This window comes from Crossiella sp. CA198 (assembly GCF_052078295.1).
Lineage (GTDB): Bacteria > Actinomycetota > Actinomycetes > Mycobacteriales > Pseudonocardiaceae > Crossiella.
In genome coordinates, this window is the sequence record NZ_JBQJIM010000040.1 from 1 (window position 1) to 57,671 (window position 57,671).

General features: G+C 71.0%; 48 protein-coding genes, 2 pseudogenes and 1 riboswitch (1 of these 51 running past the window's edge). Of the genes and pseudogenes, 23 read left to right on the forward strand and 27 right to left on the reverse strand.

Annotated features, from left to right (window positions below; all coding sequences use genetic code 11):
* Positions 1-120 precede the first annotated feature (120 nt).
* The 4 genes from ACTOWY_RS40950 to pheS are packed head-to-tail and all read right to left on the reverse strand — an operon-like array spanning position 121 to position 5,471.
* Positions 121-783, reverse strand: a complete 663-nt coding sequence (locus ACTOWY_RS40950) for a DUF3558 family protein (RefSeq protein WP_441314978.1) — start codon at positions 781-783, stop codon at positions 121-123.
* The gene (locus tag ACTOWY_RS40955) at positions 780-1,769 is read right to left on the reverse strand and encodes a hypothetical protein (protein ID WP_441314979.1); all 990 of its coding nucleotides are present in this window, start codon (positions 1,767-1,769) and stop codon (positions 780-782) included. The genes ACTOWY_RS40950 and ACTOWY_RS40955 overlap by 4 nt, the downstream gene beginning before the upstream one ends.
* 53 nt (positions 1,770-1,822) lie before the next feature.
* Entirely contained in the window at positions 1,823-4,399 is a 2,577-nt protein-coding gene (gene pheT, locus ACTOWY_RS40960; protein WP_441314980.1) for a phenylalanine--tRNA ligase subunit beta, read from the reverse strand.
* Positions 4,400-4,403: 4 nt separating this feature from the next.
* Positions 4,404-5,471: a phenylalanine--tRNA ligase subunit alpha gene (gene pheS, locus ACTOWY_RS40965; protein ID WP_247758313.1), complete on the reverse strand. Its 1,068-nt coding sequence runs from the start codon at positions 5,469-5,471 to the stop codon at positions 4,404-4,406.
* Between the two features lie 161 nt (positions 5,472-5,632).
* On the opposite strand from pheS, the gene ACTOWY_RS40970 reads away from it, so the two are divergent.
* The 3 genes from ACTOWY_RS40970 to ACTOWY_RS40980 all read left to right on the forward strand — a co-directional run bounded on the left by ACTOWY_RS40970 (position 5,633) and on the right by ACTOWY_RS40980 (position 10,830).
* Positions 5,633-7,438 carry an HSP90 family protein gene (locus tag ACTOWY_RS40970; protein WP_441314981.1) on the forward strand — a complete coding sequence of 602 codons (1,806 nt, stop codon included), beginning with the start codon at positions 5,633-5,635 and terminating at the stop codon, positions 7,436-7,438.
* A gap of 17 nt (positions 7,439-7,455) precedes the next feature.
* Positions 7,456-10,191, forward strand: a complete 2,736-nt coding sequence (locus ACTOWY_RS40975) for a hypothetical protein (RefSeq protein ID WP_441314982.1) — start codon at positions 7,456-7,458, stop codon at positions 10,189-10,191.
* An 87-nt stretch (positions 10,192-10,278) separates the two neighbouring features.
* Positions 10,279-10,830, forward strand: coding sequence for a hypothetical protein (locus ACTOWY_RS40980; protein ID WP_441314983.1), 552 nt, complete (start codon positions 10,279-10,281; stop codon positions 10,828-10,830).
* Here the strand turns inward: ACTOWY_RS40980 and ACTOWY_RS40985 are convergent.
* The 5 genes from ACTOWY_RS40985 to infC form a co-directional block, all read right to left on the reverse strand.
* The gene (locus ACTOWY_RS40985; protein WP_247758317.1) at positions 10,823-11,326 is read right to left on the reverse strand and encodes a hypothetical protein; all 504 of its coding nucleotides are present in this window, start codon (positions 11,324-11,326) and stop codon (positions 10,823-10,825) included. The genes ACTOWY_RS40980 and ACTOWY_RS40985 overlap by 8 nt on opposite strands.
* A 134-nt stretch (positions 11,327-11,460) precedes the next feature.
* Positions 11,461-12,327 carry a TrmH family RNA methyltransferase gene (locus ACTOWY_RS40990; RefSeq protein WP_441315029.1) on the reverse strand — a complete coding sequence of 289 codons (867 nt, stop codon included), beginning with the start codon at positions 12,325-12,327 and terminating at the stop codon, positions 11,461-11,463.
* Entirely contained in the window at positions 12,324-12,704 is a 381-nt protein-coding gene (rplT, locus tag ACTOWY_RS40995) for a 50S ribosomal protein L20 (protein ID WP_247758318.1), read from the reverse strand. Before rplT ends, ACTOWY_RS40990 begins: the two co-directional genes overlap by 4 nt.
* A gap of 74 nt (positions 12,705-12,778) precedes the next feature.
* Entirely contained in the window at positions 12,779-12,973 is a 195-nt protein-coding gene (gene rpmI, locus ACTOWY_RS41000; RefSeq protein ID WP_247758319.1) for a 50S ribosomal protein L35, read from the reverse strand.
* A gap of 123 nt (positions 12,974-13,096) precedes the next feature.
* Positions 13,097-13,666 carry a translation initiation factor IF-3 gene (gene infC, locus ACTOWY_RS41005; RefSeq protein WP_441315030.1) on the reverse strand — a complete coding sequence of 190 codons (570 nt, stop codon included), beginning with the start codon at positions 13,664-13,666 and terminating at the stop codon, positions 13,097-13,099.
* A 277-nt stretch (positions 13,667-13,943) separates the two neighbouring features.
* Here infC and ACTOWY_RS41010 point away from each other — a divergent pair, with 277 nt between their 5' ends.
* Positions 13,944-14,297, forward strand: a complete 354-nt coding sequence (locus tag ACTOWY_RS41010; RefSeq protein WP_441314984.1) for a DUF1844 domain-containing protein — start codon at positions 13,944-13,946, stop codon at positions 14,295-14,297.
* Between the two features lie 4 nt (positions 14,298-14,301).
* Here ACTOWY_RS41010 and ACTOWY_RS41015 read toward each other — a convergent pair whose 3' ends face one another.
* The 8 genes from ACTOWY_RS41015 to ACTOWY_RS41050 all read right to left on the reverse strand — a co-directional run bounded on the left by ACTOWY_RS41015 (position 14,302) and on the right by ACTOWY_RS41050 (position 19,570).
* A complete protein-coding gene (locus ACTOWY_RS41015; RefSeq protein ID WP_441314985.1) occupies positions 14,302-14,877 on the reverse strand; it encodes a Uma2 family endonuclease in 576 nt (191 codons plus the stop codon).
* Between the two features lie 213 nt (positions 14,878-15,090).
* Entirely contained in the window at positions 15,091-15,675 is a 585-nt protein-coding gene (locus tag ACTOWY_RS41020) for a Uma2 family endonuclease (protein WP_441314986.1), read from the reverse strand.
* Between the two features lie 58 nt (positions 15,676-15,733).
* A complete protein-coding gene (locus tag ACTOWY_RS41025; protein WP_441314987.1) occupies positions 15,734-16,318 on the reverse strand; it encodes a Uma2 family endonuclease in 585 nt (194 codons plus the stop codon).
* Positions 16,308-16,931, reverse strand: a complete 624-nt coding sequence (locus tag ACTOWY_RS41030; protein WP_441314988.1) for a hypothetical protein — start codon at positions 16,929-16,931, stop codon at positions 16,308-16,310. The genes ACTOWY_RS41025 and ACTOWY_RS41030 overlap by 11 nt, the downstream gene beginning before the upstream one ends.
* Positions 16,932-16,970: 39 nt before the next feature.
* The gene (locus ACTOWY_RS41035; RefSeq protein ID WP_441314989.1) at positions 16,971-17,237 is read right to left on the reverse strand and encodes a hypothetical protein; all 267 of its coding nucleotides are present in this window, start codon (positions 17,235-17,237) and stop codon (positions 16,971-16,973) included.
* Positions 17,238-17,400: 163 nt separating this feature from the next.
* Positions 17,401-17,787, reverse strand: a complete 387-nt coding sequence (locus ACTOWY_RS41040; protein ID WP_185003232.1) for a RidA family protein — start codon at positions 17,785-17,787, stop codon at positions 17,401-17,403.
* Between the two features lie 47 nt (positions 17,788-17,834).
* Positions 17,835-18,587 carry an IclR family transcriptional regulator gene (locus ACTOWY_RS41045; RefSeq protein WP_441314990.1) on the reverse strand — a complete coding sequence of 251 codons (753 nt, stop codon included), beginning with the start codon at positions 18,585-18,587 and terminating at the stop codon, positions 17,835-17,837.
* Entirely contained in the window at positions 18,584-19,570 is a 987-nt protein-coding gene (locus ACTOWY_RS41050) for a sugar kinase (RefSeq protein ID WP_441315031.1), read from the reverse strand. The genes ACTOWY_RS41045 and ACTOWY_RS41050 overlap by 4 nt, the downstream gene beginning before the upstream one ends.
* Before the next feature lie 123 nt (positions 19,571-19,693).
* Here ACTOWY_RS41050 and ACTOWY_RS41055 point away from each other — a divergent pair, with 123 nt between their 5' ends.
* From ACTOWY_RS41055 to ACTOWY_RS41080, 6 genes are all read left to right on the forward strand, one after another.
* Positions 19,694-21,001, forward strand: a complete 1,308-nt coding sequence (locus tag ACTOWY_RS41055; RefSeq protein ID WP_441314991.1) for an alanine racemase — start codon at positions 19,694-19,696, stop codon at positions 20,999-21,001.
* Positions 21,002-21,020: 19 nt separating this feature from the next.
* Positions 21,021-22,625, forward strand: coding sequence for an N-acyl-D-amino-acid deacylase family protein (locus ACTOWY_RS41060; RefSeq protein WP_441314992.1), 1,605 nt, complete (start codon positions 21,021-21,023; stop codon positions 22,623-22,625).
* 59 nt (positions 22,626-22,684) lie between these two features.
* Positions 22,685-24,085 carry a GntP family permease gene (locus ACTOWY_RS41065; RefSeq protein WP_441314993.1) on the forward strand — a complete coding sequence of 467 codons (1,401 nt, stop codon included), beginning with the start codon at positions 22,685-22,687 and terminating at the stop codon, positions 24,083-24,085.
* A gap of 53 nt (positions 24,086-24,138) precedes the next feature.
* On the forward strand, positions 24,139-24,810 hold the full coding sequence (locus ACTOWY_RS41070) for a lipoprotein (RefSeq protein WP_441314994.1): 672 nt from the start codon (positions 24,139-24,141) through the stop codon (positions 24,808-24,810).
* Between the two features lie 84 nt (positions 24,811-24,894).
* Positions 24,895-26,292 (forward strand): hypothetical protein, encoded by a 1,398-nt coding sequence (locus tag ACTOWY_RS41075; RefSeq protein ID WP_441314995.1) that lies wholly within the window; start codon positions 24,895-24,897, stop codon positions 26,290-26,292.
* A 133-nt stretch (positions 26,293-26,425) separates the two neighbouring features.
* Complete coding sequence (locus ACTOWY_RS41080; protein WP_441314996.1) at positions 26,426-27,439, forward strand: alpha/beta hydrolase; 1,014 nt, start codon at positions 26,426-26,428, stop codon at positions 27,437-27,439.
* Here the strand turns inward: ACTOWY_RS41080 and ACTOWY_RS41085 are convergent.
* Together ACTOWY_RS41085 and ACTOWY_RS41090 are read right to left on the reverse strand one after the other, a co-directional pair.
* Positions 27,343-28,242 (reverse strand): glycosyltransferase family 2 protein, encoded by a 900-nt coding sequence (locus tag ACTOWY_RS41085; protein ID WP_441314997.1) that lies wholly within the window; start codon positions 28,240-28,242, stop codon positions 27,343-27,345. The two genes, ACTOWY_RS41080 and ACTOWY_RS41085, sit on opposite strands and share 97 nt — an antisense overlap.
* Positions 28,243-28,341: 99 nt before the next feature.
* On the reverse strand, positions 28,342-28,464 hold the full coding sequence (locus ACTOWY_RS41090; protein WP_441314998.1) for a hypothetical protein: 123 nt from the start codon (positions 28,462-28,464) through the stop codon (positions 28,342-28,344).
* Between the two features lie 96 nt (positions 28,465-28,560).
* On the opposite strand from ACTOWY_RS41090, the gene ACTOWY_RS41095 reads away from it, so the two are divergent.
* The 3 genes from ACTOWY_RS41095 to ACTOWY_RS41105 are packed head-to-tail and all read left to right on the forward strand — an operon-like array spanning position 28,561 to position 31,192.
* Positions 28,561-29,397, forward strand: a complete 837-nt coding sequence (locus ACTOWY_RS41095) for a hypothetical protein (RefSeq protein ID WP_441314999.1) — start codon at positions 28,561-28,563, stop codon at positions 29,395-29,397.
* The gene (locus ACTOWY_RS41100) at positions 29,394-30,536 is read left to right on the forward strand and encodes a sensor histidine kinase (RefSeq protein WP_441315000.1); all 1,143 of its coding nucleotides are present in this window, start codon (positions 29,394-29,396) and stop codon (positions 30,534-30,536) included. The genes ACTOWY_RS41095 and ACTOWY_RS41100 overlap by 4 nt, the downstream gene beginning before the upstream one ends.
* Complete coding sequence (locus ACTOWY_RS41105) at positions 30,533-31,192, forward strand: response regulator (protein ID WP_441315001.1); 660 nt, start codon at positions 30,533-30,535, stop codon at positions 31,190-31,192. Before ACTOWY_RS41100 ends, ACTOWY_RS41105 begins: the two co-directional genes overlap by 4 nt.
* A gap of 120 nt (positions 31,193-31,312) precedes the next feature.
* On the opposite strand, the gene uvrA is transcribed toward ACTOWY_RS41105, so the two are convergent.
* Positions 31,313-34,399, reverse strand: a complete 3,087-nt coding sequence (uvrA, locus tag ACTOWY_RS41110; RefSeq protein WP_441315002.1) for an excinuclease ABC subunit UvrA — start codon at positions 34,397-34,399, stop codon at positions 31,313-31,315.
* 104 nt (positions 34,400-34,503) lie between these two features.
* Entirely contained in the window at positions 34,504-35,805 is a 1,302-nt protein-coding gene (locus tag ACTOWY_RS41115) for an MFS transporter (protein ID WP_441315003.1), read from the reverse strand.
* A gap of 222 nt (positions 35,806-36,027) precedes the next feature.
* Between ACTOWY_RS41115 and ACTOWY_RS41120 the strand changes: the two genes are divergently transcribed.
* Entirely contained in the window at positions 36,028-36,777 is a 750-nt protein-coding gene (locus ACTOWY_RS41120) for a maleylpyruvate isomerase family mycothiol-dependent enzyme (protein ID WP_441315004.1), read from the forward strand.
* 71 nt (positions 36,778-36,848) lie between these two features.
* Here ACTOWY_RS41120 and ACTOWY_RS41125 read toward each other — a convergent pair.
* Positions 36,849-38,027, reverse strand: a pseudogene (locus ACTOWY_RS41125) (acyltransferase family protein); the annotation flags it as partial.
* On the opposite strand from ACTOWY_RS41125, the gene ACTOWY_RS41130 reads away from it, so the two are divergent.
* The 3 genes and pseudogenes from ACTOWY_RS41130 to rnhA (ACTOWY_RS41140) form a co-directional block, all read left to right on the forward strand.
* Positions 38,017-38,697, forward strand: a complete 681-nt coding sequence (locus tag ACTOWY_RS41130; RefSeq protein ID WP_441315005.1) for an MBL fold metallo-hydrolase — start codon at positions 38,017-38,019, stop codon at positions 38,695-38,697. The pseudogene ACTOWY_RS41125 and the gene ACTOWY_RS41130 overlap by 11 nt on opposite strands.
* A 308-nt stretch (positions 38,698-39,005) precedes the next feature.
* Entirely contained in the window at positions 39,006-40,295 is a 1,290-nt protein-coding gene (locus tag ACTOWY_RS41135) for a hypothetical protein (RefSeq protein ID WP_441315006.1), read from the forward strand.
* A gap of 149 nt (positions 40,296-40,444) precedes the next feature.
* Positions 40,445-40,891: pseudogene (gene rnhA, locus ACTOWY_RS41140) on the forward strand (ribonuclease HI); the annotation flags it as partial.
* Between the two features lie 283 nt (positions 40,892-41,174).
* On the opposite strand, the gene metH reads toward rnhA (ACTOWY_RS41140), so the two are convergent.
* Positions 41,175-44,807 (reverse strand): methionine synthase, encoded by a 3,633-nt coding sequence (metH, locus tag ACTOWY_RS41145; protein ID WP_441315007.1) that lies wholly within the window; start codon positions 44,805-44,807, stop codon positions 41,175-41,177.
* 20 nt (positions 44,808-44,827) lie between these two features.
* Positions 44,828-44,903: riboswitch (S-adenosyl-L-homocysteine riboswitch) on the reverse strand.
* Positions 44,904-44,947: 44 nt separating this feature from the next.
* On the reverse strand, positions 44,948-45,367 hold the full coding sequence (locus tag ACTOWY_RS41150) for a VOC family protein (protein WP_441315008.1): 420 nt from the start codon (positions 45,365-45,367) through the stop codon (positions 44,948-44,950).
* 469 nt (positions 45,368-45,836) lie between these two features.
* Between ACTOWY_RS41150 and ACTOWY_RS41155 the strand changes: the two genes are divergently transcribed.
* Positions 45,837-46,535 (forward strand): hypothetical protein, encoded by a 699-nt coding sequence (locus ACTOWY_RS41155; protein ID WP_441315009.1) that lies wholly within the window; start codon positions 45,837-45,839, stop codon positions 46,533-46,535.
* Positions 46,536-46,571: 36 nt separating this feature from the next.
* On the opposite strand, the gene ACTOWY_RS41160 is transcribed toward ACTOWY_RS41155, so the two are convergent.
* Complete coding sequence (locus ACTOWY_RS41160; RefSeq protein ID WP_441315010.1) at positions 46,572-47,606, reverse strand: radical SAM protein; 1,035 nt, start codon at positions 47,604-47,606, stop codon at positions 46,572-46,574.
* Between the two features lie 344 nt (positions 47,607-47,950).
* Between ACTOWY_RS41160 and ACTOWY_RS41165 the strand changes: the two genes are divergently transcribed.
* Together ACTOWY_RS41165 and ACTOWY_RS41170 are read left to right on the forward strand one after the other, a co-directional pair.
* Positions 47,951-49,762, forward strand: a complete 1,812-nt coding sequence (locus ACTOWY_RS41165) for an ABC transporter ATP-binding protein (protein WP_441315011.1) — start codon at positions 47,951-47,953, stop codon at positions 49,760-49,762.
* Positions 49,755-51,557 (forward strand): ATP-binding cassette domain-containing protein, encoded by a 1,803-nt coding sequence (locus tag ACTOWY_RS41170; protein ID WP_441315012.1) that lies wholly within the window; start codon positions 49,755-49,757, stop codon positions 51,555-51,557. Before ACTOWY_RS41165 ends, ACTOWY_RS41170 begins: the two co-directional genes overlap by 8 nt.
* Here ACTOWY_RS41170 and ACTOWY_RS41175 read toward each other — a convergent pair.
* Complete coding sequence (locus ACTOWY_RS41175) at positions 51,528-53,978, reverse strand: LuxR C-terminal-related transcriptional regulator (RefSeq protein WP_441315013.1); 2,451 nt, start codon at positions 53,976-53,978, stop codon at positions 51,528-51,530. The two genes, ACTOWY_RS41170 and ACTOWY_RS41175, sit on opposite strands and share 30 nt — an antisense overlap.
* A gap of 250 nt (positions 53,979-54,228) precedes the next feature.
* A complete protein-coding gene (locus ACTOWY_RS41180) occupies positions 54,229-55,431 on the reverse strand; it encodes an HIRAN domain-containing protein (protein WP_441315014.1) in 1,203 nt (400 codons plus the stop codon).
* Positions 55,432-55,505: 74 nt separating this feature from the next.
* Here ACTOWY_RS41180 and ACTOWY_RS41185 point away from each other — a divergent pair, with 74 nt between their 5' ends.
* The 3 genes from ACTOWY_RS41185 to ACTOWY_RS41195 form a co-directional block, all read left to right on the forward strand.
* Positions 55,506-56,027, forward strand: a complete 522-nt coding sequence (locus ACTOWY_RS41185; protein ID WP_441315015.1) for a hypothetical protein — start codon at positions 55,506-55,508, stop codon at positions 56,025-56,027.
* A gap of 22 nt (positions 56,028-56,049) precedes the next feature.
* Positions 56,050-56,511: a ribonuclease HI gene (rnhA, locus tag ACTOWY_RS41190; RefSeq protein ID WP_441315016.1), complete on the forward strand. Its 462-nt coding sequence runs from the start codon at positions 56,050-56,052 to the stop codon at positions 56,509-56,511.
* A 101-nt stretch (positions 56,512-56,612) separates the two neighbouring features.
* Positions 56,613-57,671: the 5' portion of a UvrD-helicase domain-containing protein gene (locus ACTOWY_RS41195; protein WP_441315017.1), read on the forward strand. It continues 843 nt past the right edge of the window; only the first 1,059 of its 1,902 coding nucleotides appear in the window; it begins with the start codon at positions 56,613-56,615; its stop codon lies beyond the right edge, outside the window.

Consider the following 57,671-nt stretch of genomic DNA (forward strand, 5'->3'; position numbering starts at 1 on the left):
CCAAACACCGCGCGAAAGGCGACATCGACCGCACCAACCATCGAGCAGAGATCACCGTGATCGTGCTGACAGCAGCAGGCTTGACAACAGACCCCAAACCCTAACTACGCGGCATTGGGGTTAGGGGACCTTGGTGGCTAGTTTTTCGGCTAGGGCCTTGGCGAGGGGGCAGGGGTCGAGGCCGGGGAAGCGGCCGTTGCGGACGTCGACGCCGCCGCCGCCCTTGGCGAACTTCATCGCGACCAGGCAGATCGGGTCGTTGAGGGAGCCGATCTTGTCGGGGACGACCGCGGCGGGTTTGCCGCCGAGAGTGAGCTTCTCGCCGCCGAAGCGGGATGGGTCGATGGTCGAGCCCCAGACCACGCTGACCCGGAAGTATGGGCTCTTGGTGACCGGCGCGGCTGACGGGACCGGCTGGCCGGAGCTGGGGATGACGATGCTGACCATCTCGTCGTTGTAGAACATGCAGCCCGTCTCGATGGCGTCGTCCTTCTTCAGCGCCATCAGTTTCGGCGGGCGGTTCTTCGGATCCCGTTGCGCCTCGGGGATGTCCGGCCAGCCCAGCACCGTGCACGGATCGAACGGGGCGCCGGCGGCCTGCCAGTCCTTGGGCGGGTTCTGCAGGCCCAGGCGGATGGGCTGGCGCTTGACCTTCTCACCGGAGGGCGGGGTCACGCCGGAGTCGGCGGCGTTCTGGCCGGCCGCGGTCGGCGTGCCGGGGATGGACTGGGTGCAGGCGGTCAGCACGAGCAGCGCGGCCAGCAGGGGCAGGAGCTTCTTCATGACAGGGCCGCCTTGGTGACGATCTTGGCCGCGGTCTCGGCCTGCTGGCAGTCGGGGGCGGTCAGCCGGATCACCGGGACCTCCTCGTTGAGGCCGGGGATCGAGGTCTCCTCGGCCTGCACGTTGATCGTGCACTCGCCCTTGCGCTGCTGCACGGTCCCTGGCTTGCCCTCGATCTGCACCGGCTTGTACTGGCCGGGAGTGCGCTGGGCCGCGGCGACCGGGTCGTCGGCGAAGAGGAACCGGACGTCGAAACCGGAGCTGCCCGTCTTGGACCGCACCGGCAGCCGGACCACGCAGGCGTACGGGCTGGGCACCATCAGCTGTGGCTTCTCGCCGCCCTGCGGGAGCAGCTTGGCTAGCTCCTCATATGTCGCGCACGGGTCCTTGCCTGCCAGCGCGATCGCCGGTTCGGTGGCGCCCTCGCTGCGCAGCGGCGGGTTCGACCAGATCGGGGCGAGGGTGGCCAGGTAGTCCTTGCCGAACTCGCAGGCCGGCTTGGGTGGCTGCTTGCTGTCCACGCCGCCGCTGTAGGTGATCCGCAGTGTGATCGCGGACTGCTTGCTGGTCAGGTAGTGCCAGCTGCAGCTGGTGTTGTCCTTGGAGTCGCTGAGGAAGGTCTTGCCACCGATCTCCGCCTTCGCCTCGTCCTGCGCGAAGAACGGGGCGCCGACGTAGGTGTACACCGCGAAGGTGCCCAGGTCGGGCCGTTTCACCCGGGCCACGCACTGGTCAAGGGTCTCCGGCTCCAGCAGCTCGAACTCGCCGCCGAAGACCTTCTTGATCGCCTCGGGATCGTGCAGGGCACAGGTGTCCCAGGTGCGGTACACCGAGTTCTCCGCCAGTCGCTGCCGGGTGCTCTGGTCCATGTCGACCGGCCCGGACTGCGCGGTGGAGGTGGGTTTGGTTGGCGTGGGCGGGGCGCTGGTCCCGGTGCACCCGGAGACCAGCAGCCCCACCACGATCAGGCCTATGACGCTGCGCACGGGCAAAAAGCTAGTCCACTTCGGACAGCCGTGCGGGCCGAACCCCCAGAACGTCAGGCGCGCAGGGTCGCGCCAACCCGTTCGGTGGCCGTGGCCACCGCCGCGTCCCTGGCCACGGTGGCCTCCTCGACGGTGAGCGTGCGGTCCGCGGCGCGCAGCCGCAGCGCGAAGGCCAGCGACCGCTTGCCCGCCCCGACCTGCTCGCCCGCGTACACGTCGAACAGGCGCACGTCCTCCAGCAGTTCGCCGCCACCGTCCCGGACGGCCTCGGTGACCTCGGCCGCGGGCACCGCCTCGTCCACCACCAGGGCCAGGTCCAGCAGCACCGGCGGGTACGGGGAGACCACCGGCGCGGGCCGGGAGGTCAGCAGCGGCAGCGCGTCCAGGTCGATCTCCAGCGCGCAGGCCCGCTTGGGCAGGCCGAGGGCCTCCACCACCTTGGGGTGCAGTTCGCCCGCGTGGCCGACCGGGATGCCGCCGACCCGGAACTCGGCGCAACGGCCCGGGTGCCACGGCGGCTGGGTGCCGGCCACGACCTCCAGCTCCACCCCGGCGGCGCGGCCGATCTCGCGGACCGCGCCCACCGCGTCCGCCCAGTCCGCCTCGCGGCCCTTGCCCCACCAGCCCGCGCGTTCGCGGGACCCGGTGAGCACCGCGGCCACGTGCACCGGCTGGTGCGGGATGGCCGCGTTCAGCGCGGCCAGCTCGTCATCGCTCGGACGACCGGCGACACCGACTTCGGGCATCGCGGGCTGTTCGGCGCGCTTGAGCACGACCTGGCCGATGCCGTACACGGCGAGGTCCTTGAAACCACGGGAGATGTTGCGCTGCACCGCGTCCAGCAGTCCGGCCAGCAGCGTGCTGGCCAGCTCCGGCTTGTCCGCCTCAAGCGGGTTGAGCAGCTTGACCGTGTTACGCCGGATGTCGTCCTCGGCCAGGCCGAGCGCGTCCCACATGGCCGGGCCGGTGAACGGGCTCGGGATGATCTCCACGAACCCGGCGGCGGCCAGTGCGCGGGAGACCGTGCGGCGGCGGCGCTGGACCGGGGTCAGGCCGCGACCCGCGGTGACGGCGGGCAGCGTGGTGGGGATGGTGTGGTATCCCTCCAGCCGCAGCACCTCCTCCACCAGGTCGGCCTGCTGGTTGAGGTCGTTGCGCCAGGTCGGCGGGTAGGCCACCACCACGGCGGTGCCGTCGTCGGCCGAGCCGATCTCGATCCGGCAGCCGATCTGGGTGAGCCGGTGCGCGGTGACGCCGCGGGCGTAGCGCACCCCGGCCACCCGGTCCGGCAGCGCCAGCGGCATGGTGATCGGCTCGGGCAGCGCGGGGCTGCCCACGTCGGTGCGGCCGCGGTGGATCTGGGCGTCGCCGTAGCGGGCGAGCAGCTGCGCGGCGCGTTCGGCGGCCACCGCGGGCAGCGCCGGGTCCACGAACCGCTCGAACCGCTTGGACGCCTCGCTGGGCAGCTTGTGCCTGCGCACCATGCGCGCGATGGTGGCGGGCTGCCAGTTCGCGGCCTCGATCAACACGTCGGTGGTGCTGTCCCTGACCTCGGTGCTCTCCCCGCCCATGGTCCCGGCCAGGCTGATCGGGCCGGAGGTGTCGCAGACCACCAGGTCATCGGTGGTCAGCGGGCGCTCGACGCTGTCCAGGGTGGTCAGCTTCTCACCTTCGGCGGCCCGCCGGACGGTGATGCCGCCCTGCAGCGCGGCCACGTCGAAGGCGTGCAGCGGCTGGCCCATTTCCAGCATCACGTAGTTGGTGACGTCCACCGCGAGCGAGATCGGGCGGATGCCGCAGAGCATCAGCGTGCGGCGCATCCACCACGGGGTCGGCGCGGTCGGGTCCAGGCCGGTGACCCGGCGGGCCACGAACCGGCGGCACCCGGTGCGGTCCTCGATGTGCACCGGCCAGGCCTCGCCCTCGGCCTCCGGCGGCTCGTTGCCGGCCGGGTCGCCGTAGGGCACGTCGAAGGCGTTGGCGATCTCCCTGGCCAGGCCGCGCACGGACAGCGCGTAGCCGCGGTCGGGGGTGACGGCCAGTTCGATCACCGAGTCGTGCAAGCCGAGCACGGTGGCCGCGTCGTCGCCGGGGCTGGCCGAACCGGGCGGCAGCACCAGGATGCCCGCGTGGTCCTCGCCGATGCCCAGTTCTTTGACCGAGCAGATCATGCCGTTGCTGACCCGGCCGTAGGTCTTGCGCGCGGCGATCTGGAAGTCGCCGGGCAGCACCGCGCCGGGCAGCGCGACCACCACGAGGTCGCCCTCGCGGAAGTTGCTGGCGCCGCAGACGATGCCGGGCGGCTCGGTGAGCGCGGCGGCCACCGCGGCCTGCTCGGCGGCCTCTTCCTCGGCGCCGTCGGGGGCTTCCTCAGCCGCGGCGACCGCGGCCGCGCCGACCACGCCGGGGCCGGCGATCTCGACCTTGCAGTAGCGGATCGGCTTCTTGAACTCGGAGAGTTCCTCGATCTGGGCCACGCGGCCGATCACCAGCGGACCGGTCACGGTGGCGAGCGGGTGGACGTCCTCCACCTCCAGGCCGACCCGGACGAAGGCGTCGGCGAGCTGCTGCGGCGTGGTCCCCTCTGGCAGCTCGAGGTGCTGGGACAGCCAGGACACCGGGATACGCACGGGCTCAGGACTCCGTTCCGAAGGGCAGGGTGAAGCGGACATCGCCGTCGGCCATGTCCCGCAGGTCGGAGATCCCGTTGCGGAACTGGAGCGTGCGCTCAAGGCCCATGCCGAAGGCGAAGCCCGAGTAGACGTCGGGGTCGATGCCCGCCGCGCGCAGCACGTTCGGGTTGACCATGCCGCAGCCGCCCCACTCGACCCAGCCGGGCCCGCCCTTCTTCTGCGGGAACCAGACGTCGACCTCGGCGCCGGGCTCGACGAACGGGAAGTAGGAGGGCCGCAGCCGGACCGTGGACTCCTCGCCGATGATGGCGCGGGCGAAGGCGTCCAGGGTGCCCTTGAGGTGGCCCATGGTGATGCCCTTGTCCACCACCAGGCCCTCGACCTGGTGGAAGGCGGCCAGGTGGGTCGCGTCCGGCTCGTCGGTGCGGTACACCCGGCCGGGGCTGACCACGTACACCGGCAGCTCGCGGTCGAGCAGGGTGCGCAGCTGCACCGGGGAGGTGTGCGTGCGCAGCACCAGCCCCGAGTCGGCTGGCCCGACGTAGAAGGTGTCCTGCATGGTGCGGGCCGGGTGGTCCTTGAGGAAGTTCAGCGCGTCGAAGTTGAACCACTCGGACTCGACCTCGGGGCCCTGGGCGACCTCGTAGCCCATGCTCACGAACACATCGGCCACGTACTCGCCGAGGGTGGTGATCGGGTGCCGGGCGCCGGGCGCGACCCGGTCCCAGGGCAGGGTGACGTCGACCGTCTCCTCGCGCAGCACCCGCTCGTCCCGCTCGCGCAGGAGCTGTTCGCGGCGCTCGTCGAAGGCGGTCTGGATCGCGGTGCGGGCCTCGTTGACCCGCTTGCCGGCATCGGCCTTGGCTGCGGGAGGCAGGGCGCCGATCTCGCGGCGCGCGGTCAGCAACGGGGAGCGCTCACCGAGGTGCGCAGGCTTCGCCGCCGCCAGTGCCTCCAGGTCGCCGGCCTCGGCGAAAGCCTTCTCGGCCTGCACGACGGCAGCGGCGAGGGTCTCCGGCGCGAGGGCGGCGACCCCCTTCGGGTCATAGGGGTCGTTTGCTGCGGACATGGGTGAAGAACAGCTCCTAGAGTCCGTACGGTTAGCAGGGCGATCCTAGGCGATGGCCGGATCCGGGGCGCACGCATATCGCGCAACGCGTAACATCCGAGGGCCTTGACGCGCTGTTTCGAGTGCGAGCGCCAGACCCACCTCGCTCCTGCCAACTCCCCATGAGGGCCCACTTGACGCACACCTTCGGTGTCGACCTGCGCGGCGTCATCGACCTGCTGAGCCACCACCTCTACCGCAGCCCCCGCGTCTACCTGCGGGAACTGTTGCAGAACGCGGTGGATGCGATCACCGCCCGCGCGGCGCTCGGCCATGACTTCACCCCATCGGTGCACCTGGAGCCCGCGGTCGATGGCGGGGTGCTCCGGATCACCGACAACGGCATCGGGCTGACCGAGCAGGAGGTGCACAGCCTGCTGGCCACCCTCGGGCGCACCTCCAAGCGCGATGAGCTGGGTTTCGTCCGCACCGGGCTGCTCGGCCAGTTCGGCGTGGGGCTTTTGTCCTGTTTCATGGTGGCCCGGCGGATCCGGGTGATCTCCCGGTCGGCCCGCGGCGGCGCGCAGGTGGTGTGGACGGCCGAGGCCAGCGGCGACTACCGGGTGGAGACGGTGGCCGAGCCGACCATCGGCATCGGCACCGTGCTGGAGCTGGAGCCGGGCCCGGACGCCGCGCACTGGCTGGACGGGGACCTGGTCCGGGCGCTGGCCCGCGAGTTCGGCGAACTGCTGCCGGTGCCGGTGACCGTGGCCGGGGCGCCAGGAGACGGCCGGATCAGCCGGGAGGCGCTGCCCTGGACGCCGCGGCCGGGTGAGACCGCGACCGAACACCGGGAGCGGCTGCTCGACTACTGCGGACAAACCCTCGGTTTCACCCCATTCGACGTGCTGCCACTCGATGTGCCCGCCGCCGGGCTCACCGGCGCGGCTTTCGTGCTGCCCGCGGGCACCCATCCGGGGGTGCGCCAAGCCCATCGGGTGTACCTGCGCCGGATGCTGGTCGGCGACGGGGTGGAGGGGCTGCTGCCGGAATGGGCCTACTTCGTGCGCTGCGTGGTCAACACCACCGCGCTGCGGCCCACCGCCAGCCGCGAGGCGCTGTATGAGGACGAGACGCTGCTGGCGGTGCGCGAGGCGCTGGGCAAGCAGCTGCGGGACTGGGTGATCCGGCTGGGCGCCACCGAACCGGCCAGGGCGGGCGCGCTGCTGTCCGCGCACCAGCTGGGCATCAAGGCGATGGCGCTCACCGACGACGACCTGCTCCGGCTGGTGGAGCGCTGGCTGCCGTTCGAGACCACCGAGGGCGTGGTCAGCCTGCGCCAGTTCCGCCGCAAGTACGGCACCGTGCTGTTCACCCCGGACGTGGACGAGTTCCGCCAGCTCGCCGCGGTCGCCGAGGCGCAGGGCCTCGGCCTGGTCAACGCGGGCTACGCCTACGACACCGACCTGATGCGCAGGCTGGTGGAGACCGAGGGCCGGGTGGCCGCCCGCCGGGTGCTGCCCAGTGAGCTGCTGGCCAGCCTGGGCGCGCCCGATCCCGAGGTGGAACAGGAACTGCTGGCCGCGGTGGACCGGGCGGACGCGGTGCTCGCCCGGCACGACTGCGAGCCGGTGCTCTGCGATTTCGACCCGATCTCGCTGCCCGCGCTGCTGATCACCGACCCGGAGCTGAGCCGGGAGGCCGAGACCGAGCAGTTGCGCGCCGAAGCCGATCCGCTGTGGGCCGACCTGCTGGGACAGTTGTCCGGCACGGCCTCCGGCGCCACCCACCGGCTGGTGCTCAACTGCCGCAACCCCCTGGTGCGGCGGATCGGCACGGTCGGACCGGACCTGGCCCGGCTGGCCATCGAATCGTTGTACGTGCACGCGCTGCTCCAGTCCCGCAGGCCGTTGCGCCCCAAGGACACCGCCGCGCTGAACCGGTCCTTCCTGGACCTGCTCGACCGCGCCGTGCACAGCGACACCTGACATCGGAGAGGACTGGGGTGACCGAGGAGCAGGCGCCGGCCCGGATGCTGGCCACCGCCGAGCACATGCCGGCCGGGTTACCGCGCTATGAGGCCCTGGAGCGGGCCGCGCGCGGGGCCGACGCGGCCAGGGACGTGCGGCTGGGGCTACGGGTGCGGCTGGCGATGATCCGGCTCTGCCACGAGCTGCGCCGCTCCGACCTGATGCTGGCCCCCTTCGCCTGGGCGGTGGCCGCCGAACGGCGCGAACCCGCCGCCTTCGACGCGGCCGCGCTGCACCAGCTGCGGTGGATGCACAAGTGGGTGGTCAACGGGCTCATCTGCGACCCCCGGTTCAGCCTGGACCAGGTGCGGGCGGCCCTGGACGAGCTGGCCACCCGGTTCCAGCGGGAGGGCGCCTCGCCGCAGCCGGTGCTCGGCCTGCGGGTGCGACTGGCCGATCAGCGCGGGCACGCCGAGGCCGAGGAGCTGTTCCCGTCCTGGCTGGGCGCTCCCGGCGACCAGCTCAGCGACTGCGCGGCCTGCGTGGTCGGCGCGCAGGTGGAGTTCCTGGTCGGGCACGGGCGGTTCGCCGAGGCCCTGGCGCACGCCGATCCGGTGCTGCGTCAGGAAAGCGCCTGCTCGATGCAACCGGCGGGGGTGCTCAGCAGCCTGCTCGGCGCGTTTCTGCGGGCAGGCGAGCCTGCCAGGGCGCGGCAGGCGCACCTGATGGCCTACCGCCGGTTGCGGGACCGGCCCGGCGACGGCGCGGCGCTGGCCGCGAACCTGGAGTTCCTGGCCGTCACCGGCAACGCCGAACGCGGCCTGGAACTCCTCGAACGGCATGCCAGTCTGCTCACCGAGTTACCGAACCCGTTGGCGCGCCTGGGTTTCCTCGGCGCGGCGGCGCTGGTGCTCAGCCGCGTCGCCCCGGACCGCCCGGTCTCGACCGGACCGCGCCGGGTGGCCGCGGGGGCGCTGCGGGCCGAACTGGAGGCCGAGGCAGGCAGCCTGGCCGAGGCATTCGACCGGCGCAACGGCGCGGTGTGGCTGATGCGCAGGCTGGCCGAGTTCCTGGAACAGCCCGACGGGCCACGGGTGACCCTGGCGCTGCCGCCCGCGGAGGTGGCCGAACCCGTTGTGCCACCGGAGGATCCGCGCACGGTGGCGGCGGCCGCGGTGGACGCCTTCGACGCGGGCGACTTCGTCACCGGGCACCGGCTGCTGACCTCGTTACCGCGCGCGGTCGAGCTGCCCAGGGTGCTGGCGCTGCGGGTGCGCGCCCGGCGGATGTTCGAGACCCGGCCGCAACCGTCCGAGGCCCGCACAGTCTTCGCCGAGGCGGTGGCCGCCTTCGCCGAACTGGGCGAGCACGAACTGGCGGTGCGGCACCGGTGCGGGCTGGCCATGCTGGAACTACGCGCGCACGCCGACCACCGGGCCGGTGCGGTGGCCGAGCAAGCGGTGCGGGACGCGGTGCTGCTGGGTGATCCGGAACTGGAGGTCGGCGCCCGGCTGGTGCTGGCCGAGGTGTGCCAGGAACGCGGGCTGAGCGAACCCGCCGCCGCCCAGCTCGACGCGGCCAGGGACCTGGTCACCGGGCGGGCCCGGCGACTGGCCACCCGGCTCGCGGTGCGCGAGGCCGAGCAGTTCATGCTCGCCGGGGACCAGAAGTCCGCCCTGGATGCCCTGATCACCACGCTGACCATCGACAGCGCGCCCGCGGACCGGTTCAGCGCGCTGGTGGCCCGCGCCCGGCTGTGCAAGGACCTGGGCGAGCACGAGGACACCGTGGCCGCCTACGGCGAACTGGCCGCCTTCGCCACCGCCGCGGACGGCCCGTGGACCGCCGAGGCACTCCTGGAACAGGCCGCGATGCTGGTCGAACTGGACCTGGAGGTCGACCGGCTGCCCGATCTGGTGGACGCGGTCGCCGCCTGCCGCCGCCACCTGGGCGCCACCGCCACCGCGCAGGCCTGCTTCCTGCTCAGCGGCGCCTACCTGGAACTGGACCGGTACGTGGAGGCCGCGGAAACCCTGGAGGAGGCGCTGCGGCTGGTGGAGGGCAAGGACCAGCGCAGCACCGAACTGCCGGTGCGGCACCGGCTCGGCGCGGTCTGCGGCGTGCTCGGCGAACACGAGGCCGCCGAGGAACACCTGCTGGCCGCGCTGGACCTGGTGCCGCCGGAGAACCGGCTACACCGGGCCCAGGTGCTGGCCAACCTGGCCGCCGCCTACACCAACCTGGAGCGGGTCGAACCCACCCGCGCCGCCTACTGGGAGTCCGCGGAGATCCTGTGCACCGCGGGCCGGGCCGAGCCCGCCGCCCGGATGTTGTTGCGGCTGGCCAATTCCATCGGCGCCCAGGACCAGGAAGCCGCGCTGGCCGCGCTGAGTCGGGCCACCGAACTGGCCGTGGACGCCGATGAGGAACTGAACGCCGAACTCATCGCCGGTCGCGCCTTCGTGCTGGCCCTGCACGGCCGCTACGCCGAATCGCTGACCGACAACGCCGAGGCGGAACGGCTCGCGGTCCGGCTCGGCGATGTGCTGTGGCAGGTCTACCTGGTCAACCGCGCCGCCCAGATCCACCTGTTGCAGGGTGATCCGCGGCTGAGCGAGAGCGAGGCAAGGCGGGCGGCGGCGCTGCTGCCAGAGGACGCCCCGCACGCCGATGTGGCCGGGGTGCTCAAGGCCCTCAGCGACGCGCTCACCGAACAGCACCGCACGGTGGAACGGGATCCGCTGGCACAGGAGTTGCTTTCCCGCCTTTGACGGCAATTCTGCGACCGAACGCACCAATCCGGAATTCATGATCACGGCCTACCCTGAATTCAGGGAATTCCTCCGAGGGGGCCGCAGATGACACGTTTCCTCAACCTGGCCATGGCCGTCGCCCTGACGTTCACCGCGCTCGCCGCGGCGCCCGCCCCGGCCGCGCAGGCCGCCCCGGACTGGCGCTGTGAGCAGCGGAGTTTCAGCTCGCCGCCGCCGGTGACCGGGGGCACCGGCTGGGGCCACGGCTTTATCGGCAGAAGTGCCACCGGCACCTCCGTGCACTACTGGCTGATGGAAAAGATCCACGCGGGCGCCGGCAGCGTCGAATACCGGTTCGATTCCGCCTTCCAGATCATCTGCAACCCCTTCGTCACGCCGACTCCCACGACCCTGACCCCGGTGGCGGCCACCGGCCAACCGCCCTGCACCTCGCCGGGGAACTACGCCGAGATCGTCGACGGCAAGATCGTGGACCGGCAGCTGATCGGCGCCAAGACCAGTGTCACCAAGTACACGATCGGCACCACCCCCGTCTGGATCACCCACAACTACCGGTACTGGCACAGCATGCGCCAGGACAGCCCCGGCGTGTGGCGGTGGCACGACAGCTCGGTGGCACGGTGCTCGCTCACCTAGGCGCGACCAGGCACGGGTTGAACAGCTCGCGCACGTAGATCCGCGCGCCGGACCGCAGGTGGATGAGATAGTCCTTGCCCACACAAGGTTCCAGCCCCGAGCGCGGCGGCCAGTGCGCGGTGAACCGGCCCAGCGCCTCCCGCCCGGCGGCCAGCCGGTTCCCGGTGAGGTGCCGCCCCAGCGGCCGCTCCCCCGGCGGGATCAACGCGTCCGCCTCCTGCCGCGGCAACAGCACCAGGTTGATGCTGACCACCTGCTCGGCGGGCGTGAGCAACCTGCTGTGCCGGTGCACGTACCCACCGCCGCGCGCGGTGCGCAGCTTCTCCCGCAGTGGCGCCGGGACCGAGTTCGCGGTGTGCGTCTCCTGCCGGTCCACCACCGCGGTCAGCGGCGCGCGGAGCAGGGCTTCCAGCAGTGCGGTGGTCGAGCCGTCGGCGGCGAGCAGCATCCGGGTGGTGGCGGGCAGGTCGGACAGGTCGCCGAGGGGCACCGGCATCGGGACGGCCTCCAGTCGGGGGCAGGGTTTCCCGTTTCATACTCCCGAAAACACCGGGCGCGAACAGTGACCTGGCGAGCAGAACTACCGATCGGCGGCAAACGATCGCCCAGCGGTTCCGGGCGTGCGCCCCGCTACCGGGCGGTACGGCGCTGAGCGCGGGCGCTGGCGTAGAGGCAGACCGCGGCGGCGGTGGCCAGGTTGAGGCTTTCCGCGGCGCCGTGAATAGGCACCTTGAGCACGGTGTCGGCGGCGGCCAGCACCTCGGAGGGCACGCCGTGCGCCTCACTGCCGAACAGCCAGGCGGTGGGTGCGGCCAGCTCGCCGCGGTCCTCGGCGGCGTCCAGGTCGGCGTCGGTGTTGCCGTCGGCGGCGACCAGGCGCAGCTCCGCCGCCGCGCATGCCTGGAGAACCGTTGCGGTGTCCCGGGATCGGGCGATGGGCAGGTGGAAGACACTGCCGGTGGAGGCGCGCACGCACTTGCCGTTGTGCACGTCCACGGTGTCGCCCGCGAAGATCACCGCGTCCGCGCCCGCCGCGTCGGCGACCCGGACCACGGTGCCCGCGTTGCCGGGGTCGGCGATGCCGACGAGCACCGCGACCAGCTTCGGGCTACCGGCCAGGGCGTCGGCCAAGGACACCTCGACCTGGTCGCAGACGGCGATGACGCCCTGCGGGGTGACCGTCTCGGACAGGCCCTCGGCGGCCCGTTCGGTGATCTCGCTGACCCGGATCCCGGCCGCGCCCGCGGCGTGCAGGAGGTCCTGGTTGCGACCGGCCGCGACCTCGGTGACGAACAGCTCGTGCACCTGGCCACGTCCATCGGCCGCCCAGGCCAGTGCCTCGCGCACGGCCTGCGCGCCCTCGGCGAGGAACCGGTCGGCCCGGTCCCGGCCCTGGCGGCGGGTCAGCTGGCGAGCAGCAGCGACCCGGGGCGTCCGTTCGGTCAGGACGGCCCCGGGCCGGGTGCTGCTGGTGCTGTTCGCCTGCTGGCGGCTCAGGAGGCCGCCGCGTTCCGGTCGGCGGGCAGAGCCTCGCGCGCGACCTCGACGAGGGCCTCGAAGGCCGCCGCGTCGCTGACGGCCAGCTCGGCCAGGATCTTGCGGTCCACCTCGACGCCGGCCAGGTTCAGGCCCTGGATGAAGCGGTTGTAGGTGATCCCGTTCGCACGGGCGGCCGCGTTGATGCGCGTGATCCACAGCTTGCGGAAGTCACCCTTGCGGGCACGGCGGTCCCGGTAGGCGTAGTTGAGCGAGTGGAGCACCTGCTCCTTCGCCTTGCGGTACATCCGCGAGCGCTGACCGCGGTAGCCGCTGGCCTGCTCCAGAATCGTACGGCGCTTCTTCTGGGCGTTCACTGCCCGCTTGACGCGTGCCACGGGTACATCCTGTCAATCAAGTGAGACCGGAGTGGGTCGGTCTCAGGTGGAAAAGTCGGTCTGGGGTGGCCAGCTCAGATGCCGAGCAGGCGCTTGAGGCGCGGAGCGTCCTTCTTGGACACGACCTCGGCGCCCTCAAGACGGCGGGTCAGCGTGGAGCTCTTGCGCTCCAGCTTGTGGCGGCGACCCGTCTTCTCACGCATCAGCTTGCCGCTGCCGGTCACCTTGATGCGCTTCGAGGTCCCTTTGTGGGTCTTCTGCTTGGGCATGTCCGTCCTCGTTTGGGGTGCTTGCGCCACCGCAGGGGCGGCGCGGGGTCAGCCGGTTCCCACCGGGGGAACCGGCCCGCGGCGCGGGCGAGGGTGCCCGCACTGCTCGCAGTACGCGGGGAGTTACTCCGCCGCCACGTCCTGCTCGGTCTCCGCGTCCTTGGTTGCGGTACGCGGCTTCACGTTCTTGTGCGGAGCCAGAAACATGATCATGTTCCGGCCGTCCTGCTTGGGGCTGGACTCAACGACACCCAGATCGGCGACGTCCTCCGCGAGGCGCTGCAGCAGGCGGTAGCCCAGCTCGGGCCGGGACTGCTCACGACCACGGAACATGATGGTCACCTTGACCTTGTGTCCCTGGTTGAGGAAGCGGACGATGTGTCCCTTCTTCGTGTCGTAATCGTGAGAGTCGATCTTCGGCCGGAGCTTCTGCTCCTTGATGACCGTCATCTGCTGGTTGCGACGGGACTCGCGGGCCTTCTGCGCGCTCTCGTACTTGAACTTGCCGTAGTCCATGAGCTTGCAGACCGGCGGTCGTGCCTGTGGGGCGACCTCGACGAGGTCAAGGTCCGCTTCCTCGGCAAGTCGCAGCGCGTCCTCGATGCGGACGATGCCGACCTGCTCACCCGCGGGTCCGACCAGACGGACCTCGGGCACCCGGATGCGGTCGTTGATGCGTGTTTCGGAGCTGATGGGGCCTCCTCGGTTTGGCGGTAGCTCTCGCGCACCGCGACAGGAAGAACCCCGTTACAACAACGAGGCCCCGGCGCAGTGTTCCGCGCGCGGGGCCCGCTCAACTCCGATCTCGCGATCACCGCCGTCACCGGCGAAGATCGCGCACGGGTAGTCTGACCTGGGTCGACTACCTGACCGGACCCGGACACCTCAAGCGGTGACTCGGGTGGGAGCGGGGCTCCACTTGCCGCCCCCACGTGCGCAGGGGCTGGTCGCTCGTGGAATCGTACCAGGGGTGAGCACGTCCCACCCAATCGAGGGGCCCGACCCCGTCCGCGCCCTGTCCGATGTCCCCAGCATCGAGGTCATCAGCCGCGCGGCCGTGATGCTGATGTCCGCCGCCGCCGAGAAACTCGGCCTGGCCGACCCCGACCCCACCGAAAGCGACCGGCTCGACCTGGACGAGGCGCGGCGGCTGATCACCGCGCTGGCCGGGTTGATCACGGCGTCGGTGGAGTACCTGGGGGTGCACGCGGCGCCGCTGCGGGATGGGCTGCAGGCGTTGCAGAAGGCGTTCCGGGAGGCTTCGGTGGTGCCGGACGAGCCGGGGCAGGGGCCGGGCGAGAAGTACACGGGGCCGGTTTACTGACGAGCTACTTCGTCCGAGACAGGTTGTCCACTTGCAGGGCGATCGGGAAGGGAACTGGTCGTTCCAGGACGCTACGAAAGATGCCGGCCGGGGCGTAAGCACCGGCTGGCGTGTCCAGCTCGTAGACGTGTACGACCGGAAGCTTCGCCTCATTCTCGACAATCCAGTAGTGCGGAATGCCAGCCTGGGCGTACTTGCGGAACTTGACCGTACGGTCGCGATGCTGGGATTCCGGCGACACGACCTCGATGGCCAGCAGGGTATCGGACGGGGAAACCCAGCTGCGCTCCTCGTCAATTGGCCCTTTGGTGACCACCAAGTCGGGCTCTGGTCGACTGCGCTTGTCCAGTCGAACCGTCATCTCCTGATAAACCCAGACATCAACCGGAGCCTGCGCTCTGAGTCTCGACTGAAGGCTGAAGATCACGTTGGCGTGCCAGATCAGGTGCGGTGACATCATGAAGACGAGGGCTCCGTCGATCAACTCGGTGTGCCTCGGCGCCTCGGGTAGACGATCGAGGTCGTCCGCGTACCAGCCCTCGGCACGCGGCGGGCGCATCCAGTCCGGCAGTGCGGTCATGTCGTCGACGCTATCCGCATCTCGCTCCACACCCCTATTGAACATGGCTTTTCCCCGCTTGTAACCCCAGGAGCCAAAGTTTCTCCGGCTGGCTTTTTGCCACGATCCCGTAGGTCCCTCCAAACCAGGTAAACCCGGCTTGACGGAGACACCCGGGGCAAATTGCCACCCAGCCGTGATCTGGCAGCACCACTTGATTTTCATCCGGTCGAGCTACGAGAGCAGCCTGTTCAGATCCAAGGTGCTCGGGAAGGGCACCGGGCGATCCAGGGTGCCGCGGAAGATGCCGGCCGGAGCGTAGGCACCGGTCGGCTTGTCCAGCTCGTACGCGTGCACGACCGGCGCGGAACCTTCCTTGTCGACGATCCAGTAGTGCGGGATGCCCGCCTCGGCGTACTTGCGCAGCTTGACCGTGCGATCCCGGAGCGCGGACTCCGGCAACACGACCTCGACCACGAGTAGCACGTCCGCTGGCGCGAACCAGCTGAGGTCGGGGTCGAATGGCGCGGTGTTCACGACGATGTCGGCTTCCGGGCGGTTGCGCCGGTCCAGCCGGATGGTCATCCCGCTGTCCGCCTCGGCGCCGGGCGGCGCCTGTGCGGCGAGAGCATCCCTGAGTCCGGAGATCATCCGGCTGTGCCAGATGGTCTGGGGCACCAGGCGGAACACCAAGACACCGTCGATCAGTTCGGTGTGCGCGGGCGCCTCGGGGAGATTGTCGAGGTCGTCCGCGTACCAGCCCTCGGCACGCGGTGGACGCATCCAGTCCGGCAGGGTGTTCAGGTCGTCACGGTCCAACTTTTCCAGTCTCCAGTCGTAATTCCAGTCGGCGCCACCTGATTTTCGTCCGGTCGAGCTACGCGAGCAGCCCGTTCAGATCCACGGTGATCGGGAAGGGCACCGGTAGCTTCAGGGTGCCGCGGAAGATGCCGACCAGGACGTAGGCGCCGGTCGGCCTGTCCAGCTCGTAGGCGTGCACCACCGGCGCGACGCCTTCCCGGTCGATGATCCAGTAGTGCGGGATGCCCGCCTCGGCGTACTTGCGGAGCTTGACCGTCCGATCCCGGAGCGCGGACTCCGGCAACACCACCTCGACCACCAGCAACACGTCCGCTGGCGCGAACCAGGTGCGGTCGGGCTCGGCTGGCGTGACGTGCACGAGGATGTCGGCTTCCGGGCGGTTGTGCCGGTCCAGCCGGATGGTCATGCAGTGCAGCGCCGTGCTGCCGGGCGGGGCCTGTGTCGCGAGGGCAAGCGTGAGCCCGGAGACCACCGCGCTGTGCCAGATGGTCTGGGGCACCAGGCGGAACACCAGTGCCCCGTCGATCAGTTCGATGTGCTTGGGTGCGTCCGGCAGGTGGTCCAGGTCATCCGTGTACCAGCCCTCGGCACGCGGCGGGTACATCCACTCCGGCAGCTCGTCCAGGTCCTCAGCGTTCACTCGTTCCCTTCTCCAGTCGTAATCCCAGCCGCCGCAACTCCGCGCGCGCCAGCAGTTCGGTCGCCTCCCGGTCCCCCGACCGCCACGCCCCCACCAGGTCCACCCCCGGCTTGGCCAGCGTGTGCAGCGGCAGGTTGGCCAGCCCGCGCAACGCCAGCAGGTCCACGTGCGCCTCCCCCAGCCTGGTCAGCCGCCGGGCCGCCGTGGCCTGCCGGATAAACCTCATTCGCAGCGGCAACCAGGACACCAACAACAGGGACACCGGCACCAGGACCAGCAGCAGGCTCAGCCACAGCGCGGTCGAGTCGACCGCGGACATCTGCTTGTTGCCCGCGTCCACCAGCCGGTCGGCCACCGCCGAACCCCGGCCCAGTGCCGCCGCCAGTTCATCCCCCACCAGCGGCAGTCGCCCGGCCTGAGCCGCGGCCGAGGCGGACAGCTCGCGCAGCGAACCGCCCGCCTCGACCAGCTCGACGCCGGGCGCTCGTAGTTTGCTGACCAGGTCGTAGAGATCCAGGGCCAGCCAGATGCTGACGGTGATGATCACCAGGGCGCCGAGGTCGGCCATCAACTGGGCCGCGCGGCGGGCCTGGTGGTCGGCGTAGAGCTTCACCCCCTCCTTGTATCCCGGATCGGGATCAGCGGAACAGGGTCACCAGTCGGCGCGCTCGCAGGCTTCGTGGGCGTGCCTGCGGAAGATGCCGTGGTCGTCCAGGACCTCCACGCACAGGTGGTAGCGGCCGTCCTCGCCGTATTCGCAGGCGCGGTCGTGCACGGATTCGATGCCGTGGTAGCGCAGATCGAGGTAGCGGTAGCAGTCGTAGCTGTTCGCACTGGCGGGGGCGGCGAGCGCCACCGATCCGCCGAGGGCGAGGACTAGGGCGGTCAGGAACCCGGCGACGCGGGATCGCTGTGCCATGACGTGAACCTCCTGAGCTGGTGGAACGCCTGCTCTTCCAACCAATCCCAGTTCCGCCGGGGACTCAATCCCGCGCCACTCCACCAGGGGACGGATGTCACGCGTTGGTAACGGACGCGGTATCCCTTGGAGCAGTGGCGCGAGGTTCAGTCACCGTCGGTGATCAGTCCCCCAGGACGGCCAGCGCGTCGATCTCCACCAGCAGCCCGGCGGGCAGGCCGACGTAGACGGTGGTGCGGCCGGAGAACGGGCCGGAGTTGATGATCTCGTTGTAGACCGCGTTCATCTCGCCGAAGTGGCCGGTGTCGGTGAGGAACACCCGGAACATCACCACGTCGTCGAAGCTCGCGCCGCCGGCCTCCAGCACCGCGGCCACGTTCTTCAGCGTCTGCCGGGTCTGCTCGGCCACGGTGTCGCCGACGATCGCGCCGGTGGCCGGGTCGAACGCGACCTGGCCCGCGACCTGGAGGATGTTGCCCTTGCGGACCCCCTGGGAGAAGTTGGCCACCGGGGTGGGCGCGTTCGCGGTGCGGATCTCGGTCTTCGCCATCGCCGTGCTTACCTCTTCTGCTCGTGCTTGCCGGACATTCGGGGTGCTCAGGTGTTCTCGGGCCGCCAGCCGCAGGCCACGGAGGCGGTCCTGGCCGCGGCGCGCAGCTCGGGCAGCAGCGCCATCAGGCCCTCGTAGTCGAGCAACATCTTCGGCACCGACATCGATACCGCGGCCAGCATCTCGCCGCGGGCGCCCAGGATCGGCGCGCCGATGCAGTGGATGAAGTCCTCGTGCTCGGAGCGGTCCACCGCGTAACCCTGGGCCCGGACCTTGCGCAGTTCGGCCTGGTACGCGGCGGGATCGGTGATGGTGTTCGCGGTGAGCCGGGGAAAACTCATGCCCTCCACGATCCGGCGCTGCTCCCGCTCGGGCAGCGCGGACAGCAGCAGTTTGGCCACCGCGGTGCAGTGCAGCGGCGCGCTCTTGCCGACCCTGGAGTACATCCGGACCTGGTGGCGGCTGTCGTACTTGTCGATGTAGATCACCTCGCCGCCCTCGTAGCTGGCCAGGTGCACGGTGTGCCCGGTGCTCGCGTTCAGCTCGCGCAGCGCAGGCTCGACGGTGCGCCGCACATCGCGTTCCTCCAGCGCGCGGTTGGCCAGGTCGAACAGCGTGGTGCCCAGCCGGTAGTGCCGCACGTCCTCGCGCTGCACGAACCGCCGCGCCTCCAGGGTGCGCAGCAGCCGCAGCGCGGTGGACTTGTGCACGTCCAGCACGGCGGCCAGCTCGTCCAGGGTGCGGTGCCCGCCCGCCAGTTCGGTGAGGATGGTCAGCGCGCGATCCAGGCTCTGGCTCATAGCTTCGTCCCGGCGCTGAAGTGGGTGTTCGCCCAGGTCTCGTCATCGGCGGCGAGCAGGCGCTCGACCAGCTCGGCGGCCACCGGCTCGCCAACGTCGTCGCGGGTGAGCAGCGAGCCGACCGCGCAGAGGTGCCCGCGCCGCAACCGGGTCACCGGGTCCTCACCGTCCAAAGTGGACGACAGGAAGCCGGCGGCGAAGGCGTCGCCCGCGCCGACCGGTTCGACCACGTCGACCTTGAGCGCGGGCTGGAACCAGCTCTGCCCGTTCTCCACCATGGTCGCGCCGTGCTCGGCCTGCTTGACCACCAGGGTGCGTGGTTCGGGCAGGAGTTCGCGCAGGGCAAGGGGATCGCCGATCCCCCACAGCGCCTCGGCCTCGTCGGAACCGACCAGCACGATGTCGGCCTTGTTGGCCAGTTCGGCCAGTACCGAGGTGTCCTTGTTGCGCCACAACGCCGGGCGCCAGTTGAGGTCGAAGGAGACCAGCCGGTCGCCCCGCCACGGGTCCAGGATCGCGGTCACCAGCGCCAGGCAGCTGTCCGAGAGCGCGGCGGTGATGCCGGAGAGGTGGATCAGCGCGGTGCGGTCCAGGCCAAGGCCGTCGAGTAACTCCGGGCCCATGCCGGAGGCGGCCGAGCCCCGCCGGAAGTAGCGCACGGTGCTGCTGGAGGAGTCGGCCTCCTTGACGTAGAACCCGGTCGGCCGGTGCTCGTCGCGGGCCACGTCGGCGACGTCCACACCGAAGGAGGTCAGCCGGTCCAGGATGGCCCGGCCGAAGGCGTCCCGGCCGAGCGCGCTGACCCAGCGGCTGTGCCAGCCGAACCGGGCCAGGTGACAGGCCACGTTGGACTCGGCGCCGCCCACCGTCCTGGTCCAGGAGGTGACCTCGTGCGTCGGTCCCGGTTCCGCGGGCACGAACAGGGCCATCGACTCGCCAAGGCACACCACATCGGCCGCCCCACGATCAACGGGGGGTTTCAGCTCATCCACTCAGGTTCCCTCCGGCCCGGCCAACGTTGACGACCAGCTCAGCGGAATGCTACACAGCCACGCATCACATAGCGCAATCCAAGTTGCATAATTCGCAACGAAAGGTGGACAGCGGTGGAACCGGCTCGGCTGGACGAGGACGCGGTGGCCGCGATCGGCGCCGAACGCATCGACTGGCGGTTCAAGGGCCTGCCGGACGCGCTGGCGGGCAAGACACTCGCCGAGGCCGCGGCGGCCCGCCCCAACCTGTTCCGGGACGGCTTCCTACCGCCGCTCGTGGTGATCGACGAAGAGGCCCTGGAACACAACCTGCGCACCATGGCCGACTGGGTGGCCGGGCAGGGCCTGCTGCTCGCCCCGCACGGCAAAACCCCGATGGCGCCGCAGTTCTACCAGCGTCAGCTGGCCGCGGGCGCCTGGGCGATCACCGCGGCCAACGCCAGTCAGCTCCGGGTCTACCGGGCCTTCGGGGTCAGCCGGATCCTGCTGGCCAACCAGCTCGTCGACCCCGCCGCGCTGGCCTGGCTGACCGAGCAGGTCAACGGCGATCCCGGCTTCGAGTTCCTGTGCTGGGCCGACACGGTGCGCGGCGTCGAGCTGCTGACCGAGGGCCTGGCGGGCCTGGCCCGCCCGATCGAGGTGCTGGTGGAGCTGGGCGCGCCCGGCGGCCGCACCGGCGCCAGGGACCGGGCCGCCGCCCGCGCGGTGGCCGAGGCGATCAGCGCCAGCCCGGTGCTGCGACTGGCCGGCGCCGGTGGCTACGAAGGCGCGGTGGCACACGGCGATGTGGCCACCGCCTCGGCGACCGTGCGCGGCTACCTACGCGAGATGTGCGGACTGCTCGCCGAACTCCACTCGGACGGGCTTTTCGCCGACGCCGAGCGGGTGGTGCTGACCGCGGGCGGCAGCGCCTGGCCGGATCTGGTCGCCGAGGCGTTCACCGCGTTCGCGCCGCGGTGGACCGGGCCGGAGCTGCTGGCGGTGCTGCGCAGCGGCGCCTACCTCACCCACGACGACGGCATCTACCGCGGCATCACCCCGTTCGGCCCTGGTGCCAGGCTCGCCGGGACCACCGCGCTCAAGCCCGCGCTGCACGGCTGGGCCCAGGTCACCTCCAAACCGGAGCCGCTGCTGGCCCTGCTCACTTCGGGCAAACGGGACTTTTCCTTCGACGAGGGCCTGCCCGAGCCGCAGTTGCGCCGCCGAGGTCAGGAAAACACCGAGTTGACGGGTGCGACCATCACCAAGCTCAACGACCAGCACGCGTTCCTGGAACTCCGGGCGGAAGACCAGGTGCAGGTCGGTGACTGGGTACGGCTGGGTCTGTCCCACCCGTGCACGGTTTTCGACAAGTGGCAACTGCTGCCCGTGGTAGCGGCCGATGGCGAAACCGTAATCGACTTCGTGCGCACCTATTTCTGAGCGAGAGGACGGCACCGCCATGGCCGAACTGGTCTACCGCGGCGCGTTACTGGTGGACGGCACCGGCGGGCACCCCCGCCTGGCCGACGTTTCCGTTGCCGAGGGCCGGATCGCCGAGATCGGCGACCCTGGCACGCTGGGCGGCCGCAAGGTGGTCGAGGCCGACGGCCTGGTGCTCACCCCCGGCTTCATCGACATGCACTCGCACTCCGACCTGCAGATCCTGGCCAAACCCGACCACGAGGCCAAGGTGTGCCAGGGCGTGACCCTGGAGGTGCTCGGCCAGGACGGGCTTTCCTATGCCCCCGTTGACGACGCGGTGCTCGGCCAGCTCCGGCAGCAGCTGGCAGGCTGGAACGACGACCCGGCCGGGTTCGACTGGAACTGGCGCAGCGTCCGGGAGTACCTGGACCGCCTGGACACCGGGATCGCGGTCAACGCGGCCTACCTGGTGCCGCAGGGCACGCTGCGGATGCTGTGCGTGGGCTGGGACGACCGCCCGGCCACCGGCGCCGAGCTGGACCGGATGAAGACCGTGCTGGCCGAGGGACTCGCGCAGGGCGCGGTGGGCATGTCCTCCGGGCTCACCTACACCCCCGGCATGTACGCCGGCACCGAGGAACTCGTCGAGCTGTGCGCGGTGACCGGGCAGCACGGCGGCTACTACAGCCCGCACCACCGCAGTTACGGCGCGGGCGCGGTCGAGGCGTACGCGGAGATGATCGACGTCTCGGTCCGCTCCGGCTGCCCGCTGCACCTGGCGCACGCCACGATGAACTTCCCGGTCAACAAGGGCCGCGCCGGTGAGCTGCTGTCCATGGTGGACAGTGCGATCGCGGACGGTTGCGACATCACCCTGGACACCTACCCGTACCTGCCCGGCGCGACTTACCTGTCCGCGCTGCTGCCCAGCTGGGCCACCGCGGGCGGTCTGGACGCGGCACTGGACAGACTGTCCGATGTGGACACCCGGGAGCGAATCAGGGTGGAGCTGGAGGAGATCGGCTCCGACGGCTGCCACGGCGTGCCGGTGGACTGGTCCACCATCGAGATCAACGGGGTGCGCAAACCCGAACTGCACGGCCACCTGGTCGGGCTCTCGGTGCGGGACAGCGCGGCCAAGGCCGGGATCGCCCCGTCCGAGCTGTACTTCGACACCCTGGTCGCCGAATCCCTCGGCACCTCGTGCCTGATGCACGTGGGGCACGAGGAGAACGTGCAGGCGATCATGCGGCACCCGGCGCACACCGTGGGCAGCGACGGCCTGCTGGTCGGCGACCGCCCGCACCCGCGGGCCTGGGGCACCTTCCCGCGCTACCTGGCCCGCTACGTCCGCGACCTCGGGGTGCTGGGGCTGGCCGACTGCGTGGCGCACATGACCGGTCGCGCCGCCCGGCGGCTGCGGCTGACCGACCGCGGCCTGATCCGCGAGGGCTTCGCGGCGGACCTGGTGCTCTTCGACGCGGCGGCGGTGCGCGACACCGCCACCTTCGAGTCGCCGAGGACCCGCCCGGAGGGCATTCTGCATGTCGTGGTCAACGGGGTCCCGGTGATCGACGACGGCACGCACACCGGCGCACTGGCCGGTCGTTCCGTGCGCAACACACCAACCGGCACGCGGTGACATTTCCCGTCGCCGCGCTCGCCCCGCCCTAATCCCACCCGCCCCTGGGGAGAAGTCCTTTGCTCACCTGGCTGCAAACGTCGACACCAGGACTGCTGCTGCTGTCCGCGGTCGGCATCGCCGTGCTGCTCACCATGATCATCAAGTTCAAGGTGGAGCCGTTCATCGCCCTGCTGATCGCGGGCGTGCTGGTCGCGCTCGCGGCCGGGTTGTCGATCGAGAGGCTGGTCGGCTCGGCGCAGGCCGCCAAGGAGTCGCTGATCGAGACCGGATTCGGCGGCGTGCTCGGGCACGTCGCCGCGATCATCGGCCTTGGCACGCTGCTCGGCGCGATCCTGGAGGCCTCCGGCGGGGCCGAGGTGCTCACCCGGAAGCTGCTCGGGCTCTTCGGCGAGAACCGCGCGCCGCTGGCCATGGGCCTGGCCGGGTTGATCTTCGGCATCCCGGTGTTCTTCGACATCGGCATCTTCGTGCTCGCCCCGCTGGTCTACGTGGCGGCCAAGCAGAGCGGCAAATCCATCGTGCTCTACGCGATGCCGCTGCTGGCAGGCCTGTCCGTGATGCACGCCTTCCTGCCGCCGCACCCCGGACCGGTCGCACTGGCCGGACTGCTCAAGGTGGACCTGGGCTGGCTGATCATCATGGGTCTGGCCTGCGCGATCCCGGCCTGGCTGATCGGTGGCGTGCTCTACTCCAGCTGGATCGGCAAGCGGATCAACATCCCGGTGGCCGAGGAGCTGGTGGCCGCGGGCGCGGCCTTCGCGGACAAGAACAAGGACCGCCGCGAACCCTCGCTCGCCCTGGTGTGCTTCATCATCGGCCTGCCGCTGGTGCTGATCCTGGGCGCCACCTTCGGCAGTGTGCTGCTGCCCAAGGGCAACCAGGTGCTCAACGTGCTCACCTTCTTCGGCAACCCGGCGATCGCGCTGACCATCGCGCTGTTGCTGGCGCTGTGGCTGCTGGGCACCCGGCGGGGCATGACCGGCAAGGAGATCGGCGACATGACCGGGGCCGCGCTGCGCCCGGTCGGCATGATCCTGCTGGTGATCGGCGCAGGCGGGTTCTTCGGCGCGGTGCTCTCGGCCACCGGCGTGGGCAAGGCCCTGGCCGGCACGCTCTCCGACGCGGGACTGCCGTTCATCGTGCTGTCCTACGTGATCGCCTGCGGACTGCGCATCGCCCAGGGCTCGGCCACGGTGGCCATCGTCACCACCGCCGGGATCGTGGCGCCGCTGCTCACCGACGCCGGGTACTCCCAGCCGCAGCTGGCGCTGATCGGCGCGGCCATCGCGGCCGGGTCCATCATCGCCTCGCACGTCAACGACGGCGGGTTCTGGATCGTCTCCAAGTACTTCGGCATCCCCACCAAGGAGACGCTGCAGACCTGGACCGTGCTGGAGACGATCTTGTCCCTGGTCGGCTTCGGGGTGGCCGCGATTCTGAGTGTGCTCATCGGTTGATCCCGGGTTAGGGTCACCCCCGGCAAGCACCTTTGACCTGGGGGAACCTGATCATGAACGCGCGTTTCAGCGTGCCGGCGACCGCTGCCCTGCTCGCCCTGCTGCTCACTGGCTGTGGCGGGCAGGGCGCCGGTACGGGCGCCCCGACCTCCTCGGCGGGCACCTCGGCCGCGACCTCATCGGCCGCCGCCCCTACTTCCGCCATCGCCAAACCGGGTGAACCCTGGTTCGACGATGTGAAGGTGGCCGAGTCCGGCGGCAAGGTCTCCGCGGCCTGCCAGCTGCCGGTCGATTTCGAGCTGGGCAAGCTGTGGGTGGCCAAGACCGTGGCCGAGTCCACCTCGACCGTGATGGGCAAGCAGGGCGACTTCCTGGTGGCCTGCGAGGTCGACGCCAAGCCGGCGGGCAACATCGGCTTCCTGCGGGTCTGGACCAGCAAGTCCACCCTGGACGCGAGCAAGGCCCTGGAGAACTTCATGACCGGGGAGAAGAAGGCGGGCAAGCAGGAGATCCGCACCACCGCGGCGGGCTCGCTGGCCGCGGCCGAGGTGAGCTACAAGCTGCCCGACCCGATCAACGGCGGCGAGCGGTTCCAGCGCGCGCTGGCCGTGTCCACGCCCAAGGGCGCGGTGGTGCTGCACCTCGGCGGCATCGACACCGACGAGCACAAGCAGATGCTGGCCGCCTACGTGCTGGCCAGGTCCTCGCTGACGGCGAAGGGCTGATCGGGAACTCGAAGGTCAGGGCACCCCAAAGTTTCCGATTCCGCTCTTCCGGTGGCCGCCGGGGGTGCCGCTAGCGTGCTGGCTATGACCCCCGGGGCCGCCACCCTCCGCATCGCCGACCCGGACCGGCGGCCCAGGCAACTCGGTCCCCGGATCATCACCGCGGTGGTACTGGCCGGCATCGCCGGCCTGATCGGCCTGATCGGCCCGGAAGCCCGGCACCTGACCGACCTGTCCACCCGGCCCACGCTGGAGCTGCACTTCAGCCAGCTGGTGACCACGGTGGCCGGGGTGATCGGCATCGCCGCCGGGCTCTGCCTGATCCGGCGCTGGCCCTGGCTGCTGCTGGCCGGGGTGCTGGCCGGACTGCCCGCGGCGGTGGTGCGGATCTGGCCGACCCTGCTGCACGAGACCAGCTGGCCGGACCAGTACGCGGCAGGCCAGGTCGGGCTGATCGACACCCTCACCGCCAGCGGCACCATGGGCGGATCCCTGCTGATCGCGGGCATCCTGGGCGCGGCCCAGCACCTGGCCCGCTCCGGCGCGCGGGCCGCGGCGGCCGCGGTGGTCTCGGCGATGATCGGCGCGGAGCTGTTCAGCCGGATCCTGTTCGGCCGCCCGGCCCCGGTGCCCGGCCCGCCGCCGCCGGACGGCGCGGTGGCGCTGCTGACCGCGCTCGGCCTGATCGGCGCGGTGCTCGCGGTGCTGGCGGTGACCACCGGGCGGCTGCGTGAGCCCGCCGAGTACCCGCCGGACCGCCGGATGCTCAGGCTCGGCCTCTACGCCAGTCCGCTTCCGTTGCTGCCCAAGGTGATCAGCTCGTTCTTCCCGGCAGGGCCGAAGTCGATGACCGAGGTCGGCGTGGCCGCCTCGATCACCCTGGCGGCCACCATCGCGGTAGGCGTGGCCGCCGGGATCGGCGTGCTGGGCATCGCGATCCTGGTCACCGCGGCCTCGCTGGCCTCCAGCGCGCCACTGGTCGCGGCCTACTACGCGATGACCATGGCGGCCACCCCGATCCTGCCGATCGCGGCCACCGGACTGGTGCTGGGCATCGCGGCCGCCACCGTACGCCGCCGACTGTTCAGTGGCGCGGTGATCTGCCTGCTACTGGCCACCGGCACGGTGCTCGCGCACGAACTGGCGGGCGGCAGTGTGCGCGCCCTGCTCACCGCGGCCGAACGCCTGCCCGCCGGGCTGATCATGATCCTGGTGATCGTCGCGGTGATCCTGGCCGCGGGCGCGGTGGCCCCGCTGCTGGCCGACCGGGGCGCGCTGCCACTGGCGCTGGGTCCGCTGTTCACCGGGCTCGCGCTGGCCGGGCAGGAACTCATGTACTTCAGCGGGATGAACAGCTCCGGCTCGACCGTGCTCGGCTTCCTCTACGGCCCGCAACCCATCGTGCTGGCCGGGGTGCTGATGGGCCTGGCCGGATTCCTGTTGCTGCACCGGGGAATCGTGGAGCAGCGCCGCGCCCGCTGAGCCCCGGACGCGAACCGATCACATCGTGGTGTCGGACCGGGTCAGCACCCGTTCGGCCGAACCCAGCCCTCCGGTGACCCCTCGACCATGGCTGCGCGCAAGTCGTTTCCGTTTGTCGAGACCCGGAGGTCCCATGCGTCAACGGTCGGTCCTGACCCGCTTGCTGGGTCTGGTTTTCACCGTTCTGCTGGCCCAGCTCCTCGTCCCCTCAACCGCATCCGCCACTCCCGATCCGGTCTGTCAGCCCATCGAGGCGAGCATCACGGTGCTGCTCACCCAGCACCACATGCGCGGCACCCTGTGCACCCCGGCCGGTGCCACCAAGGTGCTGGTGATGGTGCCCGGCGGCACCTACAACCACGCCTACTGGGACTTCCCGTACCAGGAGGGCACCTACAACTTCCGCAAGGCGATGAACGCCGCCGGGTACGCCACCGCGGTGGTGGACCGGCTGGGCAGCGGGGACAGCTCCCGGCCGCCGAGCATCCTGGTCACCGCGCTGATGCAGGCCCAGGCCGTGCACAAGGTGATCCAGACCCTGCGCGGTTCCTTCGCCAAGGTCGTCCTCATCGGACACTCGATCGGCTCGGCGATCTCGGTGCTGGAGGCGGGCACGCACCGGGACGTGGACGGGGTGGTGCTCACCGGCATGACGCACCAGCCGAACCTGGTCAACCTGGCCACCGCACTCACCGAGATCCACCCGGCCATGCTCGACCCGCAGCTCTCCGGCGGCGGCTACGACCCGACCTACCTGACCAGCAAACCGAACAAGCGCGGGGTGCTCTTCCACGATCCCGGGGTGGTCGATCCCGGCATGCTGGCGGTGGACGAGCAGACCAAGGACGTGCTCAGCGCACTGGAAACAGCGGATTCGCTCGGCGTCGGCATCATCCCGCCGTACTCGGCGCTGATCAACGCGCCGGTGCTGCTGGCCGTGGGCGGCTCGGACAAGCTGTTCTGCGGCACCGGCGCCACCAACTGTGCCAGCGCGACCACCGTGCTGCACACGGAAAGCGCTTACTACTCGCATGCGCCCAACGTCTCGGCCTACGTCGCGCCAGGAGTGGGCCACGACCTCAACCTGCACCCCTCGGCGCCACAGTTCCAGCAGGCGGTGCTGACCTGGTTGAGCACGCACGTCTGACCCGGCAACCCACCCGGAGCACGGCGGCCCGGCGCAACACCGGGCCGGGCCGCCGCTCTAGTTCGGTGCCCAGCAACAAGGTCCGCCTGCTCCGCCGCCCGGTCACCGCCGACAACCCGGCCGCGCCCAGCCACGCGGCCAGCACCGGCACCAGCCACCCGGTCAGCAACGCCGGGTACACCGCGCACAGTCCGCCCCAGGTGCAACCGACTGGTGACGGTGCGGCCAGGCCAGGTGATCACTCGCAGGTGCTGCAGATTTCCCTGGCACCACCGGCGATCCCGGCGCGCGTACTCGACGATCGTCGGCGGCGCGGACTCGTAACCGCCACCCAGTTCCGGCGCCGACCACACCTCCCAGCCCGCCCGCCGCAACAGCGCGGCCTCCACGAAGTCGTGGCTGAGGATCTCGCCGCCGAACGGTGGACCGCCCGGCAACTCCGGCAACCGGCAGTGCGCCCGGAACGGCGCGATCCGGATGATCGCGTTGTGCCCGTGGTAGTTCGCGTTCCCACGCTGCCAGACCCGGTTGCCCCACGCCGAGATCGGCCCGTACACCGCGGCCGCGAACTGCTGCAGCCGCGCGAACACCGCCCGCCCGCCCACCGGCGCGCCCGGCACCTCGATCAGTCCGGCCGCCGGGTTGACGTCCATCAGGCCGACCAGCTGCCGCAGGGCCGCCCCGGACATCACGCTGTCCGCGTCCAGCACCACCAGATAGTCGTAGTCAGCACCCCACACCGCGCAGAACTCCTGCACGTTCGCCGCCTTGCGCCCCGGCCCGCCACGCACCCGGTACCGCACCCAGTCCCCGGCCCGGTGCCAGGCCTGCCGTTCCGCCGCCAGCTGGCCGCCGCCGATTCGGCCACCGCCCGCAGATTCCCGAACACCAGCCCCGGCTCCTCATCGCACACCGGGGAACAACACCGCGGTCCGGCTGCCCCGCCCCGGATCGACCCTGGCGGGCGCGAGCGCCGACGGCGGCCGGCCCCGCACCAGCGCGCAGAACCCGAGCACCCCGGTCACCACGAACAGCGAGACGCCCGAATAGGCCGCGCGACCGACCCGGACTGGCCACCCGACAGACGCGCCGTCACCACGCCCGCCGCCAGGGTCGGTCCCATGACACCCAGCCCACTCACCCGCCCCGCCCTCGCGGCCCTCGCACTCGCCCTCATCGCGGCACTGCTCCGGCCCCTGCTACCCGGAAGCCAGTCCTACCAACAGGTCTTCGTGCCCGACTGGCTGGTCCCGGCCGCCGCGGCCCTCGGCGCACTCGCCCTGTTCGGCCGCCTCCGCACCCTCACCGGCGCACTCGGTTGCGTCCTGCTGCTGTGGGCGGGCTCGGGCCTGCCCCTGGACGGCTTCCGGCTGTTCTTCTGGGCCACCGGCATCCCCGCGGGCGACTTCGCCCTGGTCGACTGGCCGGGTGTGCTCGGACGCGGCACCGCCCTGCTCGCCATGGCCACCCTGCTCCTGGCCTTGCTCCGCTCACGCCGCACCGAACCGGGCGACCAGCGCCGGCTCGGCCACGCCGCCCTCGCCCTGGCCGTGCCCTACCCGGCGCTGAAGCTGTACTGGTCCCTGGGCGGCACCCTCGCCCTGCCCGCCGACGGCACCAACACCGTCCCGCTCGGCGAGGTCCTCGCCTTCGCCGCCGCGGCGGCCCTCGGCCACGCCCTGGTCCAGCCCTGGGGCGGGCGCCTCCCCCGCCGCCTGCTGCTGCTCGGCGGCGCCCTGGCCGCCGCCACCCTGATCAGCCAGGGCTCCATGCCGATCTTCGCCGCCCTGTCCACGGCCCTCGGCGGCCCCGCCCTGCCCTTCGACACCGGCAGCCCGGCGGCGCTGATCGTGCTGGCGGTCTACCTGAGCTGGGTGCTGCTCGGCGTCGTCCTCGGCGCGGCTACCCTCGGATTCGCCGACCGCGCCCGCACCTCGCGCTCTACGGTGCTGACATGAGCCAGCGGTGGACTTGGCGGCCCGAGGCACTGGCGCGGCTGCGCCCGGGGGTGTCCGACGCGCTGCTCGCCGCGACGCTGTGCGCGGTGCTCGGCGGCTTGTCCGCCCCGGTCGCACTCATCGCCCTGCCCCGCCCGACGGCCATCCCACTGCTGGTCGCGCTGTTCGCCGCCCACCTCACCCTGGCCGCCCGCCGCACCCGGCCACTGCCCGCGTTCCTGCTGATCAGTCTCGCCATCGGCGCGGCACTGCTGACCTCCGCCTTCGCCCTGTTCCTGCCGTCCACCCTGGTGTTCCCGATCGCGCTCTACTCCGCCTGCGCACACGGCCGCGGCCGCACCCCGGCCATCGCGCTGACCGCCGGGATCGCGCTGGCTCTGGTGGGGACCGTGGCCTTCGCCGGATCGCCGCAGATCCAGGCGGCGAACGCACCCGTGCCGACCTTGCTGCTGGCCGGTGGGCTGCTCACGATGGTGTTCGCCGCGTGGAGCCTGGGCCTGGCGCACCGGACCCGGATGGCGACCCTGGCCAAGCAGTCCCGGCTGGCCGAGCGGGTCCGGATCGCCGCCGAGATGCACGATGTCATCGCGCACTCCCTCGCGGTGATCGTCAGCCAGGCCAAGGGCGGCCGGTACGCGCCGAACCTGGCCCTGGCGGCGCTGCGGGTGGTCGAGGACACCGCCCGAGCCGCGCTGACCGATATGCGCGGCCTGCTCGGCGTGCTGCGCGCGGACCACCCCGGCGCCCCGGCGGACCGGCGCCCGCAACCCGGTCTCGCCGAACTGCCGGACCTGGTGGCCGGGGTCCGCGCCACCGGGCTGCCGGTCCGCCTCAGCGAGCACGGGCAGGGCCGCGAGCTGGGCGCCACCACCGAACTCGCCGCCTACCGGGTGGTCCAGGAGGCGCTGACCAACACCCTGCGGCACGCCGGGGCGAATGCGGCCGTGGTCTACCTGGCCTGGTCCACCGCGGGCCTCACCGTGACCGTGATCGATGATGGGGCCGGACCGAGCGGAGCGGAGGGACACGGGTTGACCGGGATGCGCGCGCGAACCGAGGCCGTGGGCGGCACGCTGACCATCGGACCGGGACCGGACGGCGGGTTCCTGGTGAGCGCCTGGCTGCCGGTGCGGCCTTGACCATCCGGGTGGTGGTGGTCGACGACCAGGACCTGGTCCGCACCGGCTGTGTGCTGGTGGTCCGGTCCCAGCCGGACCTGCGGGTGGTCGGCGAGGCCGCCGACGGCATCGAAGCCCTGGACGTCCTCGCCACCACCCCGGCCGATGTGGTGCTGATGGACGTCCGGATGCCCCGCCTGGACGGCGTCGAAGCCACCCGCCGGCTCCTGGCCCGCCCCGGCCCCGCGCCCAAGGTGATCATGCTGACCACCTTCGACCTGGACGAACACGCCTTCGCCGCCCTGCGCGCCGGGGCCAGCGGGTTCCTGCTCAAGGACGGCACCGCCGAGGAGATGCTGGCCGCGATCCGCACCGTGCACCAGGGCGAGGCGGTGATCGCCCCCTCCACCACCCGCAGGCTGCTCGACCACATCGCCCCCGACCTGCCCGGCCCGGCCACCGCCGATCCGGCCGCCGCGCTGACCAGCCGCGAACGCGAGGTGCTGCTCTGGCTGGCCCGCGGCGCCGCCAACGCGGAGATCGCCGCCGGCCTGTTCCTGTCCGAGGGCACGGTGAAGATCCACGTCAGCCGCGTACTGGCCAAACTGGGCCTGCGCGACCGCGTGCACGCGGTGATCTGGGCCTACGAACACCGCCTGATCCGCCCCGGCAGCTAGCCCGCCAGCGTCGAGTTGGCCCAAGTCGTACGCCCAGTTTGCCCAACCGGGCGTCCCACTTTGGCCAACTCGACGGCACCCGCCGGGCCGACCAGTCGGATCGGCCCGGCGGGTCTGCCGTCAGCGTGCCCCGGCCTTGGCCTTCGTCTTGGCGCCGTTCTTGGCCGCCGCGCCGTTCTTGGCGGCGGCCGTCTTGGCGGTGCCCGCCGTCTTCGCCGCGTCCTTGCCGGTGGACTTCGCCGGAGCGGCGTCCTTCCCGGTGGACTTGGCCGGCGTGGCTGCCTTGGCGCCGTTGGTCTTGGCCTTGCCGTTGGTGGCGGCCCTCGGCTCGGCGCGGACCTCGCCCGCCTGCTTGGCCAGCAGCGCGGCGAGGAACTGGCCGGTGTAGCTCTCCGGCACGTCCACCACGTCCTCCGGCGTGCCGGTGGCCACCACCATGCCGCCGCCCGAACCACCCTCCGGACCCATGTCGATCAGCCAGTCCGAGGTCTTGATCACGTCGAGGTTGTGCTCGATCACGATCACCGTGTTGCCCTTGTCCACCAGGCCGTTGATCACCAGCAGCAGCTTGCGGATGTCCTCGAAGTGCAGACCGGTGGTCGGCTCGTCCAGGATGTAGACCGTCTTGCCGGTGGAGCGCTTCTGCAGCTCGCTGGCCAGCTTCACCCGCTGCGCCTCACCACCGGAGAGGGTCGGCGCCGGCTGTCCCAGCCGCACGTAGCCCAGCCCGACGTCGACCAGCGTGCGCAGGTGCCGGTAGATCGCGTTCACCGGTTCGAAGAAGCCAGCGGCCTCCTCGATCGGCATGTCCAGCACCTCGGCGATGGTCTTGCCCTTGTAGTGCACCTCCAGGGTCTCCCGGTTGTACCGGGCGCCCTTGCACACCTCGCACGGCACGTACACGTCCGGCAGGAAGTTCATCTCGATCTTGATGGTGCCGTCGCCCGCGCACGCCTCGCAGCGGCCGCCCTTGACGTTGAAGGAGAACCGGCCCGGCTGGTAGCCGCGCACCTTCGCCTCGGTGGTGGCCGCGAACAGCTTGCGGACGTGGTCGAACACCCCGGTGTAGGTGGCCGCGTTGGACCGGGGGGTGCGCCCGATCGGCGACTGGTCGACCCGCACCAGCTTGTCCACGTGCTCCAGCCCGGTGACCCGGGTGTGCCGCCCCGGCACCTGCCGCGCGCCGTTGAGCTTGTTCGCCAGCACGGTCGCCAGGATGTCGTTGACCAGCGTCGACTTGCCCGACCCCGACACCCCGGTGACCGAGACCAGGCAGCCCAGCGGGAAGTCCACGTCGATGCCGCGCAGGTTGTGCTCGCGCGCGCCGACCACGGTCAGCTGCCGCCGGTTGTCCACCGGCCGCCGCAGCGCGGGCATCGGGATCTCCCTGGCCCCGGACAGGTACTGCCCGGTGACCGAGCGCGGGTTGGTCAGCAGCTGCTCGTACGGCCCGCTGTGCACCACCTGACCACCGTGCTCACCCGCGCCGGGGCCGATGTCGACCACCCAGTCCGAGGTGCGGATGGTGTCCTCGTCGTGCTCGACCACGATCAGCGTGTTGCCCAGATCGCGCAGCCTGGTCAGCGTCTCGATCAGCCGGTGGTTGTCCCGCTGGTGCAGGCCGATGGACGGCTCGTCCAGCACGTACAGCACGCCGACCAGCCCGGACCCGATCTGGGTGGCCAGCCGGATGCGCTGCGCCTCGCCGCCGGAGAGCGTGCCGGAGGCCCGGTCCAGCGACAGGTAGTCCAGACCCACGTCGAGCAGGAAGCCGAGCCGGGCCTGCACCTCCTTGAGCACCGCGGCGGCGATCATCTTCTGCCGCCGGTCCAGCTGCAGCCCGTTGAGGAAGTCGGCGCAGTCGCGCACGCTCATCGCGCAGACGTCCGCGATGGACTTGTCGCCCTGGGTGCGGTGGCCGAGGGTGACCGCGAGGATCTCCGGCTTGAGGCGGGTGCCACGGCAGGCCGGGCACGGCACCTCCCGCATGTAGCCCTCGTACTTCTCCCGCATGTAGTCGGACTCGGTCTGCTCCTGCCGCCGCTCCAGGAACGGGATCACGCCCTCGAAGTTGGCGTAGTAGGAGCGCTCGCGGCCGTACTTGTTGCGGTAGCGGACGTGCACCTGCTTGTCGACGCCGTGCAGCACCGCCTTCTGCGCGGCCGAGGACAACCGCTTCCACGGCGCGTCGATCCGGAAGCCGATGGTCTCGGCCAGCGATTCCAGCAGCCGCCCGTAGTACTCGGCGGCCTGCCCGCTGGCCCACGGCGCCACCGCGCCCTCGGCCAGGGACAGCTCGTCGTCGGGCACGACCAGCTCCGGGTCGACCTCCTTGCGCACGCCGATGCCGGTGCAGTCCGGGCAGGCGCCGTAGGGCGAGTTGAACGAGAACGACCGCGGCTCCAGGTCGTCCACGGCCAGCGGGTGCGCGTTCGGGCAGGCCAGGTGCTCGGAGAAGCGGCGCTCGCGGTGCGGGTCGTCCTCGGGCTTGTCCACGAACTCCAGCACGACCAGCCCGTCGGCCAGCCGCAGCGCGGTCTCCACCGAGTCGGTGAGCCGCTGCTTGGCATTGGACTTCACCGCGAGCCGGTCGATGACCACCGCGATGTCGTGCTTCTCCTGCTTCTTCAGCTTCGGCGGCTCGGCCAGCGAGTGCACCGTGCCGTCCACCCTGGCCCGCGAGTAGCCCTGGGACTGGAGCTGCTCGAACAGGTCGACGAACTCGCCCTTGCGACCACGCACGATCGGCGCCAGCACCTGGAACCGCTCGCCCTCGCCCATGGCCAGCACCTGGTCCACGATCTGCTGCGGGCTCTGCTTGCTGATCAGCTCGCCACAGACCGGGCAGTGCGGCTTGCCCGCGCGCGCGTAGAGCAGCCGCAGGTAGTCATAGACCTCGGTGATGGTGCCGACGGTGGAGCGCGGGTTGCGGCTGGTGGATTTCTGGTCGATGGACACCGCGGGCGAGAGGCCCTCGATGAAGTCGACGTCCGGCTTGTCCATCTGGCCGAGGAACTGCCGGGCATAGGCCGAGAGCGACTCGACGTACCGGCGCTGGCCCTCGGCGAAGATCGTGTCGAAGGCCAGGCTCGACTTACCGGAGCCCGAGAGCCCGGTGAACACGATCATGCTGTCGCGCGGCAGGTCGATATCGACTCCGCGGAGGTTGTGCTCGCGTGCGCCACGAACGACGAGACGGTCGGCCACTGAGGTGGAGTCCCTTCACAAGGGTCTTGCGGTCTAGGGCAGGGCTGGAGCCACCATGCTAAGACGACCCACCGACATTCGTTCGCGCAGGTGTTCGAACGATCTTAGGTGGCGGCTCCGGCACGGGCCAGGCTCACGTCCCTGGTCTCCTTCGACGTGACGTACACCACGAGGCTGACCAGGCACAACACTGCGATATACCAAGGGTACAGGCCGCCGGAGCCCGCCGCGGTCAGCTGTTCGACGACGTAGGGCGCGGTGCCGCCGAACAACGCCACGGTCAGCGAGTAGGGCAGGCCCAGGCCCGCGGAGCGGACCTCGGTGGGGAACAGCTCGGCCATCGCCACCGGTGCCACCGCTCCGTAACAGGCGAACAGCAGCAGGCCACCGGACATCACCAGGAAGAGTGACAGCGGCGCGCTGGAGATGAGTCCGAACAACGGCACGACCAGCAGCAGGAATCCCGCGGCGAACACGATCAACAGCGGCTTTCGCCCGATCCGGTCGGAAAGCGAACCCAACAGGGGCAGGATCAGCACCATCAGCACCTGGGCGGCCACCGAGGCCCACTGCGCGCCGGCGGGCGCCATGCCGTGCGCCTTCTGCGCGTAGGTGGGCAGGTAGACGGCGAAGGTGTAATACGCGGCGGTCGCGCCGGCGGTGAACCCGACCACGCGCAGCGCGGCACCTGGGTGGCGGCGCAGCACCTCCAGTGTGGGCCGGGCCACCCTGCGGTCCTTGCCGAGCAGGAACGCCTCGGTCTCCTCCAGGGTGCGTCGCAGGTAGAGGCCGTACACCCCGAGCAGCGCGCCGATCGCGAACGGGATCCGCCAGGCCCAGGCGGACAGTTCCTCGCGGCCGAGGGTGGCGCTGAGCAGGGTCAGCAGCAGGGTCGCGGCGATGGTGCCCAGGGTGGTGCTGACGTAGATGAAGCTGCCGTAGAAGCCGCGGCGTCCCGGCGGGGCCAGTTCGGCCAGGTAGGTGGAGGAGGAGGCGAACTCGCCGCCGGTGGACAGGCCCTGGGCGATCCGGGCCAGCAGCAGCAGGATCGGCGCGAGCAGGCCGGCCTGCTCGTAGGTCGGCGAGACCGCGATCAGCAGGCTGCCGCCCGCCATCAGGATCACCGAGAGGCTGAGTCCGGCGCGGCGGCCGTGCCGGTCGGTGAAGGCGGCCAGCAGGGCGCCGCCGAGCGGGCGGAAGAAGAAGCCGACGGCGAAGATCAGCAGGGTGCTGAGGGTGCCCGCGGTCGGGTCGTCCTTGGGGAAGAACTGGGGCGCGAAGAACACCGCGAAGATCGCGTAGGCGTTCCAGTCGAACCACTCCAGGCCGTTGCCGATCGCCGCGGCGACCAGGCCCTTGCGGCGGTCGGCCGGGCTCGGCGCCGCCGGGGTGTCTGTTGTGGACACAGGGGCCTCCAGCGGTTCAGGGTGGGTCATCTCGTGCAGATCAAACAGCCTTGGGGTGTCCGAAAGCCACAATTTCCACTATGTGAGCACCACATTCGGGCGAAGCGGGTGAGTAGCCTGGGCTCCTAGGATCAAGGACTTCGTCACGCACACCGGATCACGCCTACCGAGTCGGGGAGGGGCGCCATGACCGGACTAGCACGCCAGCTTTCGGGAGTTTCCGTGCCATCACCGCGCCGTAGTCCCGCCGATGCCGCCGCCAGGGCCGGCACTGCCCTGGACGCGCTGGAACACGCGGACGAGCGCCTGCTGCGAGCTGTCACCGAACTGGGTGACGCGGGCGCACGCGGCGCGAGCGGATTACCGGGCTGGAGCCGGGGTCACCTGCTGACCCACCTGGCCCGCAACGCCGATGCCCTGCTGAACCTGGTGATCTGGGCCCGCACCGGGGTCGAGCACCCGATGTACGCCAGTCGCGCGGACCGGGACGCCGATATCGAGGAGGGCGCCAACCGCAAGCTGCGGCTGCTCCAGGAAGACCTGGTGGCCGCGAGCGAGCGGTTCGCCGCGGCGGCGCGGGCGCTGTCCGAGACAGCCTGGACCGCGGAGATCCAGCACACCACCGGCACCCAGTTCGTGGCGCACGAGATCCCATGGCTGCGGGTGCGCGAGGTGTGGGTGCACCTGGTGGACCTGAACATCGGCGTGGAATTCACCGATATCGACCCGGCGGTGCTCGGCGAGCTGATCGGCAGTTCGCTGGCGGTGTACGGGGAACGGCCGGGCGCGCCCGCGCTGCGGCTGGAGGTCGAGCTGCCCGAGGGCGGTCAGCGGGTCTGGACGCTGGACGGATCGGACTCGCCCGCGGCGGTGGTGCGCGGGGACGCGCCCGCCATGCTGGCCTGGCTGACCGGTCGCGGCGACGGCACCGCGTTGTCCGGCACTGTGCCGGAGCTGCCGCGCTGGCTCTGACGGCGACGTCGCACCCTGCTGGTGGTGAGCAGCCGGAACACCGGCTTCTCCACCAGCCGGGTGAGCAGCCAGCCGAGCAGCACGAGCGAGCCGAGCACCAGGATCAGGCGGAACCAGGAGTCGACGCCGATTCGCTTGAGCCCCAACGAGATCAGCGAGCCGACCTGGTAGTTGACCAGGTACACGCCGAAGGAGATGCCGGCCAGCCAGGCCAGCGGACGGCCGAGTGAGCGCAGCACCGGCAGATCCCACACCGGCCGCCGCGCGGCCAGCGCCATCAGCCCCACCATGACCGCCAGCGCGGCCGCTCCCCCTGGTTCGCCGAGATGCCATTCCTGGGCCGCGGCGGCCGCGGTGAGCAGCAGTCCGAACTGGACCGGGCTGATCCGGCGGCGGGACCACAGCCAGACGGCCAGGCCGACCGCGAACAGGTGGGTGCGGTTGAGCTGCAACGTGCCGAACCACCAGTCCAGCGAGTGCGAGTGCTCCCGCAGCCAGCTCAGCGGCAGTGGGGCGAGCACCAGCACCCAGCACAACACCCGAAGGTCCCGATAGGACCATTTCCAGCAGGCGGCCAGCACCGCGGCCACCACGAAGGCGGTCATCTGCAGCTGGAGGGTCCAGTAGCTGATGTCGATGAAGTCGGCGTCCGGGATGCGCGCCTGGAGCAGGACGAGGTTGGCCAGGTAGTCGTGCCAGTCCAGGCCGCCGGTCCAGTCCGCAGGCGCGATGTTGGTGCGCAGCAGGTAGGTGACGGTGGCGGCGAGCCAGTAGGCGGGGAGCAGCCGGGCCAGCTTGTGCCAGACAAAACGGCCGGAACGCCCACGCGCCAACGTCCGCGCGGTGAAGTAGGCGGAAATCACCAGCAGACTGTTCGCCCCGACCTGGATGCCGAACCGGAACGGCATGCCACCCAGCTCGGGGTGGTCGTGCGGCCCGAGATTGGTGGCGTGCTGTAACAGGACCGCGGTCACGGCGAGGACCCGGATGAGGTCCCAGCTGACATGACGGGCCTTGGCCGCCTTGGGCGGCGTCGGTGTCAGTGACGCTGGTGTCGCGGCTGCGATGGAGGAGTTCGGCACGTCGCTCACAGAGGGGTCTGGGAGGTCTGGTGATCGTTTGCAGCCCAACCCTAAGCCCCGTTGCTGAGCGTGACCTGAAGAGGCAGCCAACCCCCGAATGCCCACAAAAAACGGCACCGGTCGATAGCTTTCCGCAACGGGGCTTAGGGTTGCTCCCGTGGAGGTCATCGAGAACTACATCGGCCACGTCGAGCCGGGCGGCCCAGCCGCCCGCCGCACCCTGGCCCACCTGACGATCACCAAACTGTCCGTAGGCGGAGACTGGAACAACAACGCCTACCTCCTGGTGTGCCGCGCCACCGGCGACGCCCTCCTGATCGACGCCGCCAACGACTCGGAACGCCTCATGGACCTGCTGGGCCATGACGCCGACCGCCCCCGCCTCCGCACCATCGTCACCACCCACCAACACCCCGACCACTGGCAGGCCCTGGGCGCCGTAGCCGGCGCCACCGGCGCCCAGACAGTGGTCCACCCCCTGGACGCGGAACCCCTCCCGGTCCCAGCGGACTTCCTGGTGGAACACGGCGACACGGTCCAGATCGGCGACAGCGAACTCGAAGTGATCCACCTGCGCGGCCACACCCCGGGCTCGATCGCCCTGCTGTACCGGGACCCGGAAGGGACCGCGCACCTGTTCACCGGGGATTCGCTGTTCCCTGGCGGGGTGGGGAAGACGACCTCGCCGGAGAATTTCCAGTCGCTGATCGGCGATGTGTCGGAGCGGTTGTTCGATTACCTGCCGGATGAGACCTGGTTTTATCCGGGGCACGGGGATGACTCGACGCTGGGGGCGGAGCGGGCGAGCGTGCCGGAGTGGCGCGACCGCGGCTGGTGAGCTAGTCGCCTGGTGACACTCCAAAAGCCCTGCCGCTAGACGCTCTCTGGCGCATCGCTCCGTAATAAACGCCTGGGACGAAGGGGCCGAGCCCGTCGGAGTAGCGCGAACCCGCTGGTGATACCTGCGGCTCTGGTGCGCCTTTGCCGCGGGTACTGGCTGGGCTCGCCTCGGGGCATCGCCACCTGTGCGCCTCACCGCGGGCTACTCGCCGATGACGACGAAGCGCCATCACCGCGCTGGGGGAACTCGGACACCACTGACTCCGGCCAGGGCGGCGCGGTGTACACCCACTACTCTCCCGTGACATGTCGCCGGTTTCTCGTGGACGGAAGAAGAAGGGCAAGAAGCGCGCTCAGGATCACGATATCGCCGAGCCGGACTTTCTCGCTGACCCGGACTTTCCCGTTGACCTGCACGACGAGTCCGCCCCGGGCCCCTTCGACTACGAGGACCGGGCCGCTGAGCCGTCCCCGGAGCCCAGCTGGTTCGGTCCCGCCACCGCCATGGTGCTCGCGGAGGCACCCGGTCTCGTCGCGGCGAACCGGCCACGTGAGCTGGAACAGCTGACCGCTGAACTTCTGGGCTCGGCGCTGCGACAAGCCAGCGAGACTGGGGACGCCGGGAACCAGCTGCCCCGCTGGTTCTGCCTGGTGGCGGAGGAAGCCGCGGCGCGGCTGGCGCGGACCAGCACGGACGCGGACGCGCTGTGGCGGTTGTCGTACGGTCTGACCTCGATCGGATCACCGGCACTCGCGGCGACGACGCAGGCCGCGCTCAACCGCGCCCGGCGAAGCCGGATCGGCGGTTCGACCTCGCGGACTCAACCGAAATGGCTCCGGCAGCTCGCGAAGATCAAGGCGACCGGCCAGGTGTGGCGGATGGTGGACGCCTACGGCACTCGACTTGCCCTGATCGCCGAAGTCTCCTATCCGCGGGAAGCGGACACCTCGGTGTTCCTTTTCGATGTGGACGTCAGTGGTTTCGTCGACCTGGTCGAGCCCGGCGTGCACGACGACATGCACCAGGCCGCCGAGGCTTGGCGGGCCGCCGTCGGCGACACCGCAGCGGACAGCCTGCCCCACCCCGTGGCCTCGCCGGATGAACTGCTGCCGCTGTTTCACCTGGAGCTGGACGACATCTCCGGCACGGAGGCGCCCGCACGTCAGGTCACGGACAACGTGTTCCGGTCCGGCCGCCGGGTAATCGATCTTATCGATGCGTTTCACCACCACGGCAAACCCCTGCCCGAGATTGTCTCGCTGTACCACTACATCGACGTGCGGCCGATGGTCGACCAGTTCCGGGACTGGTACTCCCTGCGGCACGGTCTCGCGCCGGATGAGGAGACCGTCGAGGCACTGGCCGAGGAGTGGCTGGAAGGAACGCTTCCCGAGACCGCGTACCGGATCTCGCCCCGCAGGATCGACTTCCAGCTGCGCCTGATCGGCGACTGGGCCGACGCCGACTTCTCCCACTCGGTGCGGGCGCTGCTGCCGGAATGGGTTCGCTGGCTCGGCGAACACACGAACCTGCCGGACCACCTGGTCCAGCGCGTCCTGGCCGTCGCCGCTGACGTGACCGGCCAGGTCGACTGATACCTGGGACCCAGCCCTTCCGTTGCCGCCCAAGGGATCCGCCGGGCTCACCCTCGGGCACACGACCCCGAAACAGCCGCCAACCACCCCGATAACGAACAAAGTTTCGCTGTGCGAACGCGTCGGCAGCGTGGTCATACCTTCGCCCCATGAACTCCGAACAGGTCATCGAGATCTACACCGACGGCGCGTGCAGTGGGAATCCCGGCCCTGGTGGCTGGGGTGCGGTACTGCGTTGTGGGCCACGGGAACGCGATCTGCACGGCGGCGATCCCGGTCCGACCACGAACAACCGGATGGAGCTGATGGCGCCCATCCAGGCCCTGCGGGTGCTGACCCGGCCCGCCGTGCTCCGCATCTACACCGACAGCACCTACGTGCGCGACGGCGTCCTGTCCTGGCTGCCCCGGTGGAAGGCCAACGGCTGGCTGACCAGGGACCGGCGGCCGGTGAAGAACGCTGATCTGTGGCAGCAGCTGGACCTCGCGCTCGCGCCGCACCAGGCCGGGTGGCACTGGGTCAAGGGGCACTCGGGGCATCCGGGCAACGAGCGGGCCGATCGGCTGGCCAGTCGCGGGGTGCGGGAGGTGATGGGCGCGCCACCGACCCGGCCACCTCGGCGCAGCACCGGTGCGGGGCCACCATGTCAGGCGATGACCCGGGCCGGGCGGCCGTGTCCGATCCCGGCCGGGGCCACCGGGCTGTGCCATGCGCACGATCCAGCGTCGCGGTGTGGCGCGATGGGGTCGAACGGCAAGCGGTGCGGGACCGCGACCGCCGGCCGCCGATGCGGGCGACACCAGGGGGAGGTGCCCGTTGCTGTCGACCTGTTCTCGCACTGAGGGTGGGGCCGCGCCGGGTGGCTCGGCCCCACCGGGATCAGCTCGCGCCCGGCTCGTAGCCCAGGTTGGGGCGCAGCCAGCGCTCGACCTCGGTCAGCGGCATGCCGCGACGCTTGGCGTAGTCCTCGACCTGGTCCTTGCCGAGACGGCCCACCGTGAAGTACTTGGCGCCCTCGTTGGCGAACAGCAGACCGCTGACCGCCGCCGCCGGGGTCATCGCGAACGACTCGGTCAGGCCCAGCCCCACCTTTTCCGCCGCCAGCAGCTCGAACAGCTCCTGCTTCTGGCTGTGGTCGGGGCTGGCCGGGTAGCCGAAGGCCGGGCGGATGCCGCGGAAGCGCTCGGCGTGCAGGTCGGCCAGCACCGGCTCGGTACCGGGCTCGTACCAGGCGCGGCGGGCTTCCAGGTGGATGTACTCGGCGAAGGCCTCGGCCAGGCGGTCGGCCAGTGCCTTGACCATGATGGAGCGGTAGTCGTCGTGGTTGGCCTCGAAGCCGGCGGCCAGGGTTTCCGCGCCGTGGATGGCCACCGCGAAGCCGCCGAGGTGGTCGCCCGCCGGGGCGATGTAGTCGGCCAGGCACCGGTTCGGGCGGTTCTCCGGCTTCTCCGTCTGCTGGCGGAGCATGGGGAAGCGGATCTCGCCGGCCGGGGTGCCCGCCACGATGTCGTCGCCCTCGCTGTGCGCGGGCCAGTAGCCGTACACGCCCTGGGCGGTGAGGCTGCCGTTGGCGATGATCTGGTCGAGCAGGACGTTGGCCTCGTCGAAGAGTTCCTTGGCCACCGGCTGTTCCAGGATCTTCGGGTACTTGCCCTTCAGCTCCCAGGCCAGGAAGAAGAACTGCCAGTCGATCATGGTGCGCAGGGTGGGCAGGTCAGGGGAGACGGTGCGGATGCCGGTGAACTCCGGCACCGGCAGGTTCTCGAAGGACACCGGCTCGAAGTTGGCGCGGGCCACCTCCACCGGCAGCACCGGCTTGGACTCCCTGGCCTCGTGCTGCTCACGCAGGCGGTCCTGGTCGACCCGGTTGCGCTCGGCCAGTTCCTCGGCGCGGTCCTCGTCCATCAGGTCCGAGACCACGCCCACCACCCGGGAGGCGTCGAGCACGTGCACCGTGGTGGCCTGGTAGGCGGGGGCGATGCGCACCGCGGTGTGCTGGCGGGAGGTGGTCGCGCCGCCGATCAGCAGCGGCAGCTTCAGCCCCCGGCGCTCCATCTCCGCGGCCACGTTGACCATCTCGTCCAGGGACGGGGTGATCAGGCCGGACAGGCCCACCGCGTCGGCGCCCTCGGCCACCGCCACGTCAAGGATCTTCGCCGCGGGCACCATCACGCCCAGGTCGATGACCTCGTAGTTGTTGCAGCCCAGCACCACGCCGACGATGTTCTTGCCGATGTCGTGCACATCGCCCTTGACCGTGGCCAGCACGACCTTGCCGTTGCCGCGGGCGACGGTGGCCAGGCCTGCCTTGCGGGCCGCCTCCTTCTCCGCCTCCATGAACGGCTCCAGGTAGGCCACCGAGCGCTTCATCACCCGGGCGCTCTTGACCACCTGCGGCAGGAACATCTTGCCCGCGCCGAACAGGTCGCCGACGATCTTCATGCCGTCCATCAGCGGACCCTCGATGACCTCCAGCGGCCGGGGCAGCTGCTGGCGGGCCTCCTCGGTGTCCTCCTCGATAAAGTCCACGATGCCGTGCACCAGCGCGTGCGAGAGCCGCGCGGCGACCGGGGCCTCCCGCCAGGACAGGTCCAGCACCCGCTGGGTGCCGCGGCCGCTGACCGTCTCGGCGTGCGCGACCAGCCGGTCGGTGGCGTCCTCGCGGCGGTCGAAGAGCACGTCTTCGACCAGTTCCAGCAGATCGGCCGGGATGTCGGCGTACACCGCGAGCTGGCCTGCGTTGACGATGCCCATGTCCAGGCCGACGCGGGTGGCGTGCAGCAGGAACGAGGAGTGCATGGCCTCGCGCACGATGTCGTTGCCGCGGAAGGAGAAGGACAGGTTCGAGATACCGCCGCTGATCCGCGCGCCTGGACAGCGTTCCTTGATCCGGGGCAGCGCCTCCAGGAACTCCTTGGCGTAGCCGTTGTGCTCGCTGATGCCGGTGGCCACGGCGAGCACGTTCGGGTCGAAGATGATGTCCTCGGGCGGGAAGCCGGCCTGCTGGGTGAGGATGTCGTAGGCGCGGGCGCAGATCGAGACCTTGCGGTCGGCGTTGTCGGCCTGGCCCAGTTCGTCGAAGGCCATCACCACCACGCCCGCGCCGTAGTCGCGGATCCGCCGGGCCTGGGCCAGGAACGGCTCCTCGCCCTCCTTGAGGCTGATCGAGTTGACGATTCCCTTGCCCTGCACGCACTTCAGCCCGGCCTCGAGCACGCTCCACCGGGAGCTGTCGATCATCACCGGGATCCGCGCGATCTCCGGCTCGGTGGCGATCAGGTTGAGGAAGCCGGTCATCGCCCGCTCGCTGTCGAGCAGGTCGGCGTCCATGTTCACGTCGAGGATGTTCGCGCCGCCGCGGACCTGCTCCAGCGCGACGTCGGCCGCGGTCTGGAAGTCGCCGCTCTCGATCAGCCGCCGGAACTTGGCCGAACCGGTGACGTTGGTGCGCTCACCGATCATCACGAAACCGGTGTCCTTGGTGATCTCGAACGGCTCCAGGCCGCTGTACCGGGTGCGCTGCCCCGGGTTGGGCACGACGCGCGGCTTCAGCCTGGACACCGCGTCGGCGATCTTGCCGATGTGCGCCGGGGTGGTGCCGCAGCAGCCGCCGACGATGTTGACCATGCCGGACTCGACGAACTCGGCGAGCAACTCGGCGGTCTGCTCCGGGGTCTCGTCGTAGCCGCCGAAGGCGTTCGGCAGGCCGGCGTTGGGGTGCGCGGAGGTGTAGGTGCCGGCGAAGCGGGACAGTTCAGCCACGTGCGGGCGCATCTCGGCGGCGCCCAGCGAGCAGTTGAGGCCGACCACCATCGGGTCGGCGTGCTCGATGGAACTCCAGAACGCCTCGACGGTCTGCCCGGACAGGGTGCGGCCGGAGAGGTCGACGATGGTCACCGAGATCCACAGCGGCAGCTCGGGCGCGACCTCGCGGGCGGCGGCGATGGCGGCCTTGCAGTTGAGCGTGTCGAAGATCGTCTCGACCAGGAGCAGGTCCACCCCGCCCTCGGCCAGCGCCGCGATCTGCCCCGCGTAGGTGTCCTTGACCTGCTCGAAGTTGACCGCGCGGTAGGCGGGGTCCTCCACCCGGGGGGACAGCGACAGGGTGACGTTGAGCGGTCCGATCGAGCCCGCGACGAACTTGTTGCCCGCCTCGTCCGCGGCCTGCCGGGCGATCTGGGCCGCCCGCACGTTCATCTCGTGGACGTAGGACTCCATCAGGTAGTCGGCCTGGCCGATCCCGGTGGCGGTGAAGGTGTTCGTGGTGGTGATGTCCGCGCCGGCGTCCAGGTACTGCCGGTGGATGTCCAGCACCAGGTCAGGGCGGGTGAGATTGAGCAGGTCCGGGTTGCCCGCGACGTCCCGGGCATGATTGGCGAAGTGGTCGCCGTAGTAGTCCTCGGGCTTGAGCGCGGCGTTCTGGAACATCGTGCCCCAGGCCCCGTCGAGCACCACCACCCGTTGCGTCAGCAGCTCCTTGAGCGCCTGCGCGCGGTCACCAACCCTGTCCACCGAATGCACCTCCCGACTGAGTCTGGGAGGCGCCCTTGTTCGTCACACCCGGTCGAGCGTGGCGGGCCGGAACCCGTTGCAGCGCCTCTCGACCTTGGTACGGAGGGTACCGAACATCTCCCGGCGCCGTGGTCTTCGATTCAGCGACTTGAGGTTCCGGCGATGTTGACCATCCAGTTGATGCCGAACCGGTCGGTCACCATGCCGAAGTGGTCGCCCCAGACCTGTTTCTCCAATGGGACGCCGACAGTGCCGCCCACCGCCAGTTTAGCGAAGTAGCCGCTCAGCTCCTCAACGTCCTCCCCGCTGAGGCACACCGAGATGTTGTTGCCGACCTGGTGCGGGGGCATCCCGGCCGGGGTGTCCGCCCCCATCAGGGTCAGCCCACCCGGGCTCTCCAACTGGCTGTGCATGATCTTGTCCGCCTCCGGGCTGGCGTCCATGCCGTACTCACCGAAGGTGGAGAAGGTCAAGGTGCCCCCGAGGACCTCCCGGTAGAACTCCATGGCCGCGCGGGCCTGGTCACCAAAGTTGATGTAGGGGTTGAGCCGAGTGCCCACGACGGCCTCCTTGGCGTCCGACGGAGCTGCATCGTCGCACTTCAGCGGGGTGACAACAACCGGAAGCCCAGGCACCGCGACCAGGATCCGGCCCAGGTTCACCCGGTCGATCGGTCACCGCCGCGCACCCCGCCGCGCACCTCGCGGCGACCGCTCCGGCGGCGGCGGGCGGGTCCGGACTGAGCGGTGCAACAGGAAGTGCGGATTGGGTTGGCGACAACCCGAAAATCGTCCCACAGAGTGAGAACGCCGGATCGGTGCGGCCTCGATGGGGACTGACCGTCACCGGAGCGACACCGGCGGTCGCCATCCCCGGACCGATGGTGACCGGTAGTCCGCACCGGCGCTGCCCGCCACTGGATCCGGTGCTGTTCCTGGGCCGTTCGGGCGACCGGCCCCTGGTTCGCGTCATTCGCGCGCCGCCGCCGGGTTACCTCGGCAAGGTCTGGTCGGCTCGGGGAGGAGCGGCATGGGACGGCGTATTGGTGGGGCGGGCGGCGGTTCGGATCCGGCGGCACGGGGCGGTGGGGCCGCCGTGGTCGCCGTGGCGGCGGTGGCTGTGATCGGCGCCGCCGGGGCCGGTGTCGGTGGCGGGCTCGGGCTGGGCGGCGGGTCCGGCGCCGGGGCGGGTGGTGGATCCGGTGGGGGTGCGGCGAACTCGGCGGCCTCGCGGAACATCAGCGCGCGGAAGAACGACGGCAGGCAATCAGCTCGCCGGGGCAAGGCCGATGAGGCCTGGCAGCGGCTGGGGCTGCGGCGGTTGCGGCGGGAGGTGCGGACGGCGGCGGAGTGTGTGAGCCATTCCTTCGGCGAGATTCGCGGGTTCCTCGCGCACACCCCGTGCAAGTCGCTCGACCGGGCGTTGTTCAGCGTCGGGGACGGCGAGGGGAACGTGGTGGTGATCTCGGTGGTGTGGGTGCGGTTCCACAACCGGGGGCGGGCCGGGGACTTCAAGCGGCTACATGAGATCCACGGCAATGGGGATATCCGGCCGTTGGGCGCTGAACTACTGGAGCTACGGGACATCCGGTTCAGCGCGCACCACTACGACGCGAAGTTGTCCGGCACCGCGGTGGTCATCGCCGAGACGGAGGCCGCGGCGGGCAGTCTGAGCAGCGAGGCGCTGGACGCCGTGGCGCAGGTGGCGGCGGAACTGCCGCATCCCTGAGCACCCCCGGCGCCCGAACACTGGACGAGCGCCGGGTCACAGGACCAGGGCTGGGCGGGCGTCGATGCGGGCCCGGACCTCCGGGGTGCCGAAGCGGCGGTCGATCTGGCGGATCGCCTCGGCCCAGTCGCGGCGGGTGTGGATGCGGGACAGGCAGTCCAGCACGAACGGGTCGGTCCAGCGGGCTCGGGAGCGGCGCCACAGCTCCACCGGGTCTTCGGTGAGCAGGCTGCCCACGGTGCCTTCGTAGATGGGCATGCCGCGGACGGCGCCGTCGGGTTCGATCTCCATCGGGCGGAAGCCGGGGTTGTCGGCCAGGTACTCCGGGTTCATCTGGACCTCGAAGTTGTCGGTGGTGTCGACCTCCACCCAGCTGGGAGCGGCGGCGCGCAGGCGTTCGCGGGTGGCCGGGAGGATCAGTTCGGCCGCCTGTTCGTCACTGAGGAGTTCCTGGTCGACGAAGCTGGGGCGGCTGGCCAGGCCGGTGGGCACGACCGCGCCGAAGGACAGGGTTTCCAGGCTGGAGAAGCGGGGGGCGACCTCGGCGCACATGCGGTCGAGCTGGTCGTAGTTGCTGCGGACGACGACGTAGTCGATGCCGAAGCGCAGCGGGGTCCGGCCGGCGGCGAGGTCCTGTTCGACCCGGTCGTTGAGCAGGCCGAGGGTGCGCAGGCAGTGCTCGAAGGACCCGGCGCGGCCGCGGATGCGGTCGTGGGTGGCGGCGTCGGGGCCGTCCACGCTGACCACGATCTTGTCCACCACCCCGGCGAGCTGGTCCAGCAAAGCGGGTTTGGTGTTCCAGCCGCTGGTGTAGACGTACACCCGCAGGCCGCCCGCGCGCAGCCGGCGAGCGACCTCCACGATCGGGCGCAGGCTCAGGGGTTCGCCGCCGCACAGGGTGATCAACTCGGCGCCCAGGGAGATCAGGGCGTCGGCGACCTTCATCAGCTCCGGGGCGGCCAGGCTGCGGGCCGGGCGGCGGCCGGACTCGGTGTAGCAGTGGTAGCAGCGCAGTGGGCAGGCGAAGGTCATGTCCCAGATCAGGACATTCGGGCGGTCGGTGTCGTCCATGGGCAGCAACGGTACGAACTCGCCGGAATTGTCGCGTCCGCAATCGGCTACGCAAAAGGCGCGGCGGACTACCCAACGGCTGGGTATCCGCCGAATGGACTCGGTAATCCTCCGCCGCTTTTGCGTACCCGATTACGGATTCGGTCCGCGGCCGCCGCCGATTAGCGTCAGCGGCGACCGGATCCGCCCCCAGCGGTGAATTCGGCCGACTTCGGAGGAGGTGATTCCCGTGGCTTATCCCCCCACCGGCCTGGGTCGCTGACCAGGTGAAAGCGGTGGCCGCTCCGTTCGCGAGCGGCCGCCGCTCTCCTTTTCCTCACCCGCGTGAAAGGACGGCCAGTCGCGTGCCTGCCACCACCAGCAACCCCAACGGGGCGTTGTTGCTCCTCCGCCAGTTGCCGCGGATCGCGGGCACGCTGACCCTTGTCCTGTTCATCCTGATCCTCGGCCAGGTCCTGGGCGCCGTGCTGTTGCCGCTGGCCGCCGGCCGCCTGGTCGCCGCGCTCACCGGGGTGGAGGCCGCGATCTTCGCCGGGCTCGCCTTGCTGGCCGCCTCGCTGGTGCTGGATGTGGTGCTGGACCCGATCCGGTCCATGGTCACCGCGCGGCTGGGCACGGCGGTGGACGGGGCCACCGCGCAACGCACCATCGAGGGCGCGTTGCGGCCACGTGGTATCGCGCACCTGGACGATCCGAAGGTGGCCGACGCCATCGAGCAGGCGCGGGCGATCGGTGTCGGCAGCTTCCCGCCGCGGGAGGCGGTGGCCGCGCTCGCGGGCTTGATTCCGTTGCGGCTCAGTGGGATCGCCGCCGCGGTGCTGCTCGGCTGGGCCGGGGCCTGGTGGATGCCGCTGGTGCTCGGCGCGGCCTGGATGCTCACCGGGCACTGGCAGGAGCTGGAGATCCGGCGGTCGGTCTCGGCGCATTCCGGTGAGGTGGCCCAGCTCCGCCAGGCCGCCTACCTGCGCGACCTGGCGCTGACCCCGGCCGCGGCCAAGGAGGTGCGGCTCTTCGGCCTGCACTCCTGGCTGGTGGCGGGGTTCACCAGGAGCTGGTGGGCCGGGATGACCGAGCTGCGGCGCACCTCGATCAACAAGGGCAGGCACAGCGCGGCGATCCTGTTGCTGCTGGCCGGACATGCCGCGGTGATCGGCCCGCTGGCCTTCTGGGCCGCGGCAGGCGAGCTGTCGCCGGAGCGGCTGGCGGTGGCGCTGCAGGCGATGCTCGGCCTGTTCGCGCTGGGTTTCGCCGGTGATCTCCAGTGGACGCTGCACACCGCGAGCGCGGCGATCCCGGCGGCGCGCACCGTCGGTGAGCTGACCGATGACATCCCGGCGCCCGCCATCCCGCGACCGGTGGACGGCCTGCCGTGCCGGGAGATCCGGTTCGAGCGGGTGAGTTTCCGCTATCCCGGCGAGTCCCGGCCGGTGCTGGACGAGCTGGACCTGGTGCTGCCCGCGGGCTCCTCGCTGGCCATCGTCGGCGACAACGGCGCGGGCAAATCCACCATCGCCAAACTGCTCGCCGGGCTGTACCGGCCGGATGGCGGGCGCATCCTGATCGACGGCCACGACCTGGCCGACTACGACCTCACCGACTGGCGGCGCAGGCTCGCGGTGGTGTTCCAGGACTTCGTCCGCTACCCGCTGCCGGTGCGCGACAACATCGGGTTCGGCGCGGTGGAGACGCCGGTCCGCGAGGCGGAGCTGATCACGGCCGCCCGGCTGGGCGGGTTCCTTGGCATCGAGGCCGAGCTGCCCAAGGGCTGGGACACCCCGCTGAGCGGGGAGTTCGCCGAGGGCGCGGACCTCTCCGGCGGGCAGTGGCAGCGGCTGGCGCTGAGCCGCGCGCTGTACGCGGTACAGCACGGCGCGGGTGTGCTGGTGCTGGACGAACCGACCGCCCAGCTGGACGTGCGCGCCGAGCACGACCTGTACGCCCGGTTCCTGGAGATCACCCAGGACATCACCACGATCCTGGTGTCGCACCGCTTCGCCACCGTCCGGCTGGCCGACCGCATCGCGGTGCTGCGGGACGGGCGGGTCAGCGAGTACGGCACCCATGCGGAGCTACTGGCCGCCGACGGGCGGTACGCGCGGCTGTTCCGTGTGCAGTCCGCGCCGTTCGCCGCCGCCGAAGGGAATGGTCATGCGTAGCAGCTTCGCCGCGATCCGCCTGCTGGTCGGGACCGCGTTGCGGGTGGACCGGCGCAGGGCGTTGCTGGTGCTGATCCTGTCCCCGCTGCTCAACGTGGTCGCCGCGGCGCAGGCGATCGGCCTGCAGTGGCTGGTCGACGGGGCGGCCGGCCGGTCCTGGGGACTGGCTGTGTGGGGCGGGGTGCTGCTGGCCGGGGTCACCGTCGCGGTGCACCAGTGGGCCGCGATCAGCACCGACCTGCGGCAGACCTTGCAGCAGCGGATCGGTCTGGAGCTGGACCGGCGGCTGATGACAGTGTGCGCCGGGCCGGGGCGGATCGGGCACTTCCAGGACCCGGAGTTCCTGGACACCGCCGAGCTGCTCCGGCAGCGCCGCGGTGAGTTCAGCATCGCCTTCGCCGCGCTGGTGGAGAACGCGAACCTGCTGGCCCGGTTCCTGGCCGCGGCGGTGGTGCTGACCTTCGCGCATCCGCTGCTGGCGTTGCTGCCGCTGTTCGTGCTGCCGCTGGCGCAGGCCAACCGCTGGCAGGCCAAGCTGGTCAACGAGGCCGAGCAGGCCGGGGCGGCCGCGGACCGGCGGCGGTTGAGCCTGTTCGCGCTGGCCACCGACGCGGCGGCGGCCCGGGAGCTGCGGCTGTACCGGCTGGGCGGGGAGTTCGCGGCGCGGCACGCGGCGGCCTTCGCCGAGGCCGGCGGTCCGCGGGAGACGGCCCGGCTCAAGGGCGCGCTGGCGGTGGCCGGCGGCTGGTTGATCTTCGCTGGCGCGTTGCTGACCGGGTTGTACCTGCTGGCGCGGTCGGTGTTCGAGGGCACGGCCTCGGCCGGGGCGGCGGTGCTGGTGGTGTTGCTGGCGACCAGGCTGGTCGGCGCGACCACCGGGCTGAGCTGGCTGCTCGGCTGGCTGCGGCGCTCGCTGCACACGATCGGGCTGTTCGTGAAGCTCGCCGACCATCCCCAGGACACCGGCGCGGGCGGGGCCGCCGCGGTGCCGGAGCGCGGCGAGCTGGTGCTGAGCGGGGTCGGATTCCAGTATCCCGGCCAGTCCTCCCCCGCGCTGACCTCGGTGGACCTGCGGTTGCCCGCCGGGTCGACGGTGGCGGTGGTGGGCGACAACGGCGCGGGCAAGTCGACCCTGGTCGCGTTGCTGGCCGGGTTGCACGCCCCCTCGCACGGGGTGATCAGCTTCGCCGGGCAGGACCTGGCCGAGGTGGATCCGGCGAGGTGGCAGGGCAGGGTGACCGCGTGTTTCCAGGACTTCTGCCGGTTCGAGCTGCTCGTCCGGCAGAGCGTCGGACTCGGCGAGCTGACCAGTCTGGACGACGAGAGCGCGGTGCGCGCCGCGCTGCTCGCCGGTGGCGCGGACGGGGTGGTGGCCACGCTGCCCGCCGGGCTGGACACCCAGCTCGGCAAGACCCACCCCGAGGGCACCGAGTTGTCCGGCGGGCAGTGGCAGAAGCTCGCGCTGGCCAGGGCACGGATGCGCACGGCGCCCGCGCTGGTGCTGCTGGACGAGCCTGCCGCCGGGCTGGACCCGGACAGCGAGGCCGAACTGCTGCGCCGCTACCTGGCCGAACGCGGTCCGGACAGTCCGATCACGGTGGTCGTCTCGCACCGGTTCAGCACGGTGCGCCAGGCCGAGCTGATCGTGGTGCTGCGGGACGGGCGGGTCACCGAGACCGGGACCCACGCCGGCCTGCTGGCCGCGGGCGGGCACTACGCGGACATGTACGCGCTGCACGCCGCGGCCTATCTGGACGGTCCGCCGTCAGCGACGGAACGGCAGGTCACGGCGTGAGTGCACGCCGAGTTTGCGGTAGATCCGGGCCAGGTGGCTCTGCACCGTGCGCACGGACAGGCCGAGTGCCCTGGCCACCTCGCGATCGGAGCGGCCGTCCGCGGCCAGCGCGGCGATCTCCATCTCCCGCGGGGTGAGCGCGACCGAGCCGGTGGGCGCCACCGCGGTGTGCCCGCGCAGTCTGCTGACCAGCAGCACCGCTTCTCCCCTGCGCTCGCCCGCGGTGGTGGCGGCGGCATCGGCCAGCCGGGCGGCCCGGTCGGTCAGGCCGAGTTTCTCCAGGTGCGCGGCGTGGTCGAGCAGCTCGCCCGGATCGCCCCGGCCCACAGCCAGCGCGGCAGCCGCCTCCGCGGCCAGTCTCGGGGCGTCGACGCTGGTCAGCAGGGTGGCCAGCCGGTCGGGCGAGGCGCCGGGGGCGAGCCAGCGCAGTTCGGTCAGCGCGGTCAGTTCCAGGGTGTGCGCGCCCGCCGACCGGGCGGTGGCGGCGGCCGAACTGTAGGCGGCGAGGGCGCCGGGCAGGTCGCCGCGGGCGGCGGCGAGAGCGCCGGTGGCCTGGTCGGACAGGCCGGGCAGCAGGGCGAGGGCGTCGGGCGGGTGGGCGGCGAGCACGGCCGCGGCGTCGGCGGGCCTGCGCTGGGCGAGCAGGGCCAGGGCCAGCCAGGAGGCCGCCTCGGTGCGGAAGAGGCGGTGGCCGCCGTTGTGCTGGACCACCGCCTCGCGTAATCGGGCCACGGCCAGGTCCGGTTCCCCGGCGAGGGTGTGCGCGTAGCCGCTGAGCAGGGACCATTCGGTGTCGGGCAGTCCGGCTTCGCCGATGTGCCGGGCGGCCACATCGCCGGGAGCGTGCGGCCATCGGCCGAAGGTCGGATCGCCGAGTGGCAGCCGGACGTCCTCGCCGCGCCACAGCCGGGCCAGCGCGTACCCGGCCAGCTCGGCCCCGGTCCGCGGTGCGCGGGCGGCGGCCGCGGCGGTGCGGCCGGCCAGCACTCGGGCGAGCAGGTGCGCCACCCGGGCCGAGGCGAGTCCGGGTCCGTGCTCGCGCAGTGCTTCGGCCGCGGTCTGCTCGGCCTCGGCGGTGCGGCCGGCGAAGAGCAGGACCAGCGCGTCGAGTCCGGCGGCGGCGGGTCCGGGCAGGGTGCTCAGCTCGGCGTGCGCGCCTGCCGGATCGCGTTCGGCCCAGCAGCGGTGCGCGGCCAGCGCGAGCCGGGCCCGCGGTCCGGCGTTGACCAGGACCTGCCGGGCCTGGTCGGGATCGCCGAGTTCGACCAGGGCGGCGGCCAGCACGGGCGCGGCCAGGTCGGTGCGTTCCAGGGCTCGGCGGGCCAGCCGGACGGCCAGTTCCGGGTCGTGCCTGCAGGTCAGCGCGGCCGCCCGGAGCAGCGTGCCGGGTTCAGGCGGGTGGTCGGCGTCGAGTTGCCAGCGGGCCCGCCGCACCGGGTCCACCGCGCCCGCGCCCGCGGTGAGCAGTTCGGCGCACAGCCTGCGCCTGCGCAGTCCGGGCAGCCGATGGCGCAGGGCGGCGCCGAGCATGCGGTGCGCGGTGCGGACCACGATCCGGCCGTCGCCGTCCGCGCTGCGCAACAGTCCGCGTTCCTCCAGGCTTTCCACCACGCCGGGCGCGACCGCGTCCAGCAGGGCCAGCGGCAGTGGTTCGCCGAGCGCGACGGCAGCCAGCGCGTCCCGCTGGGCGTGGTCCAGGCCGCGCAGCCAGCCGTCGAAGAGTTCGGCCAGCCGCGGCGGCACGCTCAGCGCGCCGCGCCACCACCACAGTCCGCCCTCGGTGGCCAGGCGGCCGGTGGCCAGCGCGTGCCGGACGAGTTCGGTCAGGAACAGCGGGTTGCCGCCGGTCCAGCCGTGCAGCAGGCGCACCGTGGGTCCGGCGGCCACCCCGTCCAGCAGCGCGCGCACCAGCCGGGTGGTGCCGTCGAGGCCGAACGGTTCCAGATCGAGTCTGCGCAGGTAGCGGTCTTTCCACAGCGCGACGACCGCGTCCGGCATGGGCGCGTCCGGGCGGGCGGTGATCAGCAGCCGCACCTCCCGCTCGTGCGCCAGACCGAGGGTGAGCGCGGCCGAGGCCGGGTCGAGGTAGTGCGCGTCGTCGATGACCAGCACCGGCGTGCGCCCCTCGGCCCGCCGCAGCAACGCCCCGACCAACCCGCCCTGGGACACCTGCTCGGTCACGCCGAGCAGTCCGGTGAACGCCCCGAACGGCAACTCGCGGCTCGCCTCGGTCGCCGAGGTCCACACCACCGCGTACCGGCCGGCGTTGAGCCGCCCGGCCACCGCCGCCAGGAACGCGGTCCGGCCGACCCCGACCGGTCCGACGATCACCATCCCCCGGCCCGCCAGCAAAGCGCCGAGGGCCTGTTCCAGCTCCTTTTCCCGCACCACGAACTTCGCCGCGTTCAGCCCCGGAGTCATTCATTGCTCCAGTCGGCGGAATTCAGTTTCCTCAGCCTCATTCGGCACCCCCTGGTCCGCTGGGCGACAGGGCTACCAGCCTCGGCCATGAACGGGGCGCCGCCAAGTGTCAAGCTTGTCAACTGCCCATTAGGGCGGGCCGCTCATCGGAATTACCGCCAAATGGAACCGTCCCACCGGAAATCCAGTCCCGGTCCGTGGCGGCGCGGCGGTAGGACAAGGATGATCGAGGACTCGGGGTGACCGGTGCTCACCTGGCCCGGCTCAGCTCCTGTTGAACACGCTCGATGAAGGCCGGGTCGAGCGCTTCGGGCGGTGTGACCTGCAACCTGGCCTCGACCGCGAACTGGTTCCCGGTCAGCTCGACATCGGCGTAACAGGTGACCCCGGCGTCCTGGAGCGGGCGGACCAGTGGGATCAGTTTGGCCGAGGTCGGCTTGGACAGTTCGCCGATCTCCCGATCGTCGACGCGGATCTCGATGAGCTGACTGGTGGAGCGCGGACCGGTTCGCTCGACCGCGTGCAGGCTGGCGAACACCAGCGCCTTACCCGGCTGATAGGCCTGGCGGATCAGGGCGCCGAGCACGTCCAGGTGTTCGTCCTCCCGACTCAATTGGTAAGTCCGGGCGGGCGGCAGGTGCAGCAGTCGCCGGGAATGGTCGAGGGAATTGATCGGGAACAGCAGCGCCGGATCAGCGAGATCGAGTGACACGCTGGCCCGGAACGTGTCGTATTTGGACCACCACAGCCGAGCCCGGCACAGCGCGAGTTGGCCCCGCCGTTCCAGTTCGAGCAGGGGCGCCTGTAGATCCGGCGCGGTCTCCCGCGGGATGTGGCCGACCGGGCGACCCTCGATGAGCACCTGAATCGCGTTGCGGTCATGCCGATTTCCGGGCTCACGCCTGAGTTCGGCGGTCACCTCACGTTCGCCGCTGGTCTGACGGCCGGCGAGCTTGCGCAGCTCCTTCTCGTGGAATGACTCGCCGACCACTTCCTGGCCGGGGTAGCCGCGACCGCGCAGCAGCACCGGCCGAGCCGGGTCGGGGCGCACAACCAGAGCCGCAGGTGGCGGTGCAGGCGACGCGGGCTCGGGTGCTGGTGGTGAGGTGCGGTGGTGTTCCGGCAGCGGGGGCACGTCGGCGGCCAGCAGTTCGCACGCCGTCACCAGCTCCTGGTGCAGCTGGACAAAACCGGGCTGTTGCGACCGGTCGAAGAGCAATTGATGCAGCCGTCCGCCCCGCATGGTCAGCCGAATCCAGCCCGGCCGGAGGGCACCCGCCTCCCGGAAGGCCACGGTCTGCACATCGGCCAGCGGGACCACTCGCCGACCGGTCGACAAACCGGCCTTGACCAGCAAAGACCTGGACTGCACAACCAGCTCCCTGCCGTCGAACCCGACCGAGATCCCACTGCCGTCCACCCGGTGCTCGCCCACATCGCCCCCTATGCGCACGTCGATTCCGGCGGGTGTCGTTCCGGCGGGGGAAATTCGTTACAGCCGCACTCGATCGAAGTTATCTTCTGGCCGTGAGCAGTTTTCCCGAGCGGTCGCGCCAGGCCGAGGATGCGGCGTTGCCGGTGCGGCAGCGGTTGCTCGCTTTGCAGGACTGCGTCAAGGCGTTCCCGGTGTACGGGCATCACGCGACCTGGCGGCACGTGATCACCTGGGCGCGGATTCCGCGGCGGCTGGAGGATGATCTCGATTCGCTGGGGCGGGCGGTGGCGGAACTGCGGGCGGCGCGGGGGGTGTGGCTGCCGGTGGTGGCGGAGTTCGCGGCGCGGCGGCAGACGGAGAAGGCGCTGGGGCGGCGGCGGCTGACCAGGCGTGATCAGTGGTTGACCAGGCGGTTGGAGATCTACTGCCCTGATCCTGATCTGCGGCCGGTGGAGTCGATGGCTCGGGTGGTGGCGCGGGTGATCGCCGGGCATCGGGATGGGTCGGTGTGGGGGCGGGACTGCGTGGTGTGCGGGGCGGGGCGGGCGGTGGAGGTGGCCTGTCCGGGGTGCGGGGTGTTCATTCCGGGGAGTGCGCGGTGGAAGTGGCGGTGAACCGCGCGGGTATCGTCCGCGTGTGGACGTCGAGAACGTGGTGGAGATTTACACCGATGGGGCCTGCATTCCCAATCCTGGGCCCGGCGGGTGGGGAGCGGTGTTGCGTTATGGGCGCCACGAGAAGGAGATCTGCGGGGGCGAGCCGGGGGTTACCACGAACAACCGGATGGAGTTGATGGCGCCGATCAACGCGCTGGAAGGGCTTACCCGGCCGGCCGTGGTGCATATCCACACCGACAGCACCTATGTGCGCAATGGCATCACCTCGTGGATGGCCAAGTGGGAGAAGAACGGCTGGATCGGGTCGAACAAGCAGCCGGTGAAGAACGTGGATCTGTGGCAGCGGCTGGGGGCGGCCGCGGCCCGGCACCGGGTGGAGTGGTTCTGGGTGAAGGGGCACGCGGGGCATCCGGAGAACGAGCGGGCGGATCGGTTGGCGCTCAAGGGGTTGCAGGAGGCGGTGGCGGGGGCATCCGGGTGAATCCCGGTTTCGCGGGAGTTCGCGGGCATTCCTGGTCCTAGGTTGGGGGCAGGCGAACCAGGGGGTTGTGGGTGGGGACGAGTGCGCATGCGGAGCGTGAGGTGGCGCGCCGGGCTGGGGTGTTGCTGGCGGAGCGGGCTCCTGGGCTGGACGCGGTCACCCGGCGGGTGCTGACCGCGTTGCTGACCCGGACCGCGAGTGGGGCCCGGCTGCTGGTGCGGCCGGAACCTGTCGCGGGGCAGGCGGTGGCGTTCCTGGTGGCGGCTCGTGGGGTGTTCGCGGTGCTCGTCGGGGAGCGGGTGCCTGTGGACGCCGAGCTGGGGCAGGCCGTCCTGCACGCCGAGCAGGGGTGTGCCGGGATCGCGGGGCCGCGGGGGCAGGTGCTGGCGCGCAGCGCGGTGCACCTGGCGGTGGTGCTCGGTGGCGACGCCGGGCCGCCGCGGGAACGGCGGCTGGGCTGGGTGCTGACCGAGGCGCAGGTGCCGGAGTTGTTCCGGCGGGACGCCGCGCACCTGGACCGGACGCAGGTTGATTCCGTTGCGGGGCAACTGGTTGAGCGGCTGTCTGACTATGTGGATCTGCGGGTTTCGGCGCCGGAGAAGGCCTCGGCCGGTGAGGGGTTGCTGGGGCTGGCGGAGGTCACCGAGGATCAGGTGGGGGCGGCGCAGCTGCGGCCGTTCGAGAGCTGGCTGACCTTCCTGCACCCGCAGCAGCAGGCGGTGGCGGTCCGGAACTACAGCGGCCCGGCCCGGATCAGCGGGCCCGCCGGGACCGGCAAGACCGTGGTGGCCTTGCACCGGTTGCGATTCCTGGCCCGGCGCAGCACCGGACCGCTGTTGTTCACCACTTTCGTACGCACGCTTCCGTTGGTGCACAAGGCTTCCTTCGCCCGGCTGGCGCCGGAGCTGGTGGAGCGGGTGGAGTTCACCAACCTGCACGCCTGGGCGCGGGAGTTCCTGCGGGCGCGCGGGCATGAGGTGCTGGTGCGGTCGAGTTCGGCGGAGACCGCGTTCAGCCGGGCCTGGGTGGTGCACCGGTTGACGTTGCAGGACATCGAGGACGTCGGCTACTGGCGAACCGAAATCGACCGGGTGATCAAGGGCCGGGGTGTGAGCAGCCTGGCCGAGTATCAGCGGACGCCGCGGCGCGGGCGGGTGCGG

Bases quoted from the DNA above. Each gene is read 5' to 3' on its own strand.
- ACTOWY_RS41035 (WP_441314989.1), bottom strand. From the start codon at position 17,237: ATGGCACAGCGATCCCGCGTCGCCGGGTTCCTGACCGCCCTAGTCCTC.
- ACTOWY_RS40980 (WP_441314983.1), top strand. From the start codon at position 10,279: ATGACACGTTTCCTCAACCTGGCCATGGCCGTCGCCCTGACGTTCACC.
- ACTOWY_RS41015 (WP_441314985.1), bottom strand. From the start codon at position 14,877: ATGACCGCACTGCCGGACTGGATGCGCCCGCCGCGTGCCGAGGGCTGG.
- ACTOWY_RS41045 (WP_441314990.1), bottom strand. From the start codon at position 18,587: ATGAGCCAGAGCCTGGATCGCGCGCTGACCATCCTCACCGAACTGGCG.
- ACTOWY_RS41155 (WP_441315009.1), top strand. From the start codon at position 45,837: ATGGGACGGCGTATTGGTGGGGCGGGCGGCGGTTCGGATCCGGCGGCA.
- rpmI (WP_247758319.1), bottom strand. From the start codon at position 12,973: ATGCCCAAGCAGAAGACCCACAAAGGGACCTCGAAGCGCATCAAGGTG.
- ACTOWY_RS41100 (WP_441315000.1), top strand. From the start codon at position 29,394: ATGAGCCAGCGGTGGACTTGGCGGCCCGAGGCACTGGCGCGGCTGCGC.
- ACTOWY_RS41175 (WP_441315013.1), bottom strand. From the start codon at position 53,978: ATGACTCCGGGGCTGAACGCGGCGAAGTTCGTGGTGCGGGAAAAGGAG.
- ACTOWY_RS40950 (WP_441314978.1), bottom strand. From the start codon at position 783: ATGAAGAAGCTCCTGCCCCTGCTGGCCGCGCTGCTCGTGCTGACCGCC.
- ACTOWY_RS40985 (WP_247758317.1), bottom strand. From the start codon at position 11,326: ATGCCGGTGCCCCTCGGCGACCTGTCCGACCTGCCCGCCACCACCCGG.
- ACTOWY_RS40970 (WP_441314981.1), top strand. From the start codon at position 5,633: ATGAGGGCCCACTTGACGCACACCTTCGGTGTCGACCTGCGCGGCGTC.
- pheS (WP_247758313.1), bottom strand. From the start codon at position 5,471: ATGTCCGCAGCAAACGACCCCTATGACCCGAAGGGGGTCGCCGCCCTC.
- ACTOWY_RS41160 (WP_441315010.1), bottom strand. From the start codon at position 47,606: ATGGACGACACCGACCGCCCGAATGTCCTGATCTGGGACATGACCTTC.
- ACTOWY_RS41040 (WP_185003232.1), bottom strand. From the start codon at position 17,787: ATGGCGAAGACCGAGATCCGCACCGCGAACGCGCCCACCCCGGTGGCC.
- ACTOWY_RS41095 (WP_441314999.1), top strand. From the start codon at position 28,561: ATGACACCCAGCCCACTCACCCGCCCCGCCCTCGCGGCCCTCGCACTC.
- ACTOWY_RS41070 (WP_441314994.1), top strand. From the start codon at position 24,139: ATGAACGCGCGTTTCAGCGTGCCGGCGACCGCTGCCCTGCTCGCCCTG.
- ACTOWY_RS41060 (WP_441314992.1), top strand. From the start codon at position 21,021: ATGGCCGAACTGGTCTACCGCGGCGCGTTACTGGTGGACGGCACCGGC.
- ACTOWY_RS41075 (WP_441314995.1), top strand. From the start codon at position 24,895: ATGACCCCCGGGGCCGCCACCCTCCGCATCGCCGACCCGGACCGGCGG.
- ACTOWY_RS41170 (WP_441315012.1), top strand. From the start codon at position 49,755: ATGCGTAGCAGCTTCGCCGCGATCCGCCTGCTGGTCGGGACCGCGTTG.
- ACTOWY_RS41135 (WP_441315006.1), top strand. From the start codon at position 39,006: ATGTCGCCGGTTTCTCGTGGACGGAAGAAGAAGGGCAAGAAGCGCGCT.
- ACTOWY_RS41080 (WP_441314996.1), top strand. From the start codon at position 26,426: ATGCGTCAACGGTCGGTCCTGACCCGCTTGCTGGGTCTGGTTTTCACC.